The sequence below is a fragment of the Halopolyspora algeriensis genome (assembly GCF_003337235.1).
GTDB classification, from domain to species: Bacteria; Actinomycetota; Actinomycetes; order Mycobacteriales; family Pseudonocardiaceae; genus Haloactinomyces; species Haloactinomyces algeriensis.
The window spans coordinates 113,050-169,061 of record NZ_QPJC01000010.1 but is presented as its reverse complement, the minus strand read 5'-3'; the positions used below and the strand labels follow the sequence as shown (position 1 = coordinate 169,061).

At 68.5% G+C, this 56,012-nt stretch carries 56 protein-coding genes and 1 pseudogene (2 of these 57 only partly in view); 33 read left to right on the top strand and 24 right to left on the bottom strand.

All coding sequences use genetic code 11. The features are described from left to right. The 4 genes from DFQ14_RS15765 to DFQ14_RS15745 form a co-directional block, all read left to right on the top strand. Nucleotides 1-653, top strand: partial view of an ABC transporter ATP-binding protein gene (locus DFQ14_RS15765; protein WP_114454050.1) — the 3' portion only. The gene continues 157 nt to the left of window position 1, outside the view; 653 of the gene's 810 nt are visible here — the last part of the coding sequence; the start codon falls outside the window, past its left edge; it ends in the stop codon at nt 651-653. Beyond that, entirely contained in the window at nt 638-2,212 is a 1,575-nt protein-coding gene (locus DFQ14_RS15760; protein ID WP_114454049.1) for a hypothetical protein, read from the top strand. Before DFQ14_RS15765 ends, DFQ14_RS15760 begins: the two co-directional genes overlap by 16 nt. A 322-nt stretch (nt 2,213-2,534) precedes the next feature. Further along, on the top strand, nt 2,535-2,738 hold the full coding sequence (locus tag DFQ14_RS15755) for a cold-shock protein (protein WP_114454048.1): 204 nt from the start codon (nt 2,535-2,537) through the stop codon (nt 2,736-2,738). Nucleotides 2,739-2,934: 196 nt separating this feature from the next. After that, nucleotides 2,935-3,315, top strand: a complete 381-nt coding sequence (locus DFQ14_RS15745; protein WP_114454046.1) for a VOC family protein — start codon at nt 2,935-2,937, stop codon at nt 3,313-3,315. 53 nt (nt 3,316-3,368) lie between these two features. Here DFQ14_RS15745 and DFQ14_RS15740 read toward each other — a convergent pair whose 3' ends face one another. Further along, a complete protein-coding gene (locus DFQ14_RS15740) occupies nt 3,369-4,922 on the bottom strand; it encodes an MFS transporter (protein WP_114454045.1) in 1,554 nt (517 codons plus the stop codon). Between the two features lie 204 nt (nt 4,923-5,126). Here DFQ14_RS15740 and lepA point away from each other — a divergent pair, with 204 nt between their 5' ends. Beyond that, on the top strand, nt 5,127-6,992 hold the full coding sequence (gene lepA / locus DFQ14_RS15735) for a translation elongation factor 4 (protein ID WP_246195693.1): 1,866 nt from the start codon (nt 5,127-5,129) through the stop codon (nt 6,990-6,992). A gap of 6 nt (nt 6,993-6,998) precedes the next feature. On the opposite strand, the gene DFQ14_RS22125 is transcribed toward lepA, so the two are convergent. The 4 genes from DFQ14_RS22125 to DFQ14_RS15725 all read right to left on the bottom strand — a co-directional run bounded on the left by DFQ14_RS22125 (nt 6,999) and on the right by DFQ14_RS15725 (nt 9,326). Beyond that, nucleotides 6,999-7,124 carry a nucleotidyltransferase family protein gene (locus DFQ14_RS22125; protein ID WP_218956403.1) on the bottom strand — a complete coding sequence of 42 codons (126 nt, stop codon included), beginning with the start codon at nt 7,122-7,124 and terminating at the stop codon, nt 6,999-7,001. A 34-nt stretch (nt 7,125-7,158) separates the two neighbouring features. Continuing rightward, nucleotides 7,159-7,575 (bottom strand): type II toxin-antitoxin system HicB family antitoxin, encoded by a 417-nt coding sequence (locus tag DFQ14_RS15730; protein WP_141921361.1) that lies wholly within the window; start codon nt 7,573-7,575, stop codon nt 7,159-7,161. Further along, entirely contained in the window at nt 7,572-7,781 is a 210-nt protein-coding gene (locus tag DFQ14_RS21700; protein ID WP_147275573.1) for a ribonuclease PH, read from the bottom strand. Before DFQ14_RS21700 ends, DFQ14_RS15730 begins: the two co-directional genes overlap by 4 nt. A 78-nt stretch (nt 7,782-7,859) precedes the next feature. Further along, the gene (locus DFQ14_RS15725; RefSeq protein ID WP_114454072.1) at nt 7,860-9,326 is read right to left on the bottom strand and encodes an XRE family transcriptional regulator; all 1,467 of its coding nucleotides are present in this window, start codon (nt 9,324-9,326) and stop codon (nt 7,860-7,862) included. Between the two features lie 118 nt (nt 9,327-9,444). Between DFQ14_RS15725 and aceA the strand changes: the two genes are divergently transcribed. Then, the gene (gene aceA / locus DFQ14_RS15720; RefSeq protein ID WP_114454042.1) at nt 9,445-10,767 is read left to right on the top strand and encodes an isocitrate lyase; all 1,323 of its coding nucleotides are present in this window, start codon (nt 9,445-9,447) and stop codon (nt 10,765-10,767) included. 400 nt (nt 10,768-11,167) lie between these two features. Here aceA and DFQ14_RS15715 read toward each other — a convergent pair whose 3' ends face one another. Beyond that, complete coding sequence (locus tag DFQ14_RS15715; RefSeq protein WP_114454071.1) at nt 11,168-12,376, bottom strand: saccharopine dehydrogenase family protein; 1,209 nt, start codon at nt 12,374-12,376, stop codon at nt 11,168-11,170. A gap of 161 nt (nt 12,377-12,537) precedes the next feature. On the opposite strand from DFQ14_RS15715, the gene DFQ14_RS15710 reads away from it, so the two are divergent. Then, nucleotides 12,538-13,068 (top strand): DinB family protein, encoded by a 531-nt coding sequence (locus tag DFQ14_RS15710; protein WP_114454041.1) that lies wholly within the window; start codon nt 12,538-12,540, stop codon nt 13,066-13,068. Between the two features lie 38 nt (nt 13,069-13,106). On the opposite strand, the gene DFQ14_RS15705 is transcribed toward DFQ14_RS15710, so the two are convergent. The 3 genes and pseudogenes from DFQ14_RS15705 to DFQ14_RS15695 form a co-directional block, all read right to left on the bottom strand. Continuing rightward, nucleotides 13,107-13,640 (bottom strand): DUF309 domain-containing protein, encoded by a 534-nt coding sequence (locus tag DFQ14_RS15705; protein WP_114454040.1) that lies wholly within the window; start codon nt 13,638-13,640, stop codon nt 13,107-13,109. A gap of 155 nt (nt 13,641-13,795) precedes the next feature. Then, nucleotides 13,796-13,993 (bottom strand): annotated as a pseudogene (locus DFQ14_RS15700) (VapC toxin family PIN domain ribonuclease); the annotation flags it as partial. A gap of 50 nt (nt 13,994-14,043) precedes the next feature. Continuing rightward, the gene (locus DFQ14_RS15695) at nt 14,044-14,283 is read right to left on the bottom strand and encodes a ribbon-helix-helix domain-containing protein (RefSeq protein WP_114454039.1); all 240 of its coding nucleotides are present in this window, start codon (nt 14,281-14,283) and stop codon (nt 14,044-14,046) included. Between the two features lie 87 nt (nt 14,284-14,370). On the opposite strand from DFQ14_RS15695, the gene DFQ14_RS15690 reads away from it, so the two are divergent. Next, nucleotides 14,371-15,033, top strand: a complete 663-nt coding sequence (locus DFQ14_RS15690) for an MOSC domain-containing protein (protein ID WP_246195694.1) — start codon at nt 14,371-14,373, stop codon at nt 15,031-15,033. On the opposite strand, the gene DFQ14_RS15685 is transcribed toward DFQ14_RS15690, so the two are convergent. Then, entirely contained in the window at nt 15,020-15,550 is a 531-nt protein-coding gene (locus DFQ14_RS15685) for a GNAT family N-acetyltransferase (protein ID WP_114454038.1), read from the bottom strand. The two genes, DFQ14_RS15690 and DFQ14_RS15685, sit on opposite strands and share 14 nt — an antisense overlap. 220 nt (nt 15,551-15,770) lie before the next feature. Between DFQ14_RS15685 and DFQ14_RS15680 the strand changes: the two genes are divergently transcribed. From DFQ14_RS15680 to DFQ14_RS15650, 7 genes are all read left to right on the top strand, one after another. Next, nucleotides 15,771-17,270 carry a CoA-acylating methylmalonate-semialdehyde dehydrogenase gene (locus DFQ14_RS15680; protein WP_114454037.1) on the top strand — a complete coding sequence of 500 codons (1,500 nt, stop codon included), beginning with the start codon at nt 15,771-15,773 and terminating at the stop codon, nt 17,268-17,270. Between the two features lie 121 nt (nt 17,271-17,391). Further along, complete coding sequence (locus DFQ14_RS15675) at nt 17,392-18,579, top strand: isobutyryl-CoA dehydrogenase (protein WP_114454036.1); 1,188 nt, start codon at nt 17,392-17,394, stop codon at nt 18,577-18,579. Next, on the top strand, nt 18,576-19,634 hold the full coding sequence (locus tag DFQ14_RS15670; protein WP_114454035.1) for an enoyl-CoA hydratase/isomerase family protein: 1,059 nt from the start codon (nt 18,576-18,578) through the stop codon (nt 19,632-19,634). The genes DFQ14_RS15675 and DFQ14_RS15670 overlap by 4 nt, the downstream gene beginning before the upstream one ends. A gap of 50 nt (nt 19,635-19,684) precedes the next feature. Beyond that, nucleotides 19,685-20,578, top strand: coding sequence for a 3-hydroxyisobutyrate dehydrogenase (gene mmsB / locus DFQ14_RS15665; protein WP_114454034.1), 894 nt, complete (start codon nt 19,685-19,687; stop codon nt 20,576-20,578). Nucleotides 20,579-20,673: 95 nt separating this feature from the next. Next, on the top strand, nt 20,674-20,931 hold the full coding sequence (locus DFQ14_RS15660) for a hypothetical protein (RefSeq protein WP_246195695.1): 258 nt from the start codon (nt 20,674-20,676) through the stop codon (nt 20,929-20,931). Between the two features lie 51 nt (nt 20,932-20,982). Further along, nucleotides 20,983-21,183: a hypothetical protein gene (locus DFQ14_RS15655; protein WP_114454032.1), complete on the top strand. Its 201-nt coding sequence runs from the start codon at nt 20,983-20,985 to the stop codon at nt 21,181-21,183. 51 nt (nt 21,184-21,234) lie between these two features. After that, on the top strand, nt 21,235-21,603 hold the full coding sequence (locus tag DFQ14_RS15650; protein ID WP_246195696.1) for a barstar family protein: 369 nt from the start codon (nt 21,235-21,237) through the stop codon (nt 21,601-21,603). 159 nt (nt 21,604-21,762) lie between these two features. Here DFQ14_RS15650 and DFQ14_RS15645 read toward each other — a convergent pair whose 3' ends face one another. Beyond that, the gene (locus tag DFQ14_RS15645) at nt 21,763-22,539 is read right to left on the bottom strand and encodes an enoyl-CoA hydratase-related protein (protein WP_114454030.1); all 777 of its coding nucleotides are present in this window, start codon (nt 22,537-22,539) and stop codon (nt 21,763-21,765) included. Between the two features lie 213 nt (nt 22,540-22,752). Between DFQ14_RS15645 and DFQ14_RS15640 the strand changes: the two genes are divergently transcribed. Continuing rightward, nucleotides 22,753-25,671, top strand: coding sequence for an ATP-binding protein (locus DFQ14_RS15640; protein ID WP_114454029.1), 2,919 nt, complete (start codon nt 22,753-22,755; stop codon nt 25,669-25,671). A gap of 137 nt (nt 25,672-25,808) precedes the next feature. Here DFQ14_RS15640 and DFQ14_RS15635 read toward each other — a convergent pair whose 3' ends face one another. From DFQ14_RS15635 to DFQ14_RS22575, 9 genes are all read right to left on the bottom strand, one after another. Next, nucleotides 25,809-27,326, bottom strand: a complete 1,518-nt coding sequence (locus DFQ14_RS15635; RefSeq protein WP_114454028.1) for a S8 family serine peptidase — start codon at nt 27,324-27,326, stop codon at nt 25,809-25,811. 285 nt (nt 27,327-27,611) lie between these two features. After that, nucleotides 27,612-32,099 (bottom strand): type VII secretion system-associated protein, encoded by a 4,488-nt coding sequence (locus tag DFQ14_RS15630; protein ID WP_114454027.1) that lies wholly within the window; start codon nt 32,097-32,099, stop codon nt 27,612-27,614. Between the two features lie 543 nt (nt 32,100-32,642). Next, nucleotides 32,643-33,407, bottom strand: a complete 765-nt coding sequence (locus DFQ14_RS15620) for a sirohydrochlorin chelatase (protein WP_114454025.1) — start codon at nt 33,405-33,407, stop codon at nt 32,643-32,645. A 15-nt stretch (nt 33,408-33,422) separates the two neighbouring features. Continuing rightward, a complete protein-coding gene (locus tag DFQ14_RS15615) occupies nt 33,423-34,778 on the bottom strand; it encodes a sulfate adenylyltransferase subunit 1 (RefSeq protein ID WP_114454024.1) in 1,356 nt (451 codons plus the stop codon). A 1-nt stretch (nt 34,779) separates the two neighbouring features. Then, nucleotides 34,780-35,742: a sulfate adenylyltransferase subunit CysD gene (cysD, locus tag DFQ14_RS15610; RefSeq protein ID WP_246195697.1), complete on the bottom strand. Its 963-nt coding sequence runs from the start codon at nt 35,740-35,742 to the stop codon at nt 34,780-34,782. 15 nt (nt 35,743-35,757) lie between these two features. Further along, nucleotides 35,758-36,483 (bottom strand): phosphoadenylyl-sulfate reductase, encoded by a 726-nt coding sequence (locus DFQ14_RS15605; RefSeq protein ID WP_114454023.1) that lies wholly within the window; start codon nt 36,481-36,483, stop codon nt 35,758-35,760. Next, nucleotides 36,480-36,674, bottom strand: coding sequence for a transposase (locus DFQ14_RS22400; RefSeq protein ID WP_114454022.1), 195 nt, complete (start codon nt 36,672-36,674; stop codon nt 36,480-36,482). Before DFQ14_RS22400 ends, DFQ14_RS15605 begins: the two co-directional genes overlap by 4 nt. After that, nucleotides 36,671-38,380, bottom strand: a complete 1,710-nt coding sequence (locus tag DFQ14_RS15595; protein ID WP_114454021.1) for a nitrite/sulfite reductase — start codon at nt 38,378-38,380, stop codon at nt 36,671-36,673. Before DFQ14_RS15595 ends, DFQ14_RS22400 begins: the two co-directional genes overlap by 4 nt. Nucleotides 38,381-38,521: 141 nt before the next feature. After that, nucleotides 38,522-38,614, bottom strand: a complete 93-nt coding sequence (locus DFQ14_RS22575) for a putative leader peptide (protein WP_338072618.1) — start codon at nt 38,612-38,614, stop codon at nt 38,522-38,524. 109 nt (nt 38,615-38,723) lie between these two features. Between DFQ14_RS22575 and hemW the strand changes: the two genes are divergently transcribed. Next, nucleotides 38,724-39,953, top strand: coding sequence for a radical SAM family heme chaperone HemW (hemW, locus tag DFQ14_RS15590; protein ID WP_114454020.1), 1,230 nt, complete (start codon nt 38,724-38,726; stop codon nt 39,951-39,953). Nucleotides 39,954-39,955: 2 nt separating this feature from the next. Here the strand turns inward: hemW and DFQ14_RS15585 are convergent, their stop codons facing one another. From DFQ14_RS15585 to DFQ14_RS15575, 3 genes are all read right to left on the bottom strand, one after another. Further along, nucleotides 39,956-40,363 (bottom strand): PIN domain-containing protein, encoded by a 408-nt coding sequence (locus DFQ14_RS15585; RefSeq protein ID WP_114454019.1) that lies wholly within the window; start codon nt 40,361-40,363, stop codon nt 39,956-39,958. Continuing rightward, on the bottom strand, nt 40,363-40,638 hold the full coding sequence (locus DFQ14_RS15580) for a ribbon-helix-helix protein, CopG family (RefSeq protein WP_114454018.1): 276 nt from the start codon (nt 40,636-40,638) through the stop codon (nt 40,363-40,365). The genes DFQ14_RS15585 and DFQ14_RS15580 overlap by 1 nt, the downstream gene beginning before the upstream one ends. Before the next feature lie 115 nt (nt 40,639-40,753). Continuing rightward, a complete protein-coding gene (locus DFQ14_RS15575) occupies nt 40,754-41,056 on the bottom strand; it encodes a type II toxin-antitoxin system VapB family antitoxin (protein WP_114454017.1) in 303 nt (100 codons plus the stop codon). 237 nt (nt 41,057-41,293) lie between these two features. Here DFQ14_RS15575 and hrcA point away from each other — a divergent pair, with 237 nt between their 5' ends. From hrcA to DFQ14_RS15530, 9 genes are all read left to right on the top strand, one after another. After that, the gene (hrcA, locus tag DFQ14_RS15570; protein ID WP_114454016.1) at nt 41,294-42,316 is read left to right on the top strand and encodes a heat-inducible transcriptional repressor HrcA; all 1,023 of its coding nucleotides are present in this window, start codon (nt 41,294-41,296) and stop codon (nt 42,314-42,316) included. Nucleotides 42,317-42,404: 88 nt separating this feature from the next. After that, nucleotides 42,405-43,583, top strand: coding sequence for a molecular chaperone DnaJ (dnaJ, locus tag DFQ14_RS15565; protein WP_114454015.1), 1,179 nt, complete (start codon nt 42,405-42,407; stop codon nt 43,581-43,583). A gap of 33 nt (nt 43,584-43,616) precedes the next feature. Beyond that, nucleotides 43,617-44,378, top strand: a complete 762-nt coding sequence (locus DFQ14_RS15560; protein WP_114454014.1) for a 16S rRNA (uracil(1498)-N(3))-methyltransferase — start codon at nt 43,617-43,619, stop codon at nt 44,376-44,378. 72 nt (nt 44,379-44,450) lie between these two features. Then, nucleotides 44,451-44,822, top strand: coding sequence for a histidine triad nucleotide-binding protein (locus DFQ14_RS15555; RefSeq protein WP_114454013.1), 372 nt, complete (start codon nt 44,451-44,453; stop codon nt 44,820-44,822). Nucleotides 44,823-44,978: 156 nt separating this feature from the next. Continuing rightward, nucleotides 44,979-46,085: a PhoH family protein gene (locus tag DFQ14_RS15550; protein WP_114454012.1), complete on the top strand. Its 1,107-nt coding sequence runs from the start codon at nt 44,979-44,981 to the stop codon at nt 46,083-46,085. Continuing rightward, nucleotides 46,082-46,657 carry an rRNA maturation RNase YbeY gene (gene ybeY / locus DFQ14_RS15545; protein WP_114454011.1) on the top strand — a complete coding sequence of 192 codons (576 nt, stop codon included), beginning with the start codon at nt 46,082-46,084 and terminating at the stop codon, nt 46,655-46,657. Before DFQ14_RS15550 ends, ybeY begins: the two co-directional genes overlap by 4 nt. A gap of 10 nt (nt 46,658-46,667) precedes the next feature. Further along, nucleotides 46,668-47,999, top strand: a complete 1,332-nt coding sequence (locus DFQ14_RS15540) for a hemolysin family protein (RefSeq protein WP_114454010.1) — start codon at nt 46,668-46,670, stop codon at nt 47,997-47,999. Beyond that, complete coding sequence (locus DFQ14_RS15535) at nt 47,992-48,354, top strand: cytidine/deoxycytidylate deaminase family protein (RefSeq protein ID WP_114454009.1); 363 nt, start codon at nt 47,992-47,994, stop codon at nt 48,352-48,354. The genes DFQ14_RS15540 and DFQ14_RS15535 overlap by 8 nt, the downstream gene beginning before the upstream one ends. Before the next feature lie 281 nt (nt 48,355-48,635). Next, nucleotides 48,636-49,646 carry a TerC/Alx family metal homeostasis membrane protein gene (locus tag DFQ14_RS15530; protein WP_114454008.1) on the top strand — a complete coding sequence of 337 codons (1,011 nt, stop codon included), beginning with the start codon at nt 48,636-48,638 and terminating at the stop codon, nt 49,644-49,646. 6 nt (nt 49,647-49,652) lie between these two features. On the opposite strand, the gene DFQ14_RS15525 is transcribed toward DFQ14_RS15530, so the two are convergent. Beyond that, nucleotides 49,653-50,153: a MarR family winged helix-turn-helix transcriptional regulator gene (locus DFQ14_RS15525; RefSeq protein ID WP_114454007.1), complete on the bottom strand. Its 501-nt coding sequence runs from the start codon at nt 50,151-50,153 to the stop codon at nt 49,653-49,655. Nucleotides 50,154-50,299: 146 nt separating this feature from the next. Here DFQ14_RS15525 and DFQ14_RS15520 point away from each other — a divergent pair, with 146 nt between their 5' ends. From DFQ14_RS15520 to DFQ14_RS15490, 7 genes are all read left to right on the top strand, one after another. Next, nucleotides 50,300-51,985, top strand: coding sequence for a chloride channel protein (locus DFQ14_RS15520; RefSeq protein WP_114454068.1), 1,686 nt, complete (start codon nt 50,300-50,302; stop codon nt 51,983-51,985). Nucleotides 51,986-52,008: 23 nt separating this feature from the next. Next, nucleotides 52,009-52,917: a GTPase Era gene (gene era, locus DFQ14_RS15515; protein WP_257233742.1), complete on the top strand. Its 909-nt coding sequence runs from the start codon at nt 52,009-52,011 to the stop codon at nt 52,915-52,917. 120 nt (nt 52,918-53,037) lie between these two features. After that, complete coding sequence (locus tag DFQ14_RS15510; protein WP_114454005.1) at nt 53,038-53,484, top strand: CD225/dispanin family protein; 447 nt, start codon at nt 53,038-53,040, stop codon at nt 53,482-53,484. Nucleotides 53,485-53,611: 127 nt separating this feature from the next. Further along, nucleotides 53,612-54,436, top strand: coding sequence for a DNA repair protein RecO (gene recO, locus DFQ14_RS15505; RefSeq protein ID WP_114454004.1), 825 nt, complete (start codon nt 53,612-53,614; stop codon nt 54,434-54,436). Continuing rightward, nucleotides 54,437-55,093 carry a GNAT family N-acetyltransferase gene (locus DFQ14_RS15500; RefSeq protein WP_246195698.1) on the top strand — a complete coding sequence of 219 codons (657 nt, stop codon included), beginning with the start codon at nt 54,437-54,439 and terminating at the stop codon, nt 55,091-55,093. A 22-nt stretch (nt 55,094-55,115) separates the two neighbouring features. Then, nucleotides 55,116-55,961, top strand: a complete 846-nt coding sequence (locus DFQ14_RS15495; RefSeq protein WP_114454003.1) for an isoprenyl transferase — start codon at nt 55,116-55,118, stop codon at nt 55,959-55,961. Then, a protein-coding gene (locus tag DFQ14_RS15490) for a hypothetical protein (RefSeq protein WP_114454002.1) crosses the window boundary here: on the top strand, nt 55,961-56,012 show its beginning. It continues 377 nt past the right edge of the window; only the first 52 of its 429 coding nucleotides appear in the window; its start codon is at nt 55,961-55,963; the stop codon falls past the right edge of the window. The genes DFQ14_RS15495 and DFQ14_RS15490 overlap by 1 nt, the downstream gene beginning before the upstream one ends.

Here is a 56,012-nt window from a genome sequence, read left to right as displayed (position 1 = left end):
TCGTCGGTCCCAACGGAGCGGGGAAGACCACCACCCTGTCGATGGCGGTGGGACTGCTGCGCCCGGACGGCGGGAGCGCACACATCCTGGGGTCCGACGTCTGGCAGGATCCGGTCCGGGCCAAGGAGCTCGTCGGAGTGCTGCCGGACGGCATGGCGATGCCCGAGCGGCTCACCGGCCGGGAGCTGCTCACCTACACCGGACTGCTGCGCGGAATCGACCCCGGCACGGTTGCCCAGCGCACCGAGGAACTGCTGTCGGTGCTGGAACTCACCGACGCGGCACACATCCTCGTCGTGGATTACTCGGCGGGGATGCGCAAGAAGATCGGGCTGGCCACGGCGATGCTGCACGGACCGAAACTGCTCGTGCTCGACGAGCCGTTCGAGGCCGTGGACCCGGTCTCGGCCGGAACGATCCGCAGGATCCTGCAGCGCTTCGTCGCCGCGGGTAACGCCGTGGTGTTCTCCAGTCACGTGATGGCTCTGGTCGAACAGCTCTGCGATCAGGTGGCCGTCATCGCCTCCGGCCGGGTCATCGCCGCCGGTTCACTGGACGAGGTCCGAGGAGGAGCCTCCTTGGAGGACGCCTTCGTGCATCTTGTCGGCGGCCGCACCGGCGGCGGGGAGGGGCTGTCGTGGTTGGCGTCCTGATCCGCATGCGGCTGCGGTTGTTGAGCCATTCCTTGCGTGGCGCGGCCCGGGTCAGCGGTTTCGTCGCCGGTATCTTCCTGGGGCTGCTGGGCGCCGCGATCACGGCAGGCGCCATCGCGGGCGCCGAGTTGGCCGGGAATTCCGGCCTCGCCGTGGCGCCGTTGTTGTTCCTGGTGTGGACGCTCGGCTGGCTCGTCGCACCGGTGCTGGTGGCCGGCAGCGACGAGACCCTGCAACCCGAGCACTTCAGCCTGCTGCCCATCGGGCCACGCAAACTCGCCCCGGGACTGCTGGTGGCCACCACTGTCGGCATCGCCCCGGTGATGACCCTGCTCGCCTTCGCGGGGCTGCTCGTGCCTGCGGCAAGCCATGGAGGGGCGACATTCGTGGTGGCGGCGGTGGGGGTCGTGCTTCAGGTGGTGCTGGCGATCGTGGCGTCCCGCGTCGTGGTGGGCTGGCTGGGTTCGGCAATGCGTTCCCGACGCGGTCGGGACCTGGGGATACTGCTGGCTTCCGGTGTGATGCTGCTGATCATTCCGGCGCAGATGCTGCTCGGTTCGATCGTGCCCATCCTGGCCGGTGCCGGTGACTCCGCGCTGCTTGAGGCACTTCGCTGGCTACCGTCCGGCTGGGCTCCGGCGGCGGTCCAGGCCGCATCGACCGGGCAGTGGTTGCCTGCGGCGGGACTGCTGGCCGCACTGGCTGCCGCCGTCGGGGTGCTGACGTTGCTGTGGTCGGAGTTGCTGCGCAGACGGTTGACCACGCCGTCCACAGGATCGGGCTCAGTGGCGGAAAAGGTCGGCGGCGGGTGGCTGGAGCGTGCCCTGCCCGCCGCACCGGTCAGCGCGGTGATGATCAAGGAAATCCGCCTGTGGTGGCGCGACAACCGGCGCCGCGTGTCCCTGTTGCCGGGTCTGCTGCTCGGTTTGGCGATGCCGTTGTTCCTCGGCTTCGGTGATGGTCCTGGTACTGCGTCCTTGCCGTTCGCCGCGCTGTTCGCGATCTGGCTGGCCATGCTCAACTGCGGCAATCTGTACGGTCTCGACGGTGCCTCCCTGCGACACACCCTGGTCGCTCCCGAGGTGCAGCACGCGGAGGTGCGGGGGCGGCAGCTGGCGTGGCTGGCGTTCGTGGCTCCGGTCGTCGCCCTGGCCGCGCTCGTCCTGCCCGCGGTGGCCGGGCAGGCGGAGATGTATCCCTGGGTGCTCGGCCTGACCGCCGCCGACTTGGGTGCCGCCAGCGGTGTGGTGATGCTGCTTTCGGTGTTCGCCCCCTTTCCGGTGCCGCAACAGCGCAGCAATCCCTTCACTGCGGCCGGTCAACCCGGATGCGCGACCGGATTGAAGCAGGTCGCCATGAGTGTGCTGCTGGTGGTCGCCGTGATACCGGTACTCGCCGTGCTGATCACCGGCACGTTGCTGGACAACGACTGGTTGCTGTGGTCGTCGGTTCCGCTGGGGCTGCTCACGGGAGCGGTGTCGGCATGGGGATGCGGGCTGGTTGCCGTCCATTGGCTCCGTACTCGTGGCCCCGAGCTGCTGAACGCCGTGCAGCCGTGAGAAAAGCTCTTCGATGCTCCTGTCCGGCCTCACCGGTCCACCTTCGCCCGTGCGGGTGAGAGCGTGGCCACCGAAAGCGCTGATGTGGTCACCCGATCGGCTGGTCGGCAAGAACGTGTTCCGGAGCGGGAACAAAGCCGTGGAGCGACTCGTTGAGGTGGGTGGCTGGTTTTTGTGTTCGTGTTCGACACGCTCGCAGAATGATGTTGCGGGCGCGTAGTTGCCCTTCAGGAAGCTGGAGGCACCACCGTCTGGAACGCCAGGCCTCGGCGATCCACACAGGGTGGGCGCCGATACCCCCCGTTCCTGTTGGGAGACAGAGATGACACAGGGCACTGTGAAGTGGTTCAGCTCGGAGAAGGGCTTCGGTTTCATCACCCCCGACGAGGGTGGTGCCGACGTCTTCGTGCACTACTCGGAGATCGAGGGCACCGGGTTCCGCAATCTCGAGGAGAACCAGTACGTGGCTTTCGAGGTGACCCAGGCCGCCAAGGGTCCTCAGGCCACCGGCGTTCGCGTCCTCTGAGGCCGCCACTCACTTGATCACCGCCTGCTTGGCGGTATCCGAACGACCTTCCACCGGCCGGTGGAAGGTCGTTTTCGTCTCGGAGGCCGATCGAGCCCGCGGTGGGCGATCGCACGGCGAGTCGGCGGCGAGCGTGGTCCCCCCCGCCGGTACCCGTGCCGGCATGTCCGGAGGCTCCGGCGGGTAGAACGGACTCATGGAGATCTTGAACAGCCGGATGATCCTGCGGCCCCGGGATCCTCAGCGGTCTCTGGAGTTCTACCGGGACGTTCTGGGACTGGCGATTTACCGCGAGTTCCCCGGTGGGACGGTGTTCTTCCTCGGCCAGGGTTTCCTGGAGCTCTCCGGGCGGGCCGACGAGGGGCCGAGCCCGGACCAGGCGCTGTGGTTGCAGGTCCGCGACGTCCGCGCGGAGTTCGGACAATTGCGCGAGCGCGGCGTGGCGGTGCTGGCCGAGCCCGAGGTGAAACCGTGGGGACTGCACGAGGCGTGGATCGTCGACCCCGACGGTATGCACATCGCGCTGGTGGAGATCCCCGCCGACCACCCGCTGCGCGTCGATGTGCGACAGCACTGACGGAGCAATGTGTCCGAGCGTCGGGGCGAGCCGAGATTTCGGCGGCGGCATGCTCAACGGTTTCCGTCGCTCCCCGAGGCCGTGTTGCCGGAGTCCAGTGGTGGGCCGTCCACCGCGCAGTGGCTTCGCCGGGCCGTCTTCCCTCGGGCCGACCGCGCCGTGCCGGAGGCGGATCCTGCCGTGTCCGGAATGCTGTTCGGGATGCTCAGCGCCGAAAGCGCTCCGCCCAGCACGAGCAGGCCCGCGCAGATGAGCATGGCCGTGTCGAAACCGGCGGCGAACAGGGCGGGCCGGGTGTAGTCGTCGCCGGAGAGCCCGACTGCCACGGGCAGTACCGCCACTGCCAGCATCTGGGCGGTGCGTGCGACGGCGTTGTTGACGCCCGACGCGATCCCGGTGTGCCGGGGGCCCGCGGCGGCCAGTGCCGTACTGGTCAGCGGCGCCACGGTGATCGCAAGCCCGAACCCGAACAGGGCCACCGCGGGCAGCACCTCACCCGAGTACGAGGCGCCGGAGCCGATGCGCAGCATCAGCAGCAACCCGGCCGCGGCCACCACCGGTCCCACGGTCATCGGAAGGCGCGGCCCGATGCGTTGTGCCAGCGCTCCCATGCGGGCGGACAAGGCCAGCATGATGGCCGTGACCGGCAGCAGCGCCGCACCCGCCAGCAGCGGCGAGAAGCCGGCCACCACCTGCAGGTGCAGCACGAGCAGGAAGAACACACCGCCGAGAGCGGCATAGACGGTGAGGGTGACCAGGTTGACCGCGCTGAAGCGCCGCGAGGCGAAGATGCCCAACGGCAGCATGGGTTCCGACTTGACGTGCTCGACCAGCACGAACGCGGTGAGCCCCGCGAGCCCGCCGAGGCCCACCCCCATCGTGACCGGGGTGATGCCCGACTCCCCGGCCACGCTGAGCGCGTAGGTCAGCCCGGCCAGACCCAGAGTGCACAGTGCCGCACCGGCCACGTCCGGACGGCGACTTGCCGACGGGGCGGAACTTTCCGGCACGTGCCGCGCGGTGACCGCGACGACCAGTGCGGCCAACGGGAGGTTCAGCAGGAAGATCCATCGCCAGTTGCCCGCTGCGACCAGCCATCCGCCCAGGAACGGCCCCACGGCACTGGCGATCCCGGCCAGCCCCGACCACGCTCCGATGGCCCGCGACCGGTGCTCGGGCACGAACGAGGCCTGGATGATCGCCAGGCTCCCCGGTGTCAGCAGTGCTCCGCCGATGCCCTGCAGTGCGCGGGCGGCGATGAGCGCTTCGATGGTCGGTGCGAGCGCACATCCCAGGGACGCCAGCGCGAACCATCCGGTGCCCACCAGGAAGAGGCGCTTGCGCCCATAGCGGTCCCCGAGGGATCCACCCAGCAGGATCAGGGCGGCCAGCGTCAGCGTGTACCCGTTGACCACCCACTGCAGCCCGACCAGCCCCGCGTTCAGCTCGCGCCCCAGCACGGGCAGCGCGATGGTGACCACGGTGGCATCCAGCGCCGCCATGCCCGACCCCAGCACCGTGGCCGCCAGGACCCACCGGCCGGAGGGTTCGCCCAGGCGCGTCCGCACCGGCTCGGAATCCTGCGGATCCGAGCCGCTCGCCGTCATGGGTGACCTCCCGAACCCGGTGGAAACGGTGTCGCACCGGCATTTTCGATGCACGTCCGCGCCGGGAGGTTCACGCGGAACGGGTGGCGGTGAGCGTGCTCGTCCACGGACTGTTTCGAGTTGGGCGCGGAACAGTCCCGGACTCGTGGGACGATGGGGTGGTCCTGCCCGTATGCGAGTCGACATCTGCGCGAGGAAACTTCAGTGAGCACGTTCGCAGACACCACCTTCACGTCTCCGGAGCGCATCCGGAACTTCTGCATCATCGCCCACATCGACCACGGCAAGTCGACGCTGGCCGATCGGGTGCTGCAGCTCACCGGGGTGCTGGGCGAGCGCGGGTATCGGGACCAGTACCTCGACCGGATGGACCTCGAACGCGAGCGCGGTATCACGATCAAATCCCAGAACGTGCGGCTGCCGTGGCGTCTCGACAACGAAGACTACGTGCTGCACCTCATCGACACGCCCGGGCACGTCGACTTCACCTACGAGGTGAGCCGGTCACTGGCCGCCTGTGAGGGTGCGATTCTGCTGGTCGACGCGGCGCAGGGCATCGAAGCGCAGACGTTGGCGAACCTGTACCTGGCGATGGAACACGAGCTGGAGATCATCCCGGTCCTGAACAAGATCGACCTTCCCGCTGCCGAGCCGGACCGCTACGCCGCCGAGCTCGCCCACATCATCGGATGCGACGAATCCGACGTGCTGCGGGTCTCGGCCAAGAGCGGCGAAGGTGTGGCCGAGGTGCTGGATGCGATGGTGCTCAACGTCCCCGCTCCGCAGGGCGATGCCGAGGCTCCGGCCCGCGCGATGATCTTCGATTCCGTCTACGACACCTACCGGGGTGTGGTGACCTACATTCGGGTGGTCGACGGCAAGATCACCCCGCGCGAGCGGATCCGGATGATGTCCACCGGTGCGACCCACGAGCTGCTGGAAGTCGGCATCATCTCGCCCGACCAGAAGGCCTGCAAGGGGCTCGGCGTCGGCGAGGTCGGCTACCTCATCACCGGGGTGAAGGACGTCCGCCAGTCCCGCGTCGGCGACACCGTCACGTTCGAGAAGAAGGGGGCCGAGCAGCCCCTGGGCGGGTACCGCGATCCGGTGCCGATGGTGTATTCGGGCCTGTTCCCGATGGAGGGCTCGGACTACCCGGTGCTGCGGGATGCGCTGCAGAAACTGCAGCTCAACGATGCAGCGCTGACCTACGAGCCGGAGACCTCCGGCGCGCTCGGCTTCGGTTTCCGCTGCGGCTTCCTCGGGCTGCTGCACCTGGAGATCACTCGAGCACGTCTGGAGCGGGAGTTTGGGCTCAACCTGATCTCCACGGCGCCCAATGTCGTCTACGGCGTGACGCTGGAGGACGGCACCGATGTGGAGGTCACCAACCCGTCGGACTGGCCGGAGGGCAAACCCCGCGAGATCCGCGAACCGATCGCCAAGTGCACGGTCATCGCCCCGTCGGAGTTCGTGGGCGCGATCATGGAACTGTGCCAGAGTCGGCGCGGGCGGATGGACGGGATGGACTACCTCTCGGAGAGCCGGGTCGAGCTGCGCTACACGATGCCGCTGGCCGAGATCGTGTTCGACTTCTTCGACTACCTGAAGTCGCGCACCCGTGGCTACGCCTCGATGGATTACGAGGAGTCGGGCATGCAGGCTTCGGATCTCGTCAAGGTCGACATCCTGCTGCAGGGCGAGGCGGTGGACGCCTTCAGCGCGATCGTGCACAAGGACGATGCCTACTCCTACGGCACGAAGATGGCGGGCAAGCTTCGCGAGCTCATCCCGCGCCAGCAGTTCGAGGTGCCGATCCAGGCCGCGGTGGGTTCACGCATCATCGCCCGCGAAACGGTACGGGCGATGCGCAAGGACGTGCTCGCCAAGTGCTACGGCGGCGACATCAGCCGCAAGCGCAAGCTGCTGGAGAAGCAGAAGGAGGGCAAGAAGAAGATGAAGACCGTCGGGCGGGTCGAGGTCCCGCAGGAGGCCTTCGTCGCCGCGCTGTCCACCGAGGAGACGAACAAGGACGACAAGTCCGACAAGGACAAGAAGGGCAAGAAGTAATCGCTCTCAGTCGCTCGGCCGGGGCAGGACGGTGAGTTCCGGCCACTGCTCCTGCCAACGCCGGGCCTTCGTCTCGTAGACCTCCCTGGGTGCGAGTACCGGGTACGAGGACTCCTGAGAGATCGTTGTCATCTGAATGCGGGGGCATTCGACGAGGGCATCTTGTCTATGAGGCGAGTCGGCGATGCCCGCCGGAGGTGTTGTCCGGTGCGGCGATCAACTGGTGCGCGCGTTGGTACGAGACGCCCAGAATGATCCCGATATCCCGGACGGTGAGGCCACTGTTCGCCAGCTTCCGTGCTGCCTCACGCTTGAGTGTCGACGCTTTCCTGTCCTTGTCCTCGGCTTCGGCCCGAAGCTCCTCCGACTCACGGAGCGCCTCGGCGACTTCGTGGTCCAAAGCCGGGGTGATGGTCACTTCAACGGACTCTTCCGGGACGCCCGCGACGAAAGCGATCGCTTCGCGGTGAACCTCCTCAGCACGGTCGAGGCGACCGACTTGCGACAGCGCGCTCGGGTACTGATCACACTGGATCATCCACCAGCGGCCGTCTCGCTGTGCTGTCGCCGTGAAGTGGGTCATTTCCACCATCTCTTCCCGAGCGCCGGCTCAAGCTGCTTGCAGATCACTTCGGCCATCCGATCCGGGATCTCAGTATGGCGACCCACGGTTGTCCGCACTTGTCCGCACTGGATACCGGTGTGGTTGGTGCGTTCGAAGAACTCCACGTTCACATCTTGCTGCCTGGCGGCTTTACGGATCTTTCGGAGCAGGTCACCACGCTTCACGAGCGTAGTCAATAGGCGGTAGAAGAATCAAGTCAAACCATGCTAGACACTGCGCTCGAAAGAGTGATCGCCGCCGTCTCACCCCTGGTGGGCCTCCAGGAAGGCGTAGACGTCGGCCTCGTCGACGCCGGGGAAGGTGTCCGAAGGCAGCGCGGACAGCACGTGCGAGTGCGCCCGTGCCGACGGCCAGACCATGCCCTGCCAGCGGTTGGCCAGTTCGGCCGGCGGGCGCTGGCAGCACTCGCCGTTGGGGCAGCCGGACTTCGAGTGGTTCGTGGTGTCGCGCCCCCGGAACCAGCGTGACTCGGTGTAGGGCACGCCGAGGGTGATGGCGAAGTCCTTGCCGCGGCTGGGGTCGACGTGGGCCACGCACCAGTGGGTGGCGCCCGGCTTGTCGGTGTACTGGTAGTGCGTCGAGTACCGGTCGGCGGAGGCGAAGACCTGCCGCCCGGCCCAGTGGCGGCACATGCGCTGCCCCTCGATGGCGCCGGTGGGATCGCTCGGGAACACCAGCCCGTCGTTTTCGTAGGCCTTGTAGATGATCCCGGTCTCGTCGTTGCGCACGAAGTGGCACACCAGGTCGAGGTACTGGGTGGCGAGGTTGGTGAAGCGGTGCGCGGCCATCTCGTAGGACACCGAGAACACGTCCCGCAGATCCTCGACGGCCAGATCCCGCTCGGCCTTGGCCTTCTGCAGGTAGCTCACCGCCGCGCGCTCGGGCACCAGCACGGCGGCGGCGAAGTAGTTCGCCTCGACGCGCTGGCGCAGGAAGTCGGCGAAGTCGCGCGGCTGGCGGTGACCGAGCGTGAGGTGCCCGAGCGTCTGCAGCAGGATGGTGCGCGGGCTGTGCATGCCCAGCGATTCCCGGCGCAGGAAGATCCGCTGGTGGCGCAGATCGGTCACCGAGCGCACCGAGCGGGGGAGGTCGGTGACGAAGCGCAGGCCGTAGCCGAGGTGGCCTGCGATGGACTGGATGATGCCCTCGGACAGCGGGCCGCCGTGGTAACCGACGCGGTCGAGGATGTCCGAGGCGGCCTTTTCGATCTCGGGGAAGTAGTTGCCGTGCTCGCGCATGGTGCGGCGGAGTTCGGCGTTGGCCGCCCTGGCTTCCTCGGGGGTGGCGACCTGCTTGGTCTCGCGCCGCCGCAGCTCCTCGTAGAGGGCGAGCACGTGCTCCAGCGCCTCGGTGGGAACCCGCTTGCTGATCTTCAGCGGCGGCACGCCCAGTTGCTGGTACAGCGGGTCGAGCTGGGCCTGCTCCACGGCGATTTCCAGCTCGGCGCGCCGGTTCGGTGGCTTCTTCGACATCAGCTCGTCGACCGAGCTGCCGAGCGCGTCGGCCAGTGACCGCAGCAATGAGAGCTTGGGCTCGCGGTGGCCGTTCTCCAGCAGGGAGAGCTGTGAGGGAGCCCGTCCGACTCGTTCTCCCAGCTCGACGAGGGTCAATCCGGCAGAACGACGAAGGTGCCGCAACCGCTGTCCAAAGACCAGCAGGTCTTGATCGCTAGAAAAATTACCGTCTTCTTCTTCGGTGAAGTCCTGCATGAGCTTCATGATATCGAAACAAAGCCAAAATTTCTCCCCTTTTTTGTCTCGTCAACCTCTGGTGTGGCGGCAAGACTGGGTGCCAGCAGGCCGCAAGCGCGATCGAAAGGTGAACACCATGAGCTCCCAGCCTGGCACTCGCGAGCAGGCCCTCCAGGCCGCCAACGACCTCCAGCGTGAGTGGGACACCGACCAGCGGTGGAAGGGTGTCGAGCGCACCTACTCCGCCGGTGACGTCGTCCGCCTCCGCGGGTCGGTGCAGGAAGAGCACACCTTGGCGCGTCAGGGTGCCGAGCGACTCTGGAACCTGCTGCACGAGAACGACTACATCCACGCTCTCGGTGCGCTGACCGGGAACCAGGCCGTCCAGCAGGTGCGCGCGGGTCTTCAGGCGATCTACCTGTCCGGCTGGCAGGTGGCCGCCGACGCCAATCTCGCGGGCGAGACCTACCCGGACCAGAGTCTGTACCCGGCCAACTCCGTTCCGCAGGTCGTGCGGCGCATCAACAACGCGCTCAAGCGCGCCGACCAGGTCGCCTGGGCCGAGGCGCTGGACTCCGAGGGCACCGAGGTCGAGAGCGAGGACCGGCACTGGCTGGCCCCGATCGTGGCCGACGCCGAGGCCGGATTCGGTGGCGTGCTCAACGCCTACGAGCTGATGAAGGGCATGATCCAGGCGGGCGCCGCCGGTGTGCACTGGGAGGACCAGCTCGCCTCGGAGAAGAAGTGCGGCCACCTGGGCGGCAAGGTGCTCATCCCCACCGGCCAGCACATCAAGACCCTCAACTCCGCGCGCCTGGCCGCCGACGTCGCGGGCGTGCCGTCGCTGGTCGTCGCCCGGACCGACGCGCAGGCCGCCACGCTGCTGACCAGTGACATCGACGAGCGTGACCAGAAGTTCGTCACCGGTGAGCGCACCAGCGAGGGCTTCTACCGGGTCAACAACGGCATCGAGCCGTGCATCGAGCGCGGTCTGGCCTACGCGCCCTACGCCGACCTGATCTGGATGGAGACCTCCACACCGGACCTCGACGAGGCCCGCAGGTTCGCCGAGGCGATCAAGGCCCAGTACCCGGACCAGATGCTGGCCTACAACTGCTCGCCGTCGTTCAACTGGCGCAAGAACCTGGACGACAGCACCATCGCCAAGTTCCAGCGCGAGCTCGGCCAGATGGGCTACAAGTTCCAGTTCATCACCCTGGCCGGCTTCCACGCGCTGAACTACAGCATGTTCGACCTGGCCAAGGGTTACGCCTCGGAGGACATGACGGCCTACGTCGACCTGCAGGACCGCGAGTTCGCCGCCGAGAAGGACGGCTACACCGCGACCAAGCACCAGCGTGAGGCCGGCACCGGTTACTTCGACCTCATCAGCACCGCGGTGAACCCGGACTCGTCCACCACCGCGCTGGCCGGCTCCACCGAGGCCGCCCAGTTCTGAGTGCCTGTCTTTGATCTGGTTCTTTCGCTCGGGTGATCAGCCTGAGCAGGGTGACCCGCTCCGGCGTTTCAGGCGGATGCATTGCAAGGCAGTAGGCCACGTGGCGTAGGTGGCTACTCGATGTGGCCTGCAACGCCGCAAGGCGCCGCCTGAGACGACGGTTCAGGCACCACCTGACCAAGTTTCCAAGACGGGCTCTGAGGCTCCAAGAGAAAAAGACCGTGAGCGCCCTGTCCCTCTCCTGCGAGGGCGCTCACCCTGGACGCACCAGCGGCCCTGTGGCGGGGTGTGTTTGATCGCGATGGTGCGAGTGGGCGGGATTCCCGGCGCCGGGAATCCCGCCCACTTTATTCGTGCCGGGGGCGAGGACGTCCCTTTTGGCCGGACGGGACCAGGCCGGTCAGCCGGTCTTTCGGGAGGGCGGTCCGGTCGGCGCGGAGTCGAGGACCTCGAACCGCATCCCCGCCTCGGTCAGGCGCCGGATCAGCGCTTCGCCCATCGCGGTCGCGGGGGTGACCTGGCCGCTGGTGGCGGGCAGGGTGTCGAAGGCGAGGCAGAGCGCGGACTCCGCGAGCATCTTGGAGGTCTCGTCGTAGCCGGGATCCCCGCCGCTGACCTCGGTGACGATCCGGCGGTCGTCCGCACAGCCGGCGAATCGGACCGTGAACCAGCTCCGTGCGCGCTGCTGCCTGCTCGGTCCGGAGCCCGGCTCGAACCACCGGAGCAGCCGCTTCCGTGCGGGCGGGATCTGCGCGAGCAGGGCCAGGGCACCGAGCGCGATCACACCCGCGACGGCGATCGGCAGGCGCTTGACCGCGGCGTAGTGCCCGTAGGTGAAGTCCGGGCCGTACTCCTCGGACGCGGCGGCCGACCTGGCGATCACCTGCGGGTCGATCGTGGGCAGGGGCAGCGCCCACGCGTGGGTGGAGCCACCGAGCCTTGCTCGGCCGGTGTGCGTTCTGATCCGCCGGCCGGGGGGTCGCGGTTCGGCGCGGCGCCGGGTGCGTGCGGTGCGCAGCATCGTCCGTCCGCGGGAGAAGGCGGTCAGAGCGCTGGCGTACGTGCCACCGGAGAAGCGGCCCCCGGCGCGCACGAACCCCTCCACGTGGACGGGGCCGCGCGTGGGCAGTTGCGAGACGGTGAACAGGGCACCGAGGTCGTGCGGGACGGAGTCGAACCCGCACGCGTGCACGATCCGGGCGCCGCTGCGGGTGGCGCGCTCGTGGTGGCGCAGGTACATCCGGTCGACGAACTCGGGTTCACCGGTGATGTCCGCGTAGTCGGTGCCCGCATCGGCGCAAGCCGCCACCAGCGGTTCCCCGTGGTGCAGGAAGGGGCCGACGGTCGTGAGCACGACCCGGGTGCTCTCGGCGAGCTCGCGCATCGACGCTGCATCGGCCGTGTCGGCGTGCAGCAGTGGCAGTTCCGCGCACGCCGGGTCGACCTCGGCGAGGCCGGCGCGTACGGCCCGGAGCTTGTCGGCGTTGCGCCCGGCCAGTGCCCAGCGGCATCCGGCAGGGGCGTGCCGCGCCAGATACTCCGCCGTGAGCCGTCCGGTGAATCCGGTCGCTCCGAAAACGACCACGTCGTACGTGCGTTCAGCCGCCACGGTCGTTCCTCCCGGAAGATCGTCGGTTCCGCACCGGCGCCGGGAACGGAGGCCGGTGTGCTTCACCTCATGCCTACCCGAAAGTAACCGTTACCGCAAGTAACATACTTTCGGAATGCCGCGTCACCGACTTTCTCCGGTAGCGGGGCTATGATCATCACATGCAGGAGCGACCGCAGTCGGTTCCCGTCCCCATCGACGATCCGGACGTCACGGATTTCGATTCGCAGGAGCTGCTCCTGAAGTACCTGGACTGGTACCGCGACGCCCTCTCGCGCAAGATCGCGGACCTGTCGGAGGAGCAGCTCCGCGCTCCGGTGGAGCCGCTGGGCTGGGCGCCGCTGGGCCTGGTCAGGCACCTGGGGTGGGTCGAGAGACGGTGGATGCGGTGGGGGTTCGCGGCCGAGGACGTTCTGCCCTGCCTGCCCGGGGGTGACGAAGTCGAGTGGAGCGTGGCCGGGGAGTCCACCAGCAGTGTGCTGGCCGCGTACTTCGACGAGGTCGAGCGATCGCGGTCCCTGGCGGCTCGTGCCGGCCTCGCCGACTCGGCCCGGCTCGGTGGCCGGTTCACCGAACCCGGGCAGGCGCCCTGTCTGGGGCAGATCCTTTTTCACCTGCTCCAGGAGTACGCGCGCCACGTCGGCCAGCTCGATGTCGCCCGGGAACTCATCGACGGCGTGACCGGGGAGTAGCCGAGGCGGCGAACCGCCGGTCGGCCGCCACCGCCGACTCAGCCGCGCAGGCGGGGCGCGAGGGCCTCGGCGGCAGGGGTGTCGGTGCGGAAGTCCAGCTCGTCGGCGAGGGCTTCCGCCTGGTTGACCAGTCCCGCGACGGCGATGCCGTGCGGCGGGGCATTCCAGTGGGGACGGATGTTGTCGGCTCCCCGCCGCAGCAGGGACTGGGCGCCCTTGGTGTTTCCGCGCGCGGCATGGGTGATCCCGACGGCCAGTTGCGCCAGGCCGCGCCACAGTGCCCGCTCGTGTGGGTCGGACGATTCCTTCCAGGCGTCCTCGAACACCTCGTGGGCGTGGAAGGGCTTGCCGTCGTCCAACAGCTGCTGAGCTTCCGACAGTGCCTGCTCGGGTGTGCGCGACACCCCCTCGGGCTGGCGCTCCACACCCGTGGCCTCGCGCGGCAACGGCCTGCCGAGTCCGTCCCGCGGCCGGGCGTTGCGGGCGCGCCCTTCCTCGTCCCGGTCCCGGCGCACACCAGCCGGAGCTCGTGTTCGCCCGGATTCGGTTTCCTGTTCGTGCTCGTCGCCCATGACCTCCAGTCTCCCACGTCGGCCGAGTACCTCCGCCGGACCACGAAGGCCTGGCGGCGAAATCGTCGACGCCCGAGTGGCATCCCGAAGCGAGCGAGTGAGCAATAGCTGGTGCTGCGGGAGGCGTGTCCTCGCCGCGCTCGGCTTTCCTCCTGCAGGACCGTGAGGTGGTCGTCGGTGGCGCCGTGTGCGGTGGAGAACGGGAGCGAATGGTCGAAGGTGACCAGGCGCCCGCCGTGAGCCACGGCCAGGGCCAGCAGGTAGACATCGGTGACCTGGCGGTGACCGTGCAGCCGCGAGCGGTCGACGAGGTGGGGGTCCAGCAGGCTGACCGTGCAGGCCCAGAACTCGTGATCGCTGTCCAACAGGGCCAGCAGCACGTTGACGTCGAGCAGGGCCCGCCTCACTCGGGTTCGTCCTCACGGAGCTGATCGATCAGCGCGTTCGACACGGCAGCTCCCCGGTGTGGCAGCGGCCGAAACCCGTGATGCCCGCTGCCCCACGTCTCGGTCGGATGTCCGGACCGGGTCAGTGCCTGACGGGCGAGTTCGGACAGCACCTGCCCGGCCGAGCGCTTCTCCCGACGAGCCCGTTCCTGCACCGCAGCCAGCACATCGTCGTCCAGACGCAGTGTAGTGCGCATGCATCTGATGCTGACGCATCAATCCGAGTTGTATACCCCCTTGTGGGCAGTTCACTCCCCCGGTCGATCGCTGGATACGTTGTGGCCGTGGGGTATGTGGAATCGGTGAACATCGCCAAGGTCCGGACCGGCGACTGGACCGGTCGCGTCGGCAGGACCGGCATCGACAAGCGTCCGGTGGACGGTCCGCTCGTTCTCGACGGGGCGGGAGTGGACGGCGAGACCGGCTCCGGTGTTCGCGGTGACACGGTCGCCGATACCGACCATCACGGCGGCGGGTACCAGGCGCTGTACGCCTTCGACGTCGAGGATCTGCGTTTCTGGTCCGCCGAGCTCGGCCGGGAGCTCGTGCCGGGCAATGCCGGCGAGAACCTGACCCTGTCCGGCTGCGACTCGAGCGAGGCGGTGATCGGGCAGCGGTGGCGCATCGGCACCGCGGTGCTGCGGGTGACCGGGCCGCGCATCCCGTGCACGGTGTTCGCCGGTTTCTGGGACATTCCCGGCCTCGTCAAACGCTTCACGGCGGCCGGTCGTCCCGGTGCCTACTTCGCGGTCGAGAAACGGGGCGAGATCCGTGCGGGCGACAGCGTGGAGATGCTGTCGCGGCCCGAGCACGGCGTGACCGTGGCCGACTACTTCGCGTTCCGCGCGCAGGGACGCGGAGAACTCGCCGAACACATCGCCGGTAGCCTGCCCGACCTGCCGAACAAGCTGGCCAAGCATGTCGTTCCGGCGCTCAACGGTCGGTGAGTTCGCGCCCGAGCACGAAGACGCGCAGCGGCGTTTCCATCCACCGGAACGGGGCGGTGAGCGTCCGGAAACCGTGCTTTCGGTAGAAACCGCGGGTCGGCCGGTTGCCGATGGCGCCGGTGCTGAGCACGATCCGGTGCTGCTCGATGTGTCGCACGGCCTCGTTGAGCAGCGCCGAGCCCAGACCGCGTCCCTGCGCCTCCGGATGCACGTGCAGTTCGGCGAGTTCGAAGGCATCCTCGAGCCAGTGCAGATTCTCCGCGGCCGCCAGGGCCGGGCGTACCTGGTTCGGCCACCAGTCGCGGCTGGCGGTGGGGAAACCGATCAGCACGCCGGTCAACCGGCCCTGCCGGTGAGCGGCGAGGGTAAGCAGACCGGGAAGTTCGGTGACTTCTCCGAGATACTGCCCGGCCAGCGCCCAGCCGGGCTGGTGTGCCGCGGCCATGGCGTCCTGGGCGAGCGTGGCGGTGTCCCACAGCCGCGCATCGAGATCGAACGGTGCGATGTCGACGTCCACGTTCTCCAGTCAACACCACAGCGGGGGGCTCGGGTCGTGCCGGATGCCGGCCTCCGCACCCGGTGGTCACCTGTTCGTGTCAGTGAGGTAGATCACCCTGTTGCATTCGGGCGGAAACGGTGAATGATTGGAGTACCAAAAGTTTGGGTTCCTAGATTCGGGTTCGAGGGATCGGCCCGGGGAACAGCAGGAGCGGTCTCGGCGAAGGGTGCGTTGCGATATGGCCAACGAGTTGGAGCACTTCATCGGCGGCAAGCGGGTAGCGGGCACGTCGGGGTCCTACGGTGACGTGTTCGATCCGAACACCGGCCGGGTCCAGGCTCGCGTACCACTGGCCTCGGACGAGGAGGTCCGCGCCGCCATCACCAACGCGGCCGAGGCACAGCGCGAGTGGGCGGCCTGGAACCCCCAGAAACGCGCCCGGGTTCTGATGAAGTTCCTGGAACTGTGCAACGCGGAGATGGACTCCCTGGCGCGGCTGCTGGCCTCCGAGCACGGCAAGACGGTCCCGGACGCCAAGGGCGACGTGCAGCGCGGCCTGGAGGTCGTGGAGTTCGCCACCGGGATCCCGCACCTGCTCAAGGGCGAGTACAGCGAGGGTGCGGGCACCGGCATCGACGTCTACTCGATGCGCCAGCCGCTGGGCGTCGTCGCGGGCATCACCCCGTTCAACTTCCCGGCGATGATCCCCCTGTGGAAGGCCGCCCCGGCCATCGCCTGCGGCAACGCGTTCGTGCTCAAGCCCTCCGAGCGCGACCCGTCCGTGCCGCTGCGGCTGGCCGAGCTGTTCATCGAGGCCGGCTTGCCCCCGGGCGTGCTCAATGTCGTCAACGGGGACAAGACCGCCGTCGACGCGGTGCTGACCGACCAGCGGATCGAGGCGGTCGGCTTCGTCGGTTCCTCGGACATCGCCGAGTACATCTACTCCACCGCCGCCGCGCACGGGAAGCGCGCGCAGTGCTTCGGCGGCGCGAAGAACCACATGATCATCATGCCCGACGCCGACCTCGACCAGGCGGTGGACGCGCTCATCGGTGCGGGCTACGGCTCGGCGGGTGAGCGGTGCATGGCGATCTCGGTGGCCGTGCCGGTCGGTGAACCCACCGCGAACGCGCTGGTGGAAAAGCTGACCGAACGGGTCAAGCAGCTCGAGATCGGCACCAGCTTCGACGAGTCCGCCGACTTCGGCCCGCTGGTCACCCGCGAGGCTCACCAGAAGGTGACCGACTACATCGGCGTCGGTGTCTCCGAGGGCGCCGAGCTCCTCGTCGATGGCCGCGGGTACCGCAAGGAGGGGCACGAGGACGGCTTCTTCATGGGCGGTTCGCTGTTCGACCACGTCACCACGGACATGCGGATCTACCGGGAGGAGATCTTCGGGCCGGTGCTGTCGGTGGTGCGCGCCGCCGACTACGAGGAAGCCCTGCGCCTGCCCAGCGAACACGAGTACGGCAACGGCGTGGCGATCTTCACCCGCGACGGTGATTCGGCCCGGGAATTCGCCGGACGGGTCGACACCGGCATGGTCGGCATCAACGTGCCGATTCCGGTGCCGATCGCCTACCACACCTTCGGCGGGTGGAAGCGTTCCGGACTCGGAGACCTCAACCAGCACGGGCCGGACTCCATCCGCTTCTACACCAAGACCAAGACGGTCACCTCGCGCTGGCCCTCCGGCCGGAAGGAAGGTGCCAGTTTCACCATCCCGACGATGGAGTGAGCTCCCGATCGGTCTGCCCGGGCAGCCGACTGCCCGCCAAGGTCGATCACTCGTGCGAAGAACCGCAGTAGGAGGGAAACCTCGGCGTCGAAACCCGGCGCCGAGGTGACGAGGAGGCACCGTGGCTGCGCCAACGACAGCGAGGCCGGAGACCCCACCGGCGTCACCGTTCTCGCTGAACGAGGATCAGCGGGCGATCCAGGAGACCGCGCGCGAGTTCGCCACCGAACGCATCGCCCCCCACGCGGTCCAGTGGGATCAGGACAAGCACTTCCCCGTGGACGTGCTGCGCGAGGCGGGCGAACTCGGTATCGGCGGCGTCTACATCGACGAACGATTCGGTGGTAGCGGGCTGAGCCGGTTCGACTCGGCGCTGATCTTCGAGGCCCTGGCCACCGGGTGCCCGACGATCTCCGCCTATATCTCCATCCACAACATGGTCGCCTGGATGATCGACGCCTACGGCGATGACGAGCAGCGGCAGCGATGGTTGCCGTCGCTGTGCTCGATGGAGCGGCTCGGCAGCTACTGCCTCACCGAACCCGAGGCGGGATCCGACGCGGGGGCGCTGCAGACCCGCGCCGTGCGCGACGGGGACCACTACGTGGTCAACGGAGTCAAGCAGTTCATCTCCGGTGCCGGTAGCTCCGGCGTGTACGTGGTGATGGTCCGCACCGGTCAAGAGGGCCCCAAGGGCATCTCCACACTCGTCGTCGACGGCGACAGCGAGGGGATCTCGTTCGGCCCCGAGGAACACAAGATGGGGTGGAACGCGCAACCCACTCGCCAGGTCGTGTTCTCCGACGTCCGGGTGCCGGTGGCCAACCGGCTCGGTGAGGAGGGCATCGGCTTCAGGATCGCCATGGCCGGGCTGGACGGCGGCAGGCTCAGCATCGGCGCCTGCTCTCTCGGCGGGGCGCAGGCGGCCCTGGACAAGAGCCTCGACTACGTGCGTGAGCGCAGCGCGTTCGGCGTGAAGATCGGCGAGTTCCAGACGTTGCAGTTCAAACTCGCCGACATGGCCACCGAACTGGAGGCGGCCAGGATGCTGCTGTGGCGAGCGGCGTCGGCGCTGGATGCCAAGGCATCGGACGCCACCCGGTTGTGTGCCATGGCCAAGCGGATGGCCACCGACAACGGATTCGCAGTGGCCAACGAAGCCCTTCAGATCCACGGTGGATACGGATACCTTGCCGAGTACGGACTGGAGAAGATCGTCCGCGACTTGCGGGTGCATCAAATCCTCGAAGGAACCAACGAGATCATGCGTTTGATCATTTCCCGTGGACTGCTGGAGCAACAATCATGACGTCGGAAGCCACCCGGGAGCAGGAGGTCCTGCTCGACGAGCAGGGCGCGTTGGGGCGCATCACCCTCAACCGCCCGAAGGCGCTCAACTCGCTGACGCTGGGCATGGTCCGCTCGGTCACGGCGGCACTGGAACGGTGGCGCCACGACGACCGGATCCACGCGGTCCTGATCGAGGGAGCAGGCGAGCGGGGACTGTGTGCGGGTGGTGACATCCGCGCCCTGTACGACGCCGCCAAGGCCGGGGACGAGTCGCTGCCGAGGAGTTTCTGGGCCGAGGAATATCGGATGAACGCGATGCTGGCGCGCTACCCCAAGCCGGTCGTGAGCATCATGGACGGCATCTGCATGGGTGGCGGCGTCGGCATCTCCGCGCACGGCTCGCACCGCGTGGTCACCGAACGCTCCAAGGTCGGCATGCCCGAGACCGGCATCGGCTTCTTCCCCGATGTCGGAGGGACGTACCTGCTCTCCCGCGCGCCCGGCGAGCTCGGCACGCACATGGCGCTGACCGGCGAGCCGGTGGGCGCGGGCGATGCCCTGTACTGCGGTCTGGCCGATCACCACGTCGACAGCGGCAACCTGGAGGAGCTGATCACCGCTCTGTCCACCGGTGCGGTCGACACGGTCCTGGAGAAGTACTCCGAGCCGGCTCCCGAGTCCCCGCTCGAGGCGCACCGGACGTGGATCGACGTCGCGTACTCGGCGGACACGGTCGAGGAGATCAGCAGGCGGCTCAGGCAGCGGCCGGAGGAAGCCGCGCACTCGGCCGCCGATGCCATCGAGACGAAATCTCCGACCTCGCTGAAGGTCACGTTGCGTTCGGTGCGGTCGGCTGCCGGGCTCACCTCGCTGGAACAAGTGCTCGACCAGGAATTCCGCGTGTCGCTGGCCTGCCTGTGGATCGGTGACTTCCTCGAGGGCGTGCGAGCGACCCTGGTGGACAAGGACCGCAATCCGATGTGGAACCCGCAGCATCTCGGCGAGGTCGAAGACGAGTTCGTCGCCGAGTTCTTCGCACCGCCGGCAGCAGGCGACCTCGGTCTGTCCGGCTGAGCGTCCGGCGACCGGGCAGGGATTTCGGCTCTCGAGGAAGGGAAACGAGCATGGCTGTCATCGGATTCATCGGGCTGGGACACATGGGCGGTCCGATGTCGACGAACCTGGTCAAGGCCGGTCACACGGTGAAGGGCTTCGACCTCTCCGCGGAGGCGCTGCAGGCCGCTGCCGATCACGGCGTCACGGTGGTCGACTCGGCCACCGAGGCCGCCACCGAGGTCGACGCGGTGATCACGATGCTGCCCGGCGGGCAGCACTTGCTGGACTGCTACGGCGACCTGCTCGCCGCGGTCTCGCCGGGCACGTTGCTGATCGACTCCTCCACGGTCGACGTCGCCGACGCCCGCAAGGCACACGAACTCGCCGCCGAAGCCGGGTTCGATTCCGTCGACGCTCCGGTGTCGGGTGGCACGGCCGGTGCCGAGGCGGGAACCCTGACGTTCATGGTGGGCGGCTCCGAGGACGCCTACCGGCGTGCCGAACCCATCCTGGAGCCGATGGCCCGCAAGGCCATCCACTGCGGCGGTGCGGGCAACGGGCAGGTCACGAAGATGTGCAACAACCTCATCCTCGGTGCCTCGATGATCGCGGTGGGTGAGGCGTTCGTGCTCGGAGAGCAGCTGGGCCTGTCGAACCAGGCGCTCTACGATGTCGCGTCGGTCTCCACCGGCCAGTGCTGGTCGCTGACCACCAATTGCCCCGTACCGGACATGGTCTCCACCAGCCGAGCCAATCACGGATACGAACCGGGCTTCGCGGCGGCACTCATGCTCAAAGACCTCAAGCTCGCGGTGTCGGCGGCGGAGCAGAGCGGCACCGACGCGGAAATCGGGCGCCTCGCCACCGAGGTCTACCAGCGGTTCAACGACGAGGGCGGCGGTGGCTACGACTTCGGCGCTGTCATCAATTCCATCCGGCAGCGCTCCGGCGACGCGAGCTGACACCGGCGCCGGGTGGTGTGGGGATCGAGCGGGCACGCACTCCCACGCCACCCGGCCCACGCCTGCCTGAGACAGGCGTACCCTGGCGCTCTGTGATGGAGTGGCTGATCGCATGGTGGGACGGCCTGGAGCTGTGGCTGGTGCAGCTGCCCTACCCGCTGCTGGTCACGCTGATGCTGGTGGTGTTGCTGCCACTGTGCTGGGGCGTGGCCCGGGTGCTCGACCGTGGCATCGACGAAGTGTCGGCCAGGGTGACCAGGGTGCGGGGCGCACAACCCCCGCCGGGCAGGCAGGACCCTCCCGGCGAGAGGCGCGATCCGCACGAGACCACGGCGAGGGATCACGGTGCTTGATCATGTCTGCGGTGGCGGAGCGATCCGCTTGCAGGGTGAGGAGGGGCCGGTGTGAGCTCGCGCAGACGCATCACGATCGCCCTCGTGGGGATGATCGTGCTGGTGATCGTCGGATGGCTCGCGCGCGGATCCGCTGATGGCGAGGTGGCCCGGGACACCGATGTCAGGGGCGCCGACCGGGGTCCCGTCCTCACCACCGATGCAGTACAGTCCCGGTCGCCCGAGTCGTTCATCATCGATGTTGATGGTTGATGCGCCATGTTCGCGACGGATTTACTGAAAAGGCGTGTGCGGAGAGAACCGGTGGGCGGACCGGAGCAGCCTTCCGCCACGGTGACTGCTCGCCAGGCCGTGGAGGAGGCCAGGGACCGCGGGGCCGTTCCGCACGTGTTGGACGGAGCGGAGCTGGTCAACAAGCGCACCGCGCTGTGCGGGATCGCCGCCGTGCTGTCCTTCCCCGAATGGGCGTGTCGGGATCTGGACGGCCTGTACGACTGCCTGACCGATCTGTCCTGGCTGTCCGAGGGCGAGCACGTGCTGGTCTGGACGGACCCACAGGTGCTGGCCGAGCACGATCCGAGAACCTATCGCAGCATCAGTGCGGTCCTGCGCGATGCCACCGATGACATGGCCTCCGACCGCGATTTCTCCGCCGTGCTCACCCGCGACTGATCCCCGGCTCGGACGACTCCGCGCTCACGACGCACCGTCGTGGTGATCGCGGAGACCGTTGAGCAGGGCGGCCGCCTCGTCGGCATCCGGCACGGTCACCGCGATCGGCCCCATCGAAAGCCTTGTGCGTTGCGGGTGCTTTCGCGAAGACGGAAGCAGTCAGCCCTGCTGCGGCACCCAGGAAGGATCGCGCTTCTCGGCGAAGGCGCGGATACCCTCCTGGCCTTCCTCGCCTGCGAAGTGCTTGGCCGACAGCGCGAGCATGTCGGCGAAGTCCTCCCTCATCGACGACGGGCGTGGCCGGCGGAGCATCTCCTTGGTCGCGGCCAGCGCCGTCGGGCCCCCGCGGGCCAGCATGCCGGTGTAGCGGGTGACTTCGGCGTCGAGGTCCTCGGCGGCGACCGCGGAGTTTAGCAGGCCGATGGACGCGGCACGCCCCGCGTCGAAGGTCTCGCCGGTCAGGAACAGCTCGTGGGCCTGCCGCGCGTGCAGGCGGGGCAGGACCGTGGTCGAGATCACGGCGGGGACCACGCCGATGCGTACCTCGCTGAAGGCGAACGTGGCGGAATCCGCGGCCACGGCGATGTCACCGGCCGCGACCAGTCCGATACCGCCCGCCCGTGCCGGCCCGGCCACCTTGACCACCACCGGCTTCGGGCTGGTCCAGATCCGCTCCAGGATCGCCGGGAGCTCGTTGACGCCCTGCGCCTCGGCATCGCCGGAGCGGGACTCCTTGAGGTCCATGCCCGAGCAGAACACCGTCCCGGTGTGGTCCAGTACGAGCACGCGCACCGCGTCGTCGTCGAGCGAGGCAGTCAGCGCGTCGCTCAGTTCCCGGCGCAGCTGCGCCGACAGCGCGTTGCGGTTGTGCGGTGAATCCAACGTGATGGTGGCCACTCCGTCTGCCACGGTGCGGTGCACGAGTTCGTCGCCCATGCCGGAGACCGTATCGGGTCGAGGCTGCAGAGGGCACGGTTACCGCGGCACGAATCCGGCGAAGAGGCCGAAAGATGCAATCGCATCCCGGGTGAAGACCGCACATAGTATGAGTCCACACCATCCATTGAGGTGACGATCATCACTCGTCCGAGTTATACGCTTCTTCCGAGAGCTCCGGTCAGACGGTGCTCCCGATTCGGAGGATGAACAATGGCGACAGCGGTATCCGGGCCGCACGAGGACGACCGGGCACCGCTGTCGGAAACGTATATCCACACGAGCTCCCGCACGCTCATCGGCCGGGACGCCGAGCTGCACACCATGACCGAGCTCGTGACCGCACCTCCCGCCGTACTGCTGCTCGAAGGCGAGGCCGGTGTGGGCAAGTCGCGGTTGGTCCGGGAACTGCTCGCACAGCCCGCCGTAGCGGTGCGGCGGGTGCTGGCGAGCTCGTGCCGCCCGCTGCGAGAACCGTTCCCCTACGGCCCCGTCCTGGAGGCGTTGCGCGCCGTCGGACCGGCGCTGAAGTCGGTGGAGCCGAGCCCGGTGACCGGTGTCCTGTGCCCGCTGCTTCCCGAACTCGCCCCGTACCTCCCCGAACGGCCGGGCGACCTCGGCGATCCCGCCGCCGAACGGCACAGGTTGTTTCGCGCGGTGCGCGCTCTGCTCGCCGCGGCCGGACCGGTACTCCTGGTCGTCGAGGACTTGCACTGGGCCGACGAGGGATCGCGCGACCTGCTGCGCTTCCTGGTGGATGCGCCGCTGCCGAATCTGTCGATCCTGTTGACCTACCGGCGCGAGGACCTCGACGGCAGGGTGCCTCTCGGGAGTGCTTACCGTCCGCCGGAGAACGCGGGCAGTGCGGTGATCCGGTTGGGAACGCTCGGCCGGGAACAGGTGGGCACTCTGGCGGCGGAGCTGGTCGGGCAGGAGTCGGTCTCGGCGGGTTTCGCCGACAAACTGCACGAGCGGACGGGCGGGATCCCGTTCGTCATCGAGGAGACACTGCGTGCGCTGCAGGATCCGGCGGGAGCGGTGCGGGCGGACGGGGTCACAGCGCGTCGGCTGCTGGCCGATCTCGAGGTGCCCGTGCTGCTGCGGGAAGCCATGGCCGAGCGGTTGGCAGCGCTGCCCGAGCCCGCCGTACGGGTGGTGCGGGCAGCGGCCGTGCTCAATGTCGCCGCCGGCACCTGCTTGCTGGGAACCGTCGCCGGGGTCGGAAGCAGCGTCAACGACGCCCTGGAGCATGCTCTGCGCAGCAGTGTGCTCCGAGAGACCGGGGACCGGCGCTACGGCTTTCGCCATGCACTCGCCCGGCAGGCCGTCTACGACACCTTGAGCGGTCCCCAGCGGGAGGAGCTGCACGCTCGCGCGGTGCACGCTCTCAGCCGTGCCGAACCGGTTCCCCTGGTGCAGCTCGCCGAGCACAGCAGGGCTGCCGGGCGAGTCGCCGACTGGCTGCACTACGGCGAGCAAGCCGCCGACCACGCGACCGAGGTCGGTGACACCGCCACGGCCACGGAGCTGCTGCGAGCTCTGCTGCGGGAATCCGCCCCGGGAAGCGATGACGTGGATCGGCTGGCGATCAAGTTCAGCGTGGCGGCGGTGGGCGGTACCACCCACCACGATGCTTCCACCGAACTCGACCATGTTCTGGCCGATCGACGACTGTCCGAAGTGGCCCGCGGAGAGGTGCGGCTCTGCCTCGGGCTGCTCCTGCTGCGGCAGGAGCGTGCTCTGGAAGCCGGGCGCGCCCAGATCGAACTCGCGATCACCGATCTTCGTGACCGCCCGGCGCGGGCCGCCGTCGGAATGGCCGTCCTGGCGCAGGCACACGTGGGCACGACACCGATCGCGGAGAGCAGGCGGTGGATGCGGCGGGCGGAGGACGTGATCGCGCGCTCCGGCAACGCCGAAGTCGTCACCGAGCTGCTCGGCAACGTCCTGCCCGCCCGGGTGCATCTCGGGGATCCACCGCGCGCGCGGCGGCATCTCGACCGGTTGCTCCGGGACCCCCGGTCGATGACCGAGCAGTGGCACGTGGTCAAGCTCCACGGCAACCTCGCCGATGCCTTCGGCTCGATCGGCCACCACACCCGGGCGCGCGAGTACCTCGCGAGCGCGCTGCGGACAGTGGGGGAGTCGGGCGGACTCCCGTACCTGGCCACCGCACTGCAGTGCACCGAGGTCCGGCTGGACTGGCTCACCGGCCACTGGGACGGTCTGGCCGAGCGCATTCGTGGCCTGCCTGCCGACTACGCCGATCTGCACCCGGTGGTGGTGGAACTGTCCCTGGTGCTGGGGTCGATCGCCGTGGCGCAGGGCGATTGGACCGAAGCCGAGACCCGGTTGCGGGCGGTCGGTGTCGAGGCTCCGGATGAATCGTTCGCTCCCGCGGTGACAGCGGCCACGGCAGCCCGCGCCCGGATGCATCTGGCCCGTGGCGAGCCGGAACGGGCCGTGGCTGACATCGACAACGGGCTGGCCGTCACCCGCAGCAAGGGCGTGTGGGTGTGGGCCGCCGGGCTCGTCCCCGTCGCGGTCGACGTCTACGGCCGCTGCGGCCGGATGGCCGATGCGGCCGAGGTGCTCGACGAGTTCACCGCCGCGGTTCGGGACCGGGATGCGCCGGTTGTCGGCCCGGCCGATTCGGCGTGCCGCGCGGCGATGCACGCCTCCCGCGGGGAACTCGACCGGGCTGCCGCGTGGTGGGACCGTGCGGCGGCCGGTTACCGGGCACTCCCGCAGTTCTACGACGCGGCACTGGCCGCCGAATGTGCCGCCGGTTGCCGTATCGGCCGAGATCCCGGCAAGGCGGAATCCGCGCTCGGTGCGGTGGCCGAGTCCTTCGACCGACTCGGTGCGACGAGGGACGCGGCCCGGTGCCGGCATCTGCTGCGCCGGTTGGGCACGCGGTCACCGTCGAACCGGGGCCGCCGTGGTTACGGCAACGAGCTCTCGCCCCGCGAGCAGGAGGTCACCCGTCTGCTGGAACGCGGGTGCACCAACCGGGAAATCGCCGAAGTGCTCTTCCTGTCGCGCCGCACCGTCGAGAACCACACGGCCAAGGTGCTGCGCAAGCTCGGCATGCGCTCCCGCAGCGAACTCGTGGCCCGGCCGCGGGACTGACGCGGGCCCCGGCGGTCGACCCACCGGAACGCACATCGGACATGCGGCAGCGAGCCGGGCGGTGCTTGCACACCGTTGCCGGCCCGCTGCCGCGTTCCTCGCCGTGCTCATCCGCGTTGCACGGGCATCGTCGGGCATCAGCTGAAGCAGTACGTCGATCCACCACCGAATGCGTAGCACCGGATCTGCGTGCTTGCCGAGCCGGTGGCCCCGGCGTCGTCGGTCACGGTCAGGGTGGCGGTGAAGCCGCCGCCGTCGGAGTAGCGGTGGGTCACCGTCTGCCCGTTCCCGGTGGCGCCGTCACCGAAGTCCCACGCGTAGTCGGTCACGGTGCCGTCGGAGTCACCGGAGCTGCTCGCGTCGAACGAGCAGGACCCGTAGTAGCAGCTCACGGTGAAGTCCGCCGAGGGGGCCGTGTTCCCCGGCTCACCCGGCGGTTCCTCACCGGTGTCACCGCCGACGTACAGCAGCTTGTTCGGCGAACCCGGTCCCGGATTGCCGACCTTGCCGGTGCCTGCGGTGCCGACCATCGTGTCGCGGACCTGCGCCGGGGTTGCCGAGGGGTTCGCCGACAGGATCAATGCCGCAGCGCCCGCCACGTGGGGAGCCGCCATCGAGGTCCCGCTGATGGTGTTGGTGTCGGTGTCGCTGCCGATCCAGGCGGAGGTGATGTTGCTGCCCGGAGCGTAGAGGTCGAGGCAGCTTCCGTAGTTCGAATAGCTCGCCTCGTCATCCTGGCGGTTGGTGGCACCGACGGTGATGGCTTCGGCCACCCGGGCCGGAGTGCTGTTGCAGGCGTCCGCGCTCGAGTTTCCCGCAGCCAGGGAATAGGTCACCCCGGACTCGATCGAGGTCCTGACCGCATCGTCGACCGCGCTGCTGGCCGGGCCGCCGAGGCTCATGTTCGCCACCGAGGGGCCGTCGGCGTTCTGCGTGATCCAGTCGATGCCGTCGATCACTCCGGAGTACGAGCCGGAACCCTGGCAGTCGAGAACCCGCACGCCGACCACGTCGACATCCTTGGCCACGCCGTACTGCTCGCCGCCGACGGTGCCGGCCACGTGGGTGCCGTGGCCGTTGCAGTCGTTGGCGGTGCTGTCACCGTCGACGAAGTCGTAGCCGCTGCTCGCCCGGCCCTCGAAGGTGTTGTGGCTGGTCCGGACACCGGTGTCGAGCACGTACGCCGTGACCCCGCTGCCCTCGTTCGGGTACGTGTAGGAACCGTCCAGGGGAAGATCCCGCTGATCGATCCGGTCCAGACCGTAGGACGGGGGGTTCTCCTGCGTGCCCACCGCGTGGACCCGCTGGTCCTGCTCGACGTACTTGACGCTCGGGTCGGTCGCCAACCGCTTGGCCTCGGACTCGCCTGCCGTGACCGAGAACCCGCGCAACGCGTGCTCGTAGGTGCGCTCGACCTGCGCGCTGTACTGGTCGGAGAGGTCCTGCGCGGCGGCCCGGACTCCACCGGGGCCGTTCGCGGCGGCGTCCTCGAGCACCACGATGTAGCGATCCTCGATGGAGGCTTTGCCGTTCGCGTGCAGGATCTTCCCCTCGTCGGTCTGTGCCGTGGCAGTACCGGCCAGTCCGAACGAGGTGACGACCGCAGCCCCGGCGAACAGGCCGGCGAGTCTGCGTGCCTTCCGTGCGTGTTGCATCGTTCCTCCTGAAGTAATACCGCCGGTGTGGCGGCCGGAACAGCCGCTGCCGGTGTGATCCGGTGGTGACCGGAAACACCGGCAAGCGACGTTCGGAAAGGATCGATCAGCAACTGCCGCGGAATAATCCGGGAAACGCTGAGTACGCGTACTCATTTTTCGAAAGCCCGTGGTCACACGGTTGTTTCCCGCGGAGAGGAGACCACGTTGGACGGAGCAGGCGGCAACGTGCCGAAAAGGCACTTGTTCTCCCCGCCGTGCATTCGGCGGCGGGGAGCCGCCCACCTACCGGGCCGACGGGGCGATACTCGGTGCCCGTCGGACGGTTGGCTCCTCGGCGATCTCCTGCCCGCGCCGGTCGTCGTCGGCCAGCAGTTCGCCGAGAACTTCCCGCAACTCCAGTGCCTGCACCCACTCCGCCGGGATCGCCTCCGCTCCCCGCCGCGCACCCAGCAGGCTGCCGCAGATCGTGGCCGTGGCCGCGCTGTTGCCGGAATGCGTCGCGGCCAGCGACACCGCGTCGGAGTAGGAGTTCGGGTGTGACAGGGCTGCCGCGACCGCGATGGCCAGCGCGGCGGGTGCGTCCCAGCCGGAGCCGAGCTCCTCGAGCGAGAGGGGCGCAACGGGGCCGTGCTCGGCGAGTGCCACGGCCCTGCGCAGGACGCGTGCCGTGACATCGCCGCCTTCGAAGGCGTCCAGTTCGGTCAGGACGATGTGCACGCTCTCGACGAGGCTTCGGCCTTGGGCCAGCGCGCCGACCATGCCCGCGAGGGCCCCTGCGGGCAGGTATCCGTCCGGACTTCCGTGCGTGATCACGCCGATCTCGACCCCGAGAGCCACGGCATGCGAGGGAGACTGCGCGTACAGCCCCACCACGGCACTGCGCGTGGTCGCTGCGGCACTGCGGGCCGTGTTCGGCGGGTGAGCCGTGGTGGGAAGGTCCTGGCGGCCGCTCCACCGGGCCAGCGCCACCATGCTCGGCTCGTCCGGGAATCGCTGAGTGCGCAGGAGTGCCGTTTCGCCGAGGGCGTTGACCGGCATCGACGGTTCGAAGGGAACTCCCTGCGTGCACAGCCAGTGCTCCAGGGCGCAGCGCACCATGCTCGCCCGGTGCGCTCCGACACCTTGGAGCTTGCTGCTGATGTTCGAGCGGATGAGCCCATCGAGCACGAAGGCGGCCTGCTGGGTGTAGGAGGTGACGGCACCGCGCCGACCGAAAGCCGCGGCGAGCTCGCGGACCCCGTCCGGGTGGAGCCGCTGGATCCCGTCGAGATCGGTCAGGATCCAGGGTGCCCCGAGCGCGTCCCCCACCGCGCCGCCGAGCAGGCATCCGGACAGGCGCTCACGGGGGGAAAGCTCGACCGGGGTCTCCGCCGGGAGCTGTGTGTGGTGTGGGGGTTCACCGGCTGCTTCGTCGGCGAGCCGGTCGGTGCCGAGTGTCTCGCTCAGGAACTCGTGCAGTTCCCGGGCGGATTCGGCCGGGGCATCGCCGTTGCCGCGGAACTTCCGCCACGCCGCCAGCAGTTGCCGTTCCTCTTCGGACAGTGCGCTGCCTGCTTCGTCGGGGTGGCTCTTCGTCTCGGTGGCCGGGAGTGCCACCGGGACGAATGCGGTGCTCGCCGTCGACGGCGACGGATCGCCGCTGTGCGGGGAATCGGCTCGCTCGGGGCCGTCTCCGCACGGGTAGTGTTCGAGCCATCCGGAGCCGGTCGGCGGATGCGGGCCGAATTCCTGTACCGCGTCCAGCGCGAGCTGCTCGATGACCTCGCACAGTTCGAGTTTCTCTCGCCACTTCCGGGGAATCGCGGTCGACGCGAGAGCCGCGCCCATGATGTTGCCGCAGATCGCGGCCGTGGAGTCGCTGTCACCGGAGTGGTTGGCGGCGAGCACGATCGCATCGGGGAACGAGTCCGGATGCGCCAACGCCGCATACACCGCGATCCCCAGCGCTTCCTCGCCGACCCAGCCGCCGCCGAGTTCGTTCTGGATGCGCTCGGCGCTCGGACTGCCCTGGGCGGCAAGCCCGCGTGCCCGGTGCAGGCACGCCGTGGTCTCGTGATGGTCCTCCCAGGTGGACAGTACGTCCAGCGCGCGGTCGACGGCCTCGGTCAGGGGACGACCTGCCAGCAGCTGCTGGACGATCACGGCGAGTGTGCCCGCGGGGAGGAAGCCGCTCGGATGTCCGTGGGTGAGCGCACCCGACAGTGCGCCCACCCGGAACACCTCGGAGGGCTCGTCGGACCACAGGCTCGCCGGGGCGGCGCGCATCACGCCACCACAGCCCTTGAAGTCGTTGAGCCGGTTGGCGAACGAACCCGCCCGGTTCCCGCCTGCGTAGTCGTGCAGCGCCTGCACGCAGGTCGTTCCGGGAGCGCGCCGGGCGAACAGGCCCGGTTGCCGGATCAGCCACCCGTCCGGTGGCCACTGCGCGATCGGGCCACCCGCGTCCTTCCAGTCGTACCCTTGCGTGTGCAGCCAGCGCTGGTAGGCGTGCTGGATCCGTGTGGCCGGGTCGGCCTCGCCGTCGCGGCGGCGTCGGATACTCGCTCGAATGAGCCCTTCCAACGTGAACAGGGTCATCTGCGTGTCGTCGCTGATCGAGCCGCCGGGACGGTGCGCGTCGACGAAATCGATCAGCCCTGCCCCGCCGTACTTCCGCCGGATCACCTCGATCGGCTCGAACTCGATGGCATAGCCCAGTGCGTCACCGACCGCACCGCCGAGCAGACACCCCAGGATTCGGGCGGGCCGGTCCGGGGAGGCGCCGTCCGCGTTCCGGGCAGGGACTGCCGTGATCGTCGAGCTCTCACGTGCCTGCTCTTCCTCGGCGCGGTCCGATGTGGCAGGAGAGGCACCTTCCCCGCCCTGCTCGGTCGGCGCGCTCGCCGGTTGCGGTGTGGACGGAAACGGCAGCTCCGCGGTGTCGCGGTCGGCGGGATACCGCTGCGCCCACTGTGGATCGGCCGGATACTCCGGGGGCAGGGGGCCGAATTCGAGCAGGGCGTCCCTGCCCAGCTTTTCGATGAGCTCGCGTTGCTGCAGGTCACCCAGCCACATGCCGGGCAGGGCCGCGAATCCGTACAGCGCTCCGACGAGATTGCCGCAGATCGCGCCGGTCGAGTCGCTGTCGCCGGAGTGGTTGACCGCCACCATGATGGCCGAGGCCGTGTTGTCCGTGCTCAGCGCCGCGCACACGGCGATCGCCAGTGCTTCGTCACCGGACCAGCCACCGCCCAGAGCGTCCTTGAGCCGCTCCGGTTTCGGTGTCCCCTGCTCGGCGAGGTCCACGGCGGACTGCAGCGCACGGTCGGTCTCGACGTGGCCGGCGTAGGTGACCAGCACCGACCGGGCCTGCCGGATCGATTCGGTCAGTGATTCGCCACGGAGCAGCCGGTGCACGAGGACGGCCAGAACTCCGGCGGGCAGGTAGTCGCTCGGGTTCGAGTCGGTCAGGGCGGCGGTGGCACTGGCGAGCTCGAAAACCTCCTTCGGCTCGTCGGACCACAGCGCCACCGGCGCGGCGCGAACGACCCCGCCACAGGAGCGGGAATCGTGGAGGGCATGGTCGAAGGTGCCCGGCCCGGATCCGGCGGCGAACTCCCGCAGGGCGGCAATGCCACTGCTGCCGGGTGAGCGCACGTTGAACAGGCTGCGCTGTTCGATCAGCCAGCCATCGGGCTCCGGATGCGTGTCCAGGAACGGCCCCGCCGCTTGCTGCCAGGCGGGGCCCTGCGTGTGCAGCCAGCGCTGGTAGGCGAGTTGCACCGCGGGCAGTGGTGTTCCGGCCACTGCGGTACGCACCGCGATGTGGCCGCGAATGAGCCCCTCGAGGGTGAACAGGGCCATCTGGGTGTCATCGGTGAACTCGCCCGGCTGGTCTCCGTCGCGGTCGTAGTCGGTGACCCCCTGCTTGCCGTAGCGGCTGCGAATCCGGTCCACGGGATGGAACTCGACCGCGGCTCCCAGCGCGTCACCGATCGCACCGGCGAGCAGAGCGCCGAGGAATCGTTGCCCGAAGTCGGAGTCGGCGTGCTCGCTCGTCGACTGGTCGCGGGGGGCCGCGGTGGCCGGGCCCGCCGTGTCGGGCGGGGTGGCTTCCGGTGCTGCGGTGTTCGATGCCGCGCCCGGGGCGGGAATGTTCGTGCGTGTCGGCTCGTCGGCAGGTGGTGCGGAGAGCGGTACGGAGGGTGCCTGGTGTGGCACCGAGCCCACTGCCCGGACCAGGTCCTCGCCCGGGACCCTGGCTTTGACCTGGCTGGCCGGGTTGATCTGCACGTCGATCCCGGTGAGCTGGTGTTCGGCCAGGTGCCTGCCGGTCATGCGTTGCCAGGTGGTCCAGTTCGTCGGCAGGTGGACGTCCGAGGTGAACACTTGCAGCTGCCGCCGCCCGGACTCGTGTTCCAGGGTGAACAGCCCGCTGCCCTGGGGCTGGGCGAACAGGATCAGTTCGGCCTCCAGCAGCGCCGACAGCAGCGTCTCCCCCTGGGCGTATCCCGTCGTGGTCAGTTGCAGGGCGCGCTCGACGTCGTTGGCCGGTGCGGGCAGCCGCAGTGCCACCGGTGAGGGCCGGTAGTGCGGGTTCGGCGAGAAGTCATCGGTGAGCACACCCTGCGCGTCGACCCGGTAGCCGCCGATGAAGCCCCAGGACGGCACCTCGGTACCGGGATCGGTGAAGATCGGATCGACCACGTACAGCCACGAGTTGGGTTGCCGGGCTGCTTGCTCCCGCATGGCCGGCGTGATGGTCGGTCGGCTCGATTGCTGGGTGTCCATCGTGTGCTTGTTCCCCCGATTCCTGTCCGGCCTCGATGGTCGCGCGCCTTCCGGGAGTAATCGCCGATGGCCGGTTGCCTTCCGACACGGTGTGGTTGCCGTTCGACGCATGCGCACTGCGATCGGCTCCCGATGCCTGCGCTCGCGTCGTACTGTCTCATGATCCCGTGGAGTGAAACCGGGAGTGTGTTGAAATCGTTTTGTGACCGGGTGAAACGGGAGTTTTGTCCGTTGCGCGCCGCCGAAGGACACCGTCGCCGACTACGAGCTCAGTGCCGGCGCCTTCCACCGTTGTTCGCCGCGCTGGGGATGGAGGATCAGAGACCTGTTGTCGAGGGCATCCTCGCAGGGAGGAACACGTCCGCTCGCGAAGTGATTCGCACCGTGCTCGCATCCCTGGACGTCGATGCCTACCTCCGCGCAGCCGGCCTCGGTGGTGATGATCTGACGGCCATCCGCGCCAGGCTTCTCGGTCCGATCGCATGACGATTTCGGTACGAACAACTCGACCATCGAACGGAAGCTGAGCGGTGCGCGCACCGCTCACTGCGCCCGGGAGTAGTGCTCGGGACGGGCTGCGGCGGTCAGGGCGTCGGTGTAGCGCTGCAGGACGAGGTCGGCGAGGCCGGGGTCGTCGGCCATGGGATCGGCCAGTACCGGGTCTCCGGTCTGCTCGCGGGCCTGCTCGATGATGCGGTCCGGCAGCAGGCCGGGAGCGAGGAACCAGGATCCGACGGCGAAGCGGCGCGCGCCCCGGGCACGCAGGGCCGCCACCGCGGCGGGCACATCGGGGTCGGCGGCTGCGGCGAAGGCCGCGACCACCCCCGCCCACGAGGTGTGCTCCTGCCAGCGTGCCGCCACGTCGGCGACGAGCCGGTTGGCGGGAGCATGCGAAGATCCCGCGCCCGCCAGGACGACGCCGAGCTCCGGGTCGCCCGGATCCGCCCCGGCCTGCGACAGCCGTCGCCACGCGGCCTCGACCAGATGCCGATCCGGGCCGAGGACGTCGGCGGTGTGCACCCGGAACCTCGGGTACTGCTGCTCGGCCTCGGACACGGCGGCGGGCACGTCCACGCGAGCGTGAAAAGCCCGTCCCAGCAGCAGTGGCACGACGACGGCTTCCTCGTGGCCGTCGCCGTGCACCGCACTGAGCACGTCACCCAACCGTGGGGCCGACAGATCCAGGAAAGCGGTGCGCACGTCCAGGTCCGGACGCATCGAGCGCACCACGTCCATCAGAGCGTGGATCGTGCCCGCCGAGCGCGGGTCCCGGCTGCCGTGCGCCACCGCCACCAGAGGAATGGTCATCCGGGAGGCTCCGCGTCACTGCGCCACGGCCGACGCGAGAGGTCCCAGGGGGGTCCCGACCAGACCGGCGCCGAGAGTGGTGCCCTCGGACGGATCGATGAGCAGGAACGATCCGGTGCGCTTGTCGTCGGCGTAGTCGTCCACCGGCAGTGGCTCCGCCGTCCGCAGCCGGATCCGACCGATCTCGTTGAGCTGCAGGGCGTCCGGCGTGTCGACATGGGACAGCTCTTGCTCGTCGAACCGTGCGGACAGCTCGGTCAGCATGGCCTGGACGGTGCGGGCGCCGTGCTTGACCAGCACGCGCGTGCCCGGCTGCAGAGGCTTCTCGGCCAGCCAGCACACCGTCGCGTCGAGCTCGTCGGTCACCCGAGGTGTCGTTTCGGCCGTGGCGAGGATGTCACCACGGGAGATGTCCAGGTCGTCCTCGAGAAGGACGGTCACCGAACGACCCGCTGCGGCCCGTGCCACCGAACCATCCGGTGTGTCCACTTTCGACACCCGGCTGCGGGCTCCCGCGGGGAGGACGACGACCTCGTCGCCTTCCGCAACCACGCCGGCGGAAATCTGGCCCGCATAACCGCGGTAGTCCGGGTGGTCGGCGGTGCGGGGACGGATGACGTACTGCACCGGCATCCGGAACGGTGCGTCGTGCGGGTCCGGGGCGACCGGCACGGTCTCCAGGTGCTCCAGCAGTGCCGGACCCGAGTACCACGGAGTTCGCTCGGACCGCTCGACGACGTTGTCGCCGTGCAGCGCCGAGACCGGAATGGTCACCACCGCGTCGTCGGTGTAGCCGAGTGCGCGGGCGTGCTCGGTGAACTCCTCCGAGATCCGGGTGTACACCGACTCGTCGAAGTCCACCATGTCGATCTTGTTGACCGCCAGCACCAGGCGCGGCACTCCCAGCAGTGCCAGTACCGCCGCGTGCCTGCGGGTCTGCTCCAGCACACCCTTGCGCGCGTCGACCAGCAGCACCGCGAGCTGTGCGGTGGAGGCGCCGGTGACGGTGTTGCGGGTGTACTGCACGTGTCCCGGGGTGTCGGCGAGCACGAACGTCCGCTTCGGGGTGGCGAAGTAGCGGTAGGCGACATCGATGGTGATGCCCTGCTCGCGCTCGGCGCGCAGCCCGTCCACCAGCAGCGACAGGTCCGGGGTGCTCATTCCCCGGTCCGCGCTGGCTCGGTGCACCGCATCCAGCTGGTCGGCCAGCACCGACTTGGTGTCGTGCAGCAGCCGCCCGACCAGCGTGCTCTTGCCGTCGTCCACGGATCCCGCGGTGGCCAGCCGCAGCAGGTCGGTGTGCACCGGCAGCGTCACCTGCGCGCCGCTGTCCGGAGCGGTGCGGGTGAGGGTCTCGGTCTCGTCGGTCATGTCAGAAGTAACCCTCCCGCTTGCGGTCCTCCATCGCGGCCTCCGACATCCGGTCATCGGCCCTGGTCGCGCCGCGCTCGGTGAGCCGGCTGGCGGCGACCTCCGCGATCACATCGTCCACTGTGTACGCTTCGGACTCCACCGCTCCGGTGCACGATCCGTCTCCGATGGTGCGGTAACGCACGATCTTCTCCTCGACGGGCTCACCCTCGGCAGGCCCGCCCCACGGTCCGGCGGTCAGCCACATGCCGTCGCGGGAGTACACCTCGCGGCGATGCGCGTAGTACAGGTGCGACAGCTCGATCTTCTCCCGCTGGATGTAGCGCCACACGTCCAGTTCGGTCCAGTTGGACAGCGGGAACACCCGCATGTGCTCGCCCGCACGGTGCTTGCCGTTGTAGAGGTTCCACAGCTCCGGGCGCTGTCGCCGCGGGTCCCACTGGCCGAAGGCGTTGCGCAGGCTGAAGATCCGCTCCTTGGCGCGGGCGCGTTCCTCGTCCCGACGGCCACCGCCGAACACCGCGTCGAAACGGTTGTCGCCGATGGCATCGAGCAGTGGTGTGGTCTGCAGCGGGTTGCGGGTGCCGTCGGGACGCTCGGTCAACCGGCCGTCGTCGATGTAGTCCTGCACCCTGGCCACCACCAGGCGCAGGTTGTGGCGGGCGACCAGGTCGTCGCGGAACTGCAGGACCTCGTCGAAGTTGTGACCGGTGTCCACATGCAACAGCGGGAACGGCACCGGGGCGGGCCGGAACGCCTTCAGCGCCAAGTGCACCAGCACCGTGGAGTCCTTGCCGCCCGAGAACAGGATCACCGGGCGGTCGAACTCCCCGGCGACCTCCCGGAAGATGTGGATCGCCTCGGACTCCAGTGCATCCAGGTTGTCGGCCTGCGGTGGGATCTCCGAAAGCGCCGCCTCCCCGGAAAGCTCGGCAAGTCGATCCGTGGGTGTGTCAATGGTCATTACGTCCCCTTATGATCAGCCGTGCAGGCCGCACTCGGTTTTCGATGTGCCTGCCCAGCGCCCGCTGCGCGGATCGGCGCCGGGCGCCGGCTTCGCCGTGCACGGCTGGCACCCGATGGACGGGAAACCCGCCGGAACCAGTGGGTTCACCAGCACGTTGTGCTCGGCGATGTAGGAATCCACGTCCTCGTCCGTCCATGCTGCCAGCGGATTCACCTTGACCAGGCTGTTGCGTTCGTCCCAGTCGACGATGGGAGTGTTCGCCCTGGTCGGTGCTTCCACCCGGCGTATGCCGGTGACCCAGGCCTCATACCGTGCGAGGGTGTTGCGCAATGGCAGAACCTTGCGCAGGTGGCAACAGCGGTTCGGGTCACGACTGTACAGCTGGGGCCCCTCGCTGGCGTCCTGCTCTTCCACGGTCTGCTCGGGCATCGCATTGACGATGGTGACGTCGTAGAGCTGTTCCACGGCGTCGCGGGTCCCGATCGTCTCGGCGAAATGGTAGCCGGTCTCCAGGAACAGAATGTCGACCCCGGGCTTGGCCTTGGCCGCGAGGTCGATGAGCGAGGCGTCCTGCATGTTCGAGGCGACGATCAGACCGTCCCCGAAAGTTTCGGCGGCCCACCGCAGTGCTTCGCCGGCCGTGGCTTCGGCAAGACGTGGCGCGGCTTGTTCGACGAGGGCACGCAACTCCTCGTCACTGCGCCGCACACCGATGTCGGCAGGGGTATCGGCAGTCATGGCTCTTCGTCCTCCTCGGTCAGTGCCAAGCCCGCGAGCTTCACCGTGAATACACGGCGGCAAGCTTGACATCTCCACGCGCCCGGCGGTTCGGATGTCGGTATCAAATCCTCGTCACCGCAGTACGGGCAGTAGAACGGCACCGCCCGGCCTTCGGGGCCCGGTTCGGGCACCCCTGCTCCGTGGCTCATGTGAGTTCGTCGTCCTCGACTCGAGCGACCCACTGCGGGAACCGCTCGCCCGCCGTGCGCTGGTCGAGGTAGCGGCGTACCAGCCGCTCCACGTAGTCGCCCAGCTCGGCGGAGGTGACCTTGTGCCCGCGGATCTTGCGACCGAATCCCGCGTCGTTGCCGAGCCCGCCGCCGAGGTGTACCTGGAATCCCTCGACCTGGTTGCCGTTGGCGTCGGGAACCAGCTGGCCCTTCAGCCCGATGTCGGAAACCTGGGTCCGCGCGCAGGCGTTCGGGCATCCGTTGAGGTTGACCGTGACCGGGTTCTCGACATCGGCCTGCACGTCGGCCAGGCGCTTCTCCAGATCCTCCACGAGGTCGGCGGCGCGCTCCTTGGTCTCCACGATCGCGAGCTTGCAGAACTCGATGCCGGTGCAGGACATCACGCTGCGGCGCCACGACGACGGGCGGGCCCGCAGATCCAGCGTGTCGAGGTCGGTGATGAGGTTCTCGACCTCGGAGCCGGGAACGTCGAGCACCAGCAGGTTCTGTTCGACCGTGGTGCGGATCCGCTGCGAGCCCACTCGCTCGGCGGCCTTGGCGACCTCCATCAGCGTCGAGCCGCTGACGCGCCCGGCCACCGCTGTGACGCCGACGTAGTAGTTGCCGTCGTTCTGCTCGTTGACGCCCACGTGGTCCCGTGGGCCCTCGTGGACCGGTGGCGCGGGGCCGTCGGTGAGCGTGCGGCCGAGGTACTCGTTCTCCAGCACCTCCCGGAACTTCTCCGCACCCCAGTCGGCGACCAGGAACTTCATTCGCGCCCGGTTGCGCAGCCTGCGGTAGCCGTAGTCGCGGAAGATCTGCACGACCGCGTTCCAGACCTCGGGGACCTCGGCAAGGGGCACCCAGGTGCCCAGCCGGACCGCCAGCTTCGGATTGGTGGACAACCCGCCCCCGACCCACAGGTCGAAGCCGGGACCGTGCTCGGGGTGTTCGGCACCGATGAAGGAGACGTCGTTGGCCTCGTGCACGACATCCTGGCGCGGCGAACCGGAAATCGCGGTCTTGAACTTGCGGGGAAGGTTCGACAGCGACTCGTCACCGATGTAGCGCTCGGCGATCTCGGAGATCGCGGGCGTCGCGTCGACGACCTCGTCCGCGGCGATCCCGGCCACCGGTGAGCCGAGCACCACGCGGGGGCAGTCGCCGCATGCTTCGGTGGTGTAGAGACCGACCGACTCCAGCTTCTGCCAGATGGTGGGCATGTCCTCGATGCGCACCCAGTGCAGCTGGATGTTCTGCCGGTTGGTGATGTCGGCGGTGTCGCGCGCGTAGGTCTGCGAGATCTCTCCGATGACTCGCAACTGCTCGGTGGTCAGCGCACCACCGTCCACGCGGATCCGCAGCATGAAGTACGAATCGTCCAGCTCCTCCGGCTGGATCGTGCCGGTACGGGCGCCGGGAATGCCGGGGGCGCGCTGGGTGTACAGACCCATCCAGCGGAACCGGCCGCGCAGGTCGGCCGGGTCGATCGAATCGAACCCGCCGTGGGCGTAGATGTTCTCGATCCGCCGGCGCACGTTCAGCGGATTGTCGTCCTTCTTCGACTGTTCGTTGCCGTTGAGGGGCTCGCGATACCCCAGTGCCCACTGGCCCTCGCCGCGGGTCTTCTTCTTCCGGGCAGGGGTACGGCGCTGGGGTTGGCTCGGGGCGTCTGTCGAGACCATCGTCCGTTCTTTCGGGGTGACAGGGCGCGGTGACGCCGCAGAGGAACCGAAAAGATCCCTGTCGTCGATGACGGGTGGCGATTCTCCTGGTCGGCGTGCCCGGCGCCGACTGGACAGCAGTGAGGAACGCGGCGGCGGGAACTAGATCGTGTTCCGGCAGAGCGCGCTCGACACCCGCCGCAGGTCGAGGTAACGGCGGGCGACCAGCAGCAGCATCGTCGCGGTCGCATCCATGCCCGTCACCGTGCCATGGGCGTGCGCTGCGGGTCCACTGCCATCCGCATGTTGAGACAGCGTGCCGGGGCAGCCGGAGAGCGGACTCGGGAGTGGAACACTGGGAACCGTGACCGCGCAACCACCCACCGGCGAGCCCGCCCCGCCGGACGGTTCGCTGCCCGCGAGCGCGCTGGCGACACTGGGACAGCGGCCGTTCGGCGTGTACGTACACGTGCCGTTCTGCGCCACGCGCTGCGGTTACTGCGACTTCAACACCTATACCGCCGACGAACTGGGCCCCTCCGGCGGCTTTCGGAGCTGGCTGGACGGCCTCCGGGCCGAGCTCGACCTCGGTGCCCGGGTCCTTGCCGAGGCCGGTCGGCCGGTGCCGCCCGCGAACACGGTGTTCGTGGGCGGTGGCACGCCGTCGCTGCTCGGGGACGCGGGGTTGGGCGAAGTGCTCGACGCGGTGCGTTCCTCGTTCGGCCTGCGCGGTGATGCCGAGGTCACCACTGAGTCCAATCCCGAGTCCACCTCGCCGGAGTTCTTCGAGGGGTTGCGGCGGGCCGGCTACACCCGGGTGTCGCTGGGTATGCAGTCGAGCGCCGAGCACGTGTTGCGCGTGCTGGAGCGCAGGCACACCCCGGGCCGGGCCGTTGCGGCGGCGAAGGAGGCCCGGGCGGCCGGGTTCGACCACGTCAGCCTCGACCTCATCTACGGGACGCCGGGTGAGCGCACCGAGGACCTGCGGGGATCGCTGGACGCCGCCCTCGATGCCGAGGTGGACCACGTCTCCGCCTACTCGCTGATCGTGGAGGACGGCACCGCCATGGCTCGCAAGGTCCGCCGTGGCGAGTTGCCGATGCCGGACGAGGACGTGCTGGCCGACCGTTACGAGTTGATCGACTCAGTGCTCGGCGAGGCCGGACTGGGCTGGTACGAGGTGTCGAACTGGGCCACCGACGGTGCTGCCCGCTGCCTGCACAACATCGGTTACTGGCAGGGCGGTGACTGGTGGGGCGCCGGTCCGGGAGCGCACAGCCACGTCGGCGGTGTGCGTTGGTGGAACGTCAAGCACCCCGCGCGCTACTCGGCGGTGCTGGAAGCGGGAGAGTCGCCGGCGGCCGCCCGGGAGGTCCTCGACACCGAGGATCAGCGCATCGAACGGATCATGCTGGAGTTGCGCCTGGCGACCGGTCTGCCCGCCGAGGTCCTCGACGACGCCGGTCGGCTCGCGGCGAAGCAGGCCGTCCAGGACGGTCTGCTCCGTGGAGAAGCGCTGGAGCGCGGGCGCTGCATCCTCACCGACCGGGGCCGCCTGCTCGCCGACGGCGTCGTCCAGCGCCTGCTGGGATGAGTTCAACTCGGTGAGCTCACCGGGATGCCGTTGACCGTCGATGCTTCGGCCAACCGTGCGTCGTAGGTGACCATCAGGTCCGCATCCAGGGCGATGGCGGCAGCGAGGTGTATCGCATCAAGAGACCGAAGCTGCGCGGGCTCGACTCGACGTGAAAGATTCATGATCTCGGCATCCAGGGGATGTTCGGCTATGCCCGACATCGCTGTTCGCAGGTCGTCAGCGATCTCCCGATAGGAGATGTTCGTTCGTGTTCGCAGTACACGGGCGACCTCTGTCCAGGCCAGTGATGTGGACACGAGCATCGCTTCGGCGTGGTACAGACGATCGATCTCCTCGGCCAGTGGTTCCGACTCCACTTCGAGTACGGCGCGCTTGATCAGGGCGCTGCTGTCGAGGTAGGCGCGCATCAGAAGCGGTCTTCACGGTCGAGCAGGTCGATGCTTCGCTGCCCTTCGGGAAGGGTCTTGGTCGGAATCACCTTGCGGTACCGACCTCTGGGAGGGAGAACTTTTCCCGACGTGATCAGGTGGTCCCACTCGTGTTTCGGTGCTTCGGCCGGTGTGAGATCCAGGTAGCGATCGACGGCCTCTCGGAGCAGGTCCTGCTGGGAGCGCCCCGAACGTTCGGCTTCGGCGCGAAGGGCCTCTTCGGCGTCCTCGCGCAGGCGGAGATTGAGAGCCATGGAATCACGGTACCAACATTGGGACCATTATTGGTACCGAAGTACCCGGCGGCGATGTCCGGTGATAAAGGACCAGGGGACGTGCTCGGTGCAGGACGACTCGGCGCAGGGTGCCTCAGCGCAGGGCGTCGAGTTCGAGAACACGGGCGTGCAGGACGGTGCGCTGGTGCAGGGCTGCGCGCAGCGCGCGGTGCAGCCCGTCCTCGAGGTAGAGCTCGCCGCGCCACCGCACGGTGTGCGGGAACAGATCGCCGAAGAAGGTCGAATCCGAGCTGAGCAGCCGGTCCAGCTCGAGCACCGTGGTCGTGGTCACGAGCTGTTCCAGCCGCACCTGCTGCGGCGGGATCCGGGACCAGTCCCTGGTGGACAGATTGTGCTCGGGGTAGGGCCGACCGTTGCGGACGTCCTTGAAGATCACGTCGGCGATACCTCCGGGTCGAGGGCTGGCCGTGTGTTGTCGCCGTCCTGCCGCCCGTCGAGGTTATCGGTGCCACCGGACGCCACCGGCCCGGGCATGATCCGTACTGCGCGGTCCTCGGCCCTGTTGGAACAGGACCGTAAACTGGGTGGGCGGAGCCGATATCCGAGCCGGCCGTGCCGCAGGCGTCTGTGGACAGGCGTCCGAACAGGCGCAGTGAAGAGGAGGTGACGCGGGATGAACGCGGAGGAACGCCGCTTCGAGGTACTGCGCGCAATCGTGGCCGACTACGTCTCCACGCACGAACCGGTCGGTTCCAAAACGCTCGTCGATCAGCACAATCTCGGTGTGTCCAGCGCCACGGTGCGCAACGACATGGCGGTCCTCGAGGAGGAGGGCCTCATCGTTCAACCGCACACCAGCGCGGGCCGGATCCCCACCGACCAGGGGTACCGGTTGTTCGTCGATCGGTTGCACGAGATCAAGCCGCTGACCCCGGCGGAACGCCGTGCCATCCAGGCGTTCCTCGAAGGTGCTCTGGATCTCGACGATGTGATGCGCCGGAGCGTGCGCCTGCTCGCCCAACTGACCCAGCAGGTCGCGGTCGTGCAGTACCCGACCCTGGCGCAGTCCACGGTCCGGCATGTCGAGGTGGTCACCATCACTCCCGCGCGGTTGATGCTGGTGCTGATCACCGATACCGGCCGGGTCGATCAACGTATGGTCGACCTCGGAGATGTCATCGGTGACGAGGACCTCACCCGGCTTCGCACTGTCCTCAACTCCGCCATGGCCGAGAAGCGGCTGGCCGATGCCTCGGCTTCGGTCGCCGAACTTCCCGACCAGGCGCCCCCGGAGTTGCGCGACACCATGACCAGAGTCTGCAGTGTGCTCATCGAGACCCTGGTGGAGCAGCCCGAAGAGCGGATGGTGCTCGGCGGTACCCCCAATCTGACCCGCAACGTCGCCGACTTTCCCGGGTCGTTGCGGCAGGTTCTCGAGGCGCTCGAGGAGCAGGTGGTGGTACTGAAGCTGCTGGCGGCCGCCCGCGACTCGGGTACCGTGACGGTGCGTATCGGCATGGAGAACGAGGCCGAGGAAATGCAGACGACCTCGGTGGTGTCCACCGGATACGGCTCGCATGGGATGGTGCTGGGGGGCCTGGGTGTGGTCGGCCCCACCCGGATGGATTATCCGGGGACGATGGCAGCGGTTCGCGCCGTTGCCGCCTACGTGGGAGAGATTCTGGCCGGCCGGTGACGGCGACCATGGCCGATGTGCCGACAACCACCGTCGCCGACCGTGAATCTCCGGTACCCGTCGAACGAGCAGAGGAAGAACGCACAAGGTGGCCAGGGACTACTACGGGATCCTCGGGGTGGCCAAGGACGCCACGCCGGAGCAGATCAAGCGGGCTTACCGCAAGCTCGCCAGGGAGCTACACCCCGATGTCAACCAGGAGGAAGGCGCTCACGAGCGGTTCCAGGAGGTGACCAACGCCTACGAGGTCCTCTCCGACCCGAAGAAGCGCCAGGTCGTCGACCTCGGCGGTGACCCGCTGGACAGCAGCGGGGGTGGCGCCGGTGCAGGTGGCGGAGACCCGTTCGCCGGTTTCGGTGGCCTCGGCGACATCATGGACGCGTTCTTCGGTGGCGGCGGGGGCGCCGCTGGGGGCGGGCGTGGCACACGCAGCCGCGTCCAGCAGGGATCCGATGCGCTGCTGCGCCTGGAGCTCACGCTCGAGGAATGCGCCAGCGGTGTCAACCGCGACATCACCGTGGACACGGCGGTGATGTGCGAGACCTGCGACGGTGGTGGCTCGCGCGCGGGCAGCGCCCCGTCGACGTGTGACACCTGTGGCGGGCGCGGAGAGGTGCAGTCCGTCCAGCGCTCCTTCCTCGGCCAGGTCATGACCTCGCGCCCGTGCCCGGTGTGCCGGGGATTCGGCGAGGTCATCACCGACCCGTGCCAGCAGTGCGGTGGCGACGGCCGCGTTCGGGCGCGTCGCACGATCACGGTCAAGATTCCCGCGGGTGTCGGCGACGGCATGCGCGTGCGGCTGGCCGGTGAGGGAGAGGTCGGCCCGGGCGGTGGTCCGCCGGGTGATCTGTTCGTCGAGGTCGAGGAGAAGCAGCACGAGCGCTTCGTCCGGGACGGTGCCGACCTGCACTGCACCGTGGAAGTGCCGATGACGGCCGCGGCGCTGGGGACCACCGTGATTCTCGACACGCTCGACGGGCGGGAAGAGCTGACGGTCGAGCCCGGCACCCAGCCCGGCACCGAGCACGTGCTCAGCGGGCAGGGCTTGCCGAAGCTGCGATCGAACGGGCGCGTCAGTGGCCACGGAGATCTGCACGTTCACTTCGACGTGGTGGTTCCCACGAAGCTGGACGAGCAGCAGAGCGAGCTGATCCGCCAACTCGCGGCGGCGCGCGGCGAGGAGCAGCTCGAGCCGACGGTGAGCGCCAACGGCGACGGCCACCGCAGTGGCCTGTTCTCCCGCATCCGCTCGTTCGGTCACCGCTGATTCGTCCCCGTTCGCACGGCTGTCGAGAGGTGCATGGTGTCGTCGCTACCGGTGTTCTCGGTACCCGAACTGCCGGACGGATCCGAGACCACCCTCGGCGGCCCGGAAGGCAAGCACGCCGCGACCGTGCGTCGCCTGCGCGCGGGTGAGCACGTGCAGCTTTCCGACGGCCGTGGCGGTGTGGCCCGGTGCGAGGTGCTGGAGGCCGGGCGGGACATGCTGCGTCTTGCCGTGGAGCACACGTGGTATGTGCCCGCTCCGGAGCTGCGCGTGCGCCTGGTGCAGGCATTGGTCAAGGGCGAACGCGGGGAGTTGGCCGTGGAACTGGCGACCGAAGCCGGTGTGGACGCGGTGACGCCCTGGCGGGCCGCCCGGTGCGTGGCGAAGTGGGATGACGGTCCGCGCGGTGCCAAGGCGTTGGCTCGGTGGCGCAATGCCGCCGCGCAGTCGGCGAAGCAGGCGCGACGGCCGTGGACGCCCGAGGTCGGCGAGCCATGTGGGACACGGGAGTTGTCCGGGCTGATTCGCCGTGCGGACGCGGCCGTGGTGCTGCACGAGGAAGCGGAGACAGCACTGGCGGACGTCGATCTTCCCGCCTCCGGTGAGCTCGCTGTCGTCGTCGGCCCCGAAGGGGGTGTGAGCACCGACGAGCTCGCTACCCTGTCCGAGGCGGGGGCACAGCCGGTCCGGCTCGGGCCTTCGGTGCTGCGGGCTTCCACGGCCGCGGCGGTTGCCCTCGGGGCGCTGGGGGTGTTGACGGACCGGTGGTCGTCCGAGAACGACCGGCAGCGGTGACCCGGGACCGGCGCGTACGACGCAGGGCCTGTCGCCCGGGCGTGCGTGGCCGGACGGGATAGCCTGCCGGATATGAGTGACAACGACGCCGGTTCCCTGTTCGAGCGGATCGAGCGCGGCGAAATCCCCGCGGACGTGGTCCGGGAGAACGAGCGCATCATCGCGATCCGCGACATCAGTCCCCAGGCGCCCACGCACGTGCTTCTCGCTCCGAAGGTGCGCTACCGCAACGCCACGGAACTGGCCGCGCAGGACCCTGCTTTGCTGGCCGAGCTGTTCCTGGTCGCGGGTGAGATCGCCGAGCGTGACGGTGTGGCCGAGTCCGGCTACCGACTGCTGTTCAACACCAATGCCGATGCGGGGCAGACGATCTTCCACGTGCACCTGCACCTGCTGGGAGGTCGCCCGCTCGGTGGTCTGGTGGACGGGCCGGTTCCGGAATAAGGAATCCCGTTCGCCTCGTTGTGCACTCGGTCGGAGCCTCCGAACGGGTGGCGAGTAACCGGCAATCGCATTGCGGGTTGCTTTACCATCGGGGGTGAGGACCAGGAAGTAGGAAATCGACTCGCGCATCCGCGCAGAAAGCAGGCCCGAAAGCACGTGGCCGGAATCGCAGCAGGCGGGGCCGCAGCCCAGTCCGGAGACCAGCAGCCGAACCAAACCGCAACAGCACAGTCGACGGTGACCGTTCCCGACAATGCCGTCCTGGCGTTGTTGGGCTCCCGGGACGAGAACCTCCGGATCATCGAGGAATCGATCGAGGCGGATGTCCACGTCCGGGGCAACGAGGTGACCCTGTCCGGCGCCTCCGCGGACGTGGCCTTCGCCGAGCGGTTGTTCGACGAACTCACCACGCTCATCTCCCGGGGGAACCCGATCAGCCCGGACGTCGTGCGCCACAGCGTGGCGATGCTCTCGGCCGAGCACGGCGAATCGCCCGCCGACGTGCTGACTCTGGACATCGTCTCGCGACGCGGGCGCACCATCCGCCCGAAAACCGCGAACCAGAAGCGCTACGTCGACGCGATCGACGAGCACACCGTGGTCTTCGGAATCGGCCCCGCCGGTACCGGCAAGACCTACCTGGCCATGGCCAAGGCCGTCCAGGCGCTGCAGGCCAAGCAGGTCAACCGGATCATCCTCATCCGCCCCGCCGTGGAGGCCGGGGAACGGCTCGGTTACCTGCCCGGCACGCTGTACGAGAAGATCGATCCGTACCTGCGGCCGCTGTACGACGCCCTGCACGACATGATCGACCCCGAGTCGGTCCCTCGGCTGACCCAGGCGGGCACCATCGAGGTCGCGCCGCTGGCGTACATGCGTGGCCGCACGCTCAACGACGCGTTCATCATCCTCGACGAGGCGCAGAACACCACACCCGAGCAGATGAAGATGTTTCTGACTCGGTTGGGCTTCGGTTCCAAGATCGTGGTGACCGGCGACATCACCCAGATCGACCTACCGGGTGGTCAGCGCAGCGGCCTCAAGGTCGTCCGGGAAATCCTCGATGGTGTCGAGGACGTGCACTTCAGCATGCTGGAGAGCCAGGACGTCGTGCGGCACCGCTTGGTGACCGACATCGTCAACGCCTACGACCGCTGGCAGGCCCGTGAGGAGAGCGGGGACAACGGCGATGAGCGGGCCTCCGGTTCGTCGGGGGAAGAACGTGGTGGTCGGCGCACCGGACAGCGACGGGGGCGCGCATGAGCATCGAGATCGCCAACGAGTCCACCGTCGAGGTGCAGGAGACCGACATCGTCTCGGTCGCCCGGTTCGCGTTGGACCGGATGAGCGTCAGCCAGCTCGCCGAGCTGTCGATCGTGCTCGTCGACCTCGACGTGATGGCCGATCTCCACGAGCGGTGGATGGACCTCGAGGGACCCACCGACGTGATGGCGTTTCCCATGGACGAATACGATTCCGAACGCGCCTCGTCGGGTGGTGACACCACCACCGACTCCACGGCCGCGATGCTCGGTGACATCGTGCTCTGCCCCGCGTTCGCCAAGGACCAGGCACGCAAGGCCGGACACAGTCTCGCCGACGAGTTGTTTCTGCTGACGGTGCACGGAGTCCTGCACCTGCTGGGCTACGACCACGCGGAACCCGAGGAAGAGCGCGAGATGTTCGCGCTGCAGAACCGGATCCTGGTCGACTTCCGGCAGGCGAAGTCCGAGGCCGATCGAGCTGCTCAGCAGCGTGACGCCGACTCTCGCGTGCTCGGCGCGGTGGGGCTGGACAGCCCGGACGACAACACCGGGCACGGCAGGTCGAACTAGGTCGGCGGCCGTGTTCTCCGGTGTAGCCGTGCCCTTGGTGTGGGCGGTACTGCTGGTGGTGGCGGCGGGCGCGTTCGCCGCGGCGGACGCGGCGATCGGGACCGCCTCGCGGGCACGGGTCGACGAGCTCGTCCGCGAGGGACGCGGCGGTGCCAGGCAGCTCGCGTTGGTCCTCGCCGAACGTCCCCGTCACGTCAACCTGCTCCTGCTGCTGCGTCTGGCGTGCGAGTTGAGCGCCACCGTGATGGTCACCATCGCCGTGCTGGGAACGGCCGTGTCCTCCGGCTGGGCGGTCCTGTCCGCGATCGTGACCATGCTGCTGGTCTCCTACGTGTTGGTCGGTGTCGGTCCTCGCACGATCGGGCGGCAGCATCCCTACCGGGTGGGTCTGCTGGCCGCCGCACCGGTGCGTGTTCTCGCGCGTGTGCTCAACCCGCTGACCCGGTTGCTCATCCTCGTCGGGAACACGATCACGCCGGGCCGGGGTTTCCGCGAGGGACCGTTCTCCTCGGAGGTCGAGCTGCGCGAGCTGGTGGATCTCGCCGGCGAGCGCGGGGTCGTCGCCGCGGGAGAGCGCGAGATGATTCACTCGGTGTTCGAGTTGGGAGACACCACCGCTCGTGAAGTGATGGTGCCGCGCACCGAGATCGTCTGGATCGAGCACACCAAGTCGGTGCGGCAGGCGCTCGCGTTGTCCCTGCGTTCGGGTTTTTCCCGCGTTCCCGTGATCGGGGAGAGCGTGGACGACATCGTCGGCGTGGTCACCTTGAAGGACCTGGCCGGGGTGATGGTCGAGCGTGGCAATCTCCACGAGGACGGCCCGGTGGTGGCCGACCTGATGCGCCCGGCGAGTTTCGTGCCCGACTCGAAACGGCTCGACGAGTTGCTCCAGGAGATGCAGCTCTCCCGCAGCCACATGGCGGTCGCGGTGGACGAGTACGGCGGAACCGCGGGGTTGCTCACGATCGAGGACATCATCGAAGAGATCGTCGGTGAGATCACCGACGAGTCCGATCGTGAGGAATATCGGCCGGTCGAAAGGCTGGAGGGCGGTGTGGTCCGGGTGAGCTCCCGGTTGCCCGTGGAGGATTTCGCCGCACTGTTCGAGGTCGATCTCGACGATTCCGAGGTCGAGACGGTCGGTGGCCTGCTCGCGCAGCGGTTGGGGCGCGTTCCACTGCCCGGTGCCGAGGCCGAGATCGCCGGATTGCGGCTTCGCGCCGAAGGCGGCAAGGATCACCGCGGACGTATCCGCATCAACGCGCTTCTCGTGCGCGGGGCCAACGAGGAAAACGCACCGCTGGGCGGTGCCGATCAGGAAGGATACGTCAGTCGTGGGTGACAATGTCGAACAGCCGGTGCCGCAGGAACTCGATGCGGAGGACACCAAGATCGTGACGCTGGCGCGGTCGGCGCGCGCGCGGATCGGTGCGCCCGAGGGAGCCGCGGTGCGCGATCTCGACGGCCGGACCTATGCCGCCTGCACCGTCACCTTGCCCTCGTTGCGCCTGACCGCCTTGCAGGCGGCGGTGACCAGTGCGGTCGCCAGTGGCGCCGAAGGCTTGGAGGCTGCGGCCGTCGTCACCGACGCCACCGAGATCGACGCGGATTCCGTGGCGGCTGTGCGGGATCTCGGTACCAGTGCCCCGGTCTTCCGGGCCGATCGCGGTGGCGAGGTCGTCGGCGTTCGGCGTTGATTTCCGGCACCGGAGTCGCGCCGTCGGGGCTGGTGGCGCCGACAACAGCGCTGCGGCTTCCGGAAAGGAGGCTCCTGGTTCGGCGCCGCAGTCGTGCGTGGGGAGGGGACACCGACCCTGGCATGCTCGAGCCTCGCGATCTCGGTTAGTCTCCGGGGTGAGGGGAGTACTTCGTACAGGTCGGCCCGGTCAGTACGTGCACTCGGGAGTGCTCTCGGGCCACCGCTCGCCGCAGGGCGAGTGAGGGAGACCTCGGACAACCGCGTGTTCGAGGGAGCTTCATGTCCGCTGTCGTGACCGGGGACGTCGTCGTGTCCGCGTCCGGCCTGCAATCGATCGGTTCACCGTCCCTGTGGGGACTGACGATTGCCGCCGTGATCCTGCTGCTGGCGATGGATTTTCTGATCACCCGCAACCCGCACCGGGTGTCCATGCGCGAGGCAGTGGGCTGGTCGATCTTCTACATCGCGCTCCCGCTGGCCTTCGGGGTCTACATCTGGTTCGCGTACGGCTCCACACAGGGGGTCGAGTACCTCACCGGGTACCTGGTGGAGAAGTCACTGTCGGTGGACAACCTGTTCGTGTTCATGCTGCTGCTGTCCGCCTTCGCCGTTCCCGTCGAGCTGCAGCAGCGGGTGCTGCTCTACGGCATCGTCGGTGCCCTGGTGTTGCGCGGTGTGTTCATCGCGGTGGGCGCGGCCGCCCTGTCCGCGTTCGACTGGGCTTTCCTCCTCTTCGGAGCGATCCTGCTGGTCACGGCAGTGAAGATCTTCAAAGACGCCCTTGCGGGCGGGGAGCAGACGACCGAGGTCTCCGATATGCGCTCGGTTCGGCTGCTGCAGCGGCTGATGCCGGTCACCGACGACTATCGGGGAGCTCGCCTGCTGGTGCGTGACGAAGGCAGGCGCGCACTGACCCCCATGGCGCTGGTGGTGGTCGCGATTTTCGGTACCGACGTGGTCTTCGCCATCGATTCCATCCCCGCCGTGTACGGCATCACCGAGGATCCGTACCTCGTGTTCGTCACCAACGCCGCCGCCCTGCTCGGGTTGCGCGCGCTCTACTTCGTCCTCCAGGGAGCGGTGCGCAATCTGCCCCACCTGAATTACGGCCTGGCGTTCATCCTCGCGTTCATCGGGGTGAAGCTCGCGCTGCACTGGGCGCACGACCAGTGGCCGGTCGTGCCCGAAATCCCCACCTTGGCCTCGCTCGGTGTCATCGTCGGCACACTGGCGACGGTGACCCTGACCAGCTTCTACGCCACTCGCCGCTCCGCTCAGCGCGTCGGATGAGGCCGTTCAGTCCCACTGGGTCAGGCCCGCATCGTAGGGCGAGGTGCGGGCCGGTGGCTCCGCTCCCGCCTCGGTGAAGGCCTGGAGTGCTTCCACCAGGCCTTCACGGCGATGTGCGGGCATCCGCTGCACGATGGCCGCGATTTCGCGCCTGCGGTACTCCGTGACCCGATCGACCAGATCGCGCCCCGATCCGGTGAGTCCCACCGTGATTTCGCGCCGCGATTCCGGGTTGCTGTTGCGTTCGGCCCAGCCTGCGCCGACCAGTCGGTCGACCGTACGCGTGGCGGTGGAGGGGTTGACCCCCAGAAGTTCGGCCAGCGAGACGAGTTTCAGCGGTCCTCGTGAGCTCAGGGCCACCAGCAGGCGGAACTGGGGCAGGCTGATCGGCCCGGCCACGGCCGCCACCGACTTCGCCGAGACTCCCACCAGGAGCCGTGAGGCGGTCAGCACCGCGTCGGTGATGGCGTCCACCTCGTTGCCGCTCGGCGGAAGTTCCTCGGTCATGTCCCCATTTTCACATTGACCTGCACGGTGCAAGATTTGCATAATGCAACGGTGGATCCGATTCCGCTGGGAAACAATCAGGAGTGATTCCCGTGCCGGTACGAAGACCGATCGCTGTCTGGCTGCGGGAACGCGGTAGCGGGCTGATGGCGCTGGCGCTGTTCATCGGCGTGGGTGCCGGGTTCGGTGCCATCGCGTTCCGGTGGTTGATCAGACAGGCCGGTCTGTTGTTCTCGGGACACATCGACTACGCCGCCACTCCAGGAGCGGCCCATCCCTGGTTTCCGGGGCTGGGCATGTGGTTCCTGGTGCTGGCCCCGGCCGTGGCGGGGCTCGTCTACGGCCCGCTGGTTCAGCGCTTCGCTCCGGAAGCGCGCGGGCACGGCGTTCCCGAAGTGATGTACGCGGTGGCCGAGCGCGGCGGACACATCAAGCCTCAGGTCAGCCTCGTCAAAGCGCTCGCCTCGGCCCTGTGCATCGGTTCCGGTGGTTCCGTGGGTCGCGAGGGGCCGATCGTGCAGATCGGTGCCGCGCTGGGCTCGGCATGGGGGAAGCTGACCGGGCTGCCCCGGCAACGCCTGCGTGTGCTCGTCGCCTGCGGCGCGGCAGGCGGTATCGCGGCCACGTTCAACGCACCGCTGGCCGGGCCGTTCTTCGCGATGGAGCTGATTCTGCAGAGCTTCACCGCCGAGGCGTTCGGTGCGGTGGTGCTGGCCAGCGTGACGGCCAGCGTGATCGGCCGTGCGGTCATGGGCAACGAGGCCTTTCTGTCCCTGCCCGCCTTCCGGGTGCACAGTCCGTTCGAATTTCTGCTGTTCGCGCTGCTCGGCGTGCTCATCGGGGCCTCGGGGGTGCTGTTCGGCAAGGTGCTCTACACCGTCGAGGATCTGTGCGACCGGGTGTGGCGTGGCCCGGAGTGGCTGCGCCCCGCCGTGGGTGGCCTGCTGCTGGGGGCGCTGCTGCTGGTACTGCCGCAGATGTACGGCGTGGGATATCCGATTTTCGACCGTGCCGTCTCCGGCGGTTACGCGATCGGTTTCCTCCTGCTGCTGATGATCGGCAAGATGCTGGCCACCAGTCTGACCATCGGGATCGGCGGTTCCGGAGGCGTCTTCGCGCCGTCGCTGTTCATCGGCGCGATGGGCGGCACCGCCTTCGGCATGCTGGCCCAGGACCTGCTGCCCGGTATGGGACTCTCGCCGGGCGCCTACGGCCTGATCGGGATGGGAGCCGCGTTCGCAGGGGCGACCAGAGCACCGATCACCGGGGTGATCGTACTGTTCGAACTCACCGGCCAGTACTCGATCATCCTGCCCATGATGCTGGCCCTCGTGGTCGCGACCCTGGTCAGCCGCACGATCAGCAAGGGCACCATCTACACGACCAAGCTCCGCCGCCGTGGGATCGACCTGGAGTCCCGGCACCTGCGGGGCAGGCTCCCGGACCGGACGGCCGGCACGATCATGGAGGCCTTGCCGGAGAAGCTGTCCACCGACACCACCTTCCGGGAGGCGTCCGAGGCGTTGGCCCATTCCAGCGATGCCGTGCTGCCCGTGGTCGACGCGGAAGGCCGCTACCAGGGGTGTGTGACCGCCCATACGGTCGCCGAAGCACTCGAAGGCGAGGAGTATCCGGAAGGCGAGATCGGTGCACTCGCCGAACCCGTTCCCACGGTGCGGAGTACGATGCCGCTGCTCGACACCCTGGAAGTCCTGGTGGAAGCGGAAGGCACCGGTCTGCCCGTCCTCGGTCCCGAGGGTGGCGAGCCGGTCGGTTGGATCAGTCACCAGGCTCTGCTGGAGTCGATGCACACCACCGCCACCCTCCGCTGAGGTGACCGGCGACAATGGTTGACGTGAGCAGCTCAGCCGAAACACATCGCTCCGGGTTCGCCTGCTTCGTCGGTCGCCCCAACGCAGGCAAATCCACGCTGACCAACGCGCTCGTCGGCACGAAAGTGGCGATCACCTCCAGCAAGCCGCAGACCACCCGGCACGCGATCCGCGGCATCGTCCATCGCCCGGACGCGCAGCTGATCATCGTGGACACCCCCGGCGTGCACCGGCCCCGTACGCTGCTCGGCGAGCGCCTCAACGACCTCGTGTACGAGACGTGGTCGGAGGTCGACGTGGTGGGGTTCTGCGTTCCCGCGGACGAGAAGATCGGGCCCGGCGACCGCTACATCGCGGCGGAACTGGCCAAGGTGTCCGAGCGCACACCGGTGGTGGGCATCGTCACGAAGACGGACCTGGTGAGCAAGGACCAGGTGGCCGAGCAGCTCCTGGCCTTGCAGGAAGTGATGGAGTTCGCGGACCTGGTTCCGGTTTCGGCGGTCGACGAGTACCAGGTGGACGTGCTGTCCGACCTGCTTGTTCAACACCTGCCGGAAGGACCGCAGCTCTATCCCGACGGCGAGATCACCGACGAACCGGAAACCACCCTGATCGCCGAACTGATCCGAGAGGCCGCCCTGGAGGGAGTGCGCGACGAACTGCCGCACTCGCTGGCCGTGGGAATCGAGGAGATGGGCCCGCGCGAGGGTTACGACAACCTCGTCGACATCTACGCGGTGATCTACGTGGAACGACGGAGCCAGAAAGCCATCGTCATCGGCCGGGGCGGCGAGCGGCTTCGCGAGGTCGGAGCGGGAGCCCGCAAGCACATCCAGGCTCTGCTGGGCAGCCGGATCTACCTGGACCTGCACGTCAAGATCGCCAAGGACTGGCAGCGCGATCCCAAGCAAATGCAGCGCCTGGGATTTTGATCACTGTTCGATCGGGATTCTACGGTAGCGGCCTTGCCGCGGGCCCTTCTGCGGTACGTTCCTCCGCGGTCTCGCACAGCGCGGACCGACAACCGTATCGAAGAACCGAAGGAAACACCCGTGAGCAACCCGTATGGCGGCCCGCCGTCCGGCCCCCAGCCCCAACAGCCTTACGGCCGGCCGAGCCATGACCCGCAGTCCGGCCCGATGCCCCAGCCGCCGTACGGGCAGCAACCGTACGGACAATCTCCCGCCTACGGACAGCCGCATCCCTACGGCATGCCCGCCTACGGGATCGCTCCGCCCAACAGCAATCTGGGCTGGGGCATTGGTTCGATTTTTCTGTGCTGGCCGTTCGCCATCCCGTCGTTGATCAAAGCGACTTCGGTGCAGAGCCTGTGGGCACAGGGCCGGCTCGCGGAAGCCGAGCATGCTGCCGCCGAGGCCAAGAAATGGGGCAAGATCGGCATCATCGTCGGCGCGTGCGGCTACGGACTGCTCATTCTGTTCTACGTGATCGCGATCGTCGTCGCGGTCGGAGCGGGGGTTGCGGGGAGCTCGTACTGAGCCCTTGCCCGCTGTCGCGCCCTCTCCGGCTGTGCCGGAGTCGGTCGCGCCGTTTACCGCATTCCGGGTGTGACTTCGCGATCGGCGCACCTGCCGTGGCCTCACGCGGGAGTGGGACGATGGAGGGGTGAGCCTCTACCGGGATTCCGCGGTCGTGCTGCGGGTGCACAAGCTGGGTGAGGCCGATCGGATCATCACCCTGCTGACCCGCCGCCACGGCAAGGTTCGTGCCGTGGCCAAGGGAGTGCGCCGCACGACGTCGAGGTTCGGCGCTCGCCTCGAGCCGTTCTGCCACGTGGATGTGCAGCTCTACACCGGGCGCACCCTCGACGTGATCACGCAGGTCCAGACTCTGGATGCGTTCGGCGGCGGCATCGTCGACGACTACCAGCGCTACACCTCGGCCTGTGCGGTGCTGGAAACCGTCGACCGGATCGTCACCGAGGAGGGCGAACCGGTCCTGCGGTTGTACCTGCTGGCGGTCGGCGCTCTCCGGGCGCTGTCCGGGCGGGAACGTGACCCCTCTCTGGTGCTCGACGCTTTCGTGCTGCGTGCGATGTCGTTCGCGGGATGGGAACCCGCACTGGCCGAATGCGCCCGGTGCGGACAGGCGGGCCCGCACGAAGCGTTCAGCATCGCGGCAGGCGGTGCGGTGTGTGCCGGATGCAGGCCCGCCGGCTCGGTACGCCCGGCACCGCAGACGCTGCCTCTGCTGGAGGCGCTGCTGCACGGGGACTGGGATGCGACCACGGCTGCCACCGAACCGGTACGGCGGGAGGGCAGCGGGCTGGTGGCCGCACACCTGCAGTGGCACATGGAGCGGCAGCTGCGGTCGCTGCCGCTGGTGGAACGCCGCGAATCCTGGCACCGGATCCCCGAATTCCTCCGGGAGCGCGCCGCCGAACTGGACGGCAGTGAACTCGCCGGGGCGCCTGCCCCTCAGGAGAACTAGATGCGGATCCGCAGCTACCGTCCGCATGACGCCGAGGCGGTGCACCGGATCTGCGTGGCCACCGGTGACGCCGGAAAACCCGCCGCGGGCATCCTGCGGGACCCGCACCTGGTCGCCTACGTGTTCGCCGATCCCTACCTGCTGCTGCAGCCGGAACTGGTGTTCGTCGCCGAACGTGACGGCGCCGTCCTCGGATACGTCGTCGCGGCGCTGAACTCCCCGGAGTTCTATGCGCGCTGGCAACTGGAGTGGGCGCCCCGCTTCTTCACCAGCCACCCGGCCAGCCCCGACGCCGACGCGCGAGATGCCGACGCCCAACTGCGCACCTTGCTGCACCAACCGCGTCGCCTGCTGTCGGCAGATCTCGACTCGTACCCCTCCCACCTGCACATCAATCTGCTGGCGAGCGCGCGGCGCCAGGGGGCGGGGCGGCTGTTGCTGGAGGCCGTGTTCGACGAACTGGCCCGCGCGGGGTCCCCCGGTGTGCAATTGAGCGTGCGCGCGAGCAACACCGGAGCACAGGCCTTCTACCGCGCCGTCGGCATGAACAGACTGGCCTCTCGGAACGGGCTCGCCGTCCGGTTCGGGCAACCACTCGGCGGTGTGGACCATTCGGTCCGGGAGAATGAGACACCGGTTCGTCACGGACACGGCTGACAGGACGGAGGGAACACCACACATGCTGCGACGCCGCGGGCGGGGTAAGGAAGACCCGGATGTGCGTGCGCCGGACCCGCATCCCGACGGGGCCCGGCCACCGGAACTGCCGCCCGACCTCGTACCCAGGCATGTCGCCGTCGTCATGGACGGCAACGGGCGATGGGCCAACGAGCGCGGTCTGCCGAGAGTCGAAGGGCACAAGCAGGGCGAGGCGGTGGTGCTCGAGCTCGCACGCGGCGCCATCGAGATAGGTGTGCAGTGGCTGTCGCTGTATGCTTTCTCCACCGAGAACTGGAAGCGCAGCCCGGAGGAAGTCAAATTCCTGATGGGCTTCAACCGTGACGTCATTCGCCGCCGCGTCGACGAGCTCGACGAGATGGGCGTGCGCGTGCGGTGGGCCGGACGCCGCCCGAAGCTGTGGCGCAGCGTGGTCAACGAGTTGCGCTCCGCCGAGTCCCGAACCGAGAACAACCAGGTCATGAACCTGACCATGTGCGTCAATTACGGCGGTCGCGCCGAGGTCGGTGACGCGGCGCGCGAGATCGCCAGGCTGGCTGCTGCAGGCAGGATCAATCCGGACAAGGTCGACGAGCGGACCGTGAACCGCTACCTCTACCAACCGGAAATGCCGGATGTCGACCTGTTCATCCGCCCTTCCGGAGAGCGTCGGACCTCGAACTTCATGCTCTGGCAGTCCGCCTATGCCGAGCTGGTGTTCCAGGACACCCTGTTTCCCGATGTGGACCGCCGCCACCTGTGGCGCGCCTGTGAGGCCTACGCGCGCAGGGACCGCCGCTTCGGCGGTGCGGTCGACCGCACCGCGCAGGGTGAGGACACCACCGAACCAGCCCAGGAGGGGCATTGATGACCCAGGAGGCAGCCACGACCGCGGAGTTGATGACCGCGGCCAGACAGG

Excerpts from the sequence above, each read along its gene's own strand:
- DFQ14_RS15615 (WP_114454024.1), bottom strand. The coding sequence starts at position 34,778 with ATGACCGACGAGACCGAGACCCTCACCCGCACCGCTCCGGACAGCGGC.
- DFQ14_RS15605 (WP_114454023.1), bottom strand. The coding sequence starts at position 36,483 with ATGACTGCCGATACCCCTGCCGACATCGGTGTGCGGCGCAGTGACGAG.
- DFQ14_RS15555 (WP_114454013.1), top strand. The coding sequence starts at position 44,451 with ATGAGTGACAACGACGCCGGTTCCCTGTTCGAGCGGATCGAGCGCGGC.
- DFQ14_RS15645 (WP_114454030.1), bottom strand. The coding sequence starts at position 22,539 with ATGGGCGACGAACTCGTGCACCGCACCGTGGCAGACGGAGTGGCCACC.
- DFQ14_RS22125 (WP_218956403.1), bottom strand. The coding sequence starts at position 7,124 with ATGACAACGATCTCTCAGGAGTCCTCGTACCCGGTACTCGCACCCAGG.
- DFQ14_RS22400 (WP_114454022.1), bottom strand. The coding sequence starts at position 36,674 with ATGAGCCACGGAGCAGGGGTGCCCGAACCGGGCCCCGAAGGCCGGGCG.
- mmsB (WP_114454034.1), top strand. The coding sequence starts at position 19,685 with ATGGCTGTCATCGGATTCATCGGGCTGGGACACATGGGCGGTCCGATG.
- DFQ14_RS15585 (WP_114454019.1), bottom strand. The coding sequence starts at position 40,363 with ATGCGCGCCTACCTCGACAGCAGCGCCCTGATCAAGCGCGCCGTACTC.
- DFQ14_RS15520 (WP_114454068.1), top strand. The coding sequence starts at position 50,300 with ATGGCGCTGGCGCTGTTCATCGGCGTGGGTGCCGGGTTCGGTGCCATC.
- DFQ14_RS15630 (WP_114454027.1), bottom strand. The coding sequence starts at position 32,099 with ATGGACACCCAGCAATCGAGCCGACCGACCATCACGCCGGCCATGCGG.
- DFQ14_RS15725 (WP_114454072.1), bottom strand. The coding sequence starts at position 9,326 with ATGCAGGACTTCACCGAAGAAGAAGACGGTAATTTTTCTAGCGATCAA.
- DFQ14_RS15705 (WP_114454040.1), bottom strand. The coding sequence starts at position 13,640 with ATGGGCGACGAGCACGAACAGGAAACCGAATCCGGGCGAACACGAGCT.
- DFQ14_RS15635 (WP_114454028.1), bottom strand. The coding sequence starts at position 27,326 with ATGCAACACGCACGGAAGGCACGCAGACTCGCCGGCCTGTTCGCCGGG.
- DFQ14_RS15660 (WP_246195695.1), top strand. The coding sequence starts at position 20,674 with ATGGAGTGGCTGATCGCATGGTGGGACGGCCTGGAGCTGTGGCTGGTG.
- hrcA (WP_114454016.1), top strand. The coding sequence starts at position 41,294 with ATGAACGCGGAGGAACGCCGCTTCGAGGTACTGCGCGCAATCGTGGCC.
- DFQ14_RS15530 (WP_114454008.1), top strand. The coding sequence starts at position 48,636 with ATGTCCGCTGTCGTGACCGGGGACGTCGTCGTGTCCGCGTCCGGCCTG.
- DFQ14_RS15500 (WP_246195698.1), top strand. The coding sequence starts at position 54,437 with ATGCGGATCCGCAGCTACCGTCCGCATGACGCCGAGGCGGTGCACCGG.
- DFQ14_RS15745 (WP_114454046.1), top strand. The coding sequence starts at position 2,935 with ATGGAGATCTTGAACAGCCGGATGATCCTGCGGCCCCGGGATCCTCAG.
- DFQ14_RS22575 (WP_338072618.1), bottom strand. The coding sequence starts at position 38,614 with ATGGATGCGACCGCGACGATGCTGCTGCTGGTCGCCCGCCGTTACCTC.
- DFQ14_RS15525 (WP_114454007.1), bottom strand. The coding sequence starts at position 50,153 with ATGACCGAGGAACTTCCGCCGAGCGGCAACGAGGTGGACGCCATCACC.
- DFQ14_RS15740 (WP_114454045.1), bottom strand. The coding sequence starts at position 4,922 with ATGACGGCGAGCGGCTCGGATCCGCAGGATTCCGAGCCGGTGCGGACG.
- aceA (WP_114454042.1), top strand. The coding sequence starts at position 9,445 with ATGAGCTCCCAGCCTGGCACTCGCGAGCAGGCCCTCCAGGCCGCCAAC.
- DFQ14_RS15560 (WP_114454014.1), top strand. The coding sequence starts at position 43,617 with ATGGTGTCGTCGCTACCGGTGTTCTCGGTACCCGAACTGCCGGACGGA.
- DFQ14_RS15710 (WP_114454041.1), top strand. The coding sequence starts at position 12,538 with ATGCAGGAGCGACCGCAGTCGGTTCCCGTCCCCATCGACGATCCGGAC.
- DFQ14_RS15580 (WP_114454018.1), bottom strand. The coding sequence starts at position 40,638 with ATGGCTCTCAATCTCCGCCTGCGCGAGGACGCCGAAGAGGCCCTTCGC.
- DFQ14_RS15595 (WP_114454021.1), bottom strand. The coding sequence starts at position 38,380 with ATGGTCTCGACAGACGCCCCGAGCCAACCCCAGCGCCGTACCCCTGCC.
- DFQ14_RS15730 (WP_141921361.1), bottom strand. The coding sequence starts at position 7,575 with ATGACCCACTTCACGGCGACAGCACAGCGAGACGGCCGCTGGTGGATG.
- DFQ14_RS15495 (WP_114454003.1), top strand. The coding sequence starts at position 55,116 with ATGCTGCGACGCCGCGGGCGGGGTAAGGAAGACCCGGATGTGCGTGCG.
- DFQ14_RS15680 (WP_114454037.1), top strand. The coding sequence starts at position 15,771 with ATGGCCAACGAGTTGGAGCACTTCATCGGCGGCAAGCGGGTAGCGGGC.
- DFQ14_RS15620 (WP_114454025.1), bottom strand. The coding sequence starts at position 33,407 with ATGACCATTCCTCTGGTGGCGGTGGCGCACGGCAGCCGGGACCCGCGC.
- cysD (WP_246195697.1), bottom strand. The coding sequence starts at position 35,742 with ATGACCATTGACACACCCACGGATCGACTTGCCGAGCTTTCCGGGGAG.
- DFQ14_RS15640 (WP_114454029.1), top strand. The coding sequence starts at position 22,753 with ATGGCGACAGCGGTATCCGGGCCGCACGAGGACGACCGGGCACCGCTG.
- DFQ14_RS15670 (WP_114454035.1), top strand. The coding sequence starts at position 18,576 with ATGACGTCGGAAGCCACCCGGGAGCAGGAGGTCCTGCTCGACGAGCAG.
- ybeY (WP_114454011.1), top strand. The coding sequence starts at position 46,082 with ATGAGCATCGAGATCGCCAACGAGTCCACCGTCGAGGTGCAGGAGACC.
- DFQ14_RS15695 (WP_114454039.1), bottom strand. The coding sequence starts at position 14,283 with ATGCGCACTACACTGCGTCTGGACGACGATGTGCTGGCTGCGGTGCAG.
- DFQ14_RS15755 (WP_114454048.1), top strand. The coding sequence starts at position 2,535 with ATGACACAGGGCACTGTGAAGTGGTTCAGCTCGGAGAAGGGCTTCGGT.